Origin of the sequence: Aureivirga sp. CE67 (assembly GCF_015767245.1) — a bacterium.
Classification (GTDB): Bacteria; Bacteroidota; Bacteroidia; order Flavobacteriales; family Flavobacteriaceae; genus Aureivirga.
On the sequence record NZ_JADOTV010000001.1, the window covers coordinates 845,252 to 891,813 of the forward strand.

The following is a 46,562-nucleotide window of genomic DNA, read 5'->3' on the forward strand; positions in this document are numbered from 1 at the left end:
TTCTCCTTCTTGATTAAATTTACTACCATCTGCAAGAATCAAATTTAACTTTGGTAATTTTGGTAATAAATCTTCATAATCATCCGTGGTAAAAGCTCTTCTCAATTTCAATAAATCTTTTTCATTAATGGTAAAAACCACTCGAAGACTATCAATATCTGAAACCACTGTCAATGGATTCGTTTCATTTGCTCCAACCAAAGATCCAACACGATAAGGAAAAACTCCAACAACGCCATCAATCGGACTTCTAATCACAGAAAAATCTAGATTATCTTTTGCTTGTTTATAATTTGCTCTTGCTTGATTTAATTGTGATTTTACAGCTTCGTAGTTACTAATCGCAGTGTTTAACTGGACTTGACTAATGATGTTCTTCTCTACAAGAGGTTCTAATTTCTCCACATCAATGATTGCTTTTCGCTCATTTGACTCAGCAACTTTCACCAAAGCTAAAGCAGCTTCTACTTGTTGTTTTAAAAGTGGCGTGCTTAATTTAAAAAGAATAGCGTCTTTTTTCACATTTTGTCCTTCCAAAGCAACTACTTCTGAAATATAACCTTCTACTTGTGGACGAATATCTACATCCAGAATTCCTTCAATATTTACAGGATATTCTATAAAAGTTGTTACATTTTCTGACTTCATTTCCTGAACTGGAAAGGGAAGTACACTTGGAGCTTGTTGCTTATCTTTCTTTTTACATGAAAAAAGTGCGCAGAAAAATAATAGGTAAATGAAATTTTTCATATCCAAAGGTTTTGATTAATCTTTAAAAAAGTGAACAAATGATTCTTTAAGGTTCCAATTGATTTCACCAGAAAACTCTACATGAATTTTCAACTGATTTTCGTGGTGATGTATATGTTTTTCAAAGTCTTTTCTGTGAAGTAATAATGTGACTTTCGAAGAATGTTTGTGTTCAGATTCTAAAATCTTATTATCATTAAATTCGCAAATCCAATGCGAGCTAATCTGATTTTTATCAAATACAAACTCCAAAGTTGGCATGTTGTATAATTCGTGTTCATGAAGATTTTTAAAATCGAAAATAATTCGACTAAAACCTTCTAACATCAAGAGATGTTCTTCTTCAAAACCTAATTCATCGAAATGAATAATTCCTTTCGGTTTTTCTTCAAAAAATATTGTGATCTCTCCTACTTCTATATCCAAAAATATCCCCATTACAATACATTTTTAATGTAAATCATAATGGGGTCTCTAAATATATTTTTAAGCTAAAATGACTTAAATTATTATCCTTTTTAAAGCTTTAGAAATAGTTTATATTTCTATTTTTAAAAAAGGTATTTAATAACCTCCGTCACCTCCGTTTTCTTCTTCAAGTTCTTCTTGAGAAATTCTTTCATAGAATTTTTGTTGAATCCAATATGGACGATTTGTTGTAATTCCATCAATTCCCATTTCTCGTAGTGTCCAAGCTTCATTGGCATCATCTACTGTGAAACACCAAACCAGGAATTCTCCTTTATCCATCGTTGTGATTAATTTTTGATTCACTACTTTATGATGTACGTCTACTCCGTCAATATTACATTGTTTTAACTCTGGATATTTTAAATAAACATCATCTAAAGAATAAGAAAGATAAAGTGCTGGAATTTCACTATAAATCTCTTTTAGCAAACAAAGTGTTTCCATATGAAAAGAGATAAATGTAAGCTCACCACCTTTCCAATGATTTTTCAAAATTTTCTGAAGTGGTTCTACAATTTCCTGACTTTCTTTTGCCTCAATTACTAATAATTTGTCTTTAGGAAGAATATCTAATATTTCAGATAATAATGGAATTGTTTCTCCCTCAAAATACGATGAATTTGTATTACTCAACAAAAGTTTTAAATCTTTTAATTCATCATAAGTTGACTCTGAAACATCTTTATCAACTCCAGTCATTCGTTTAGTATTCTCATCATGAAAAACAATAATTTGTTTGTCTTTCGTCAATCGAACATCTACTTCGACAACATCAAATCCCATTTGCCAAGCCATCTTCACAGCTGCCATCGAATTCTCTGGTGCAATATAAGACGCTCCTCTGTGCGCTATTAAACTAACTTGTGCGTTCATCATTAGCGTTGAAAAAAATATAAAAAGGTAAATTAGTTTTCTCATGATAAGTGTATTTAATATTCCTAAACATCACTTATAAATTTACAACTAATTAAACCAAAAATTAAACTAACTAACTGTTAATTAAGAATTAAAAATCAAAATACCAATCAAAAATATCTGCTCTTAAACCAAAATTTAACCAAACAGTATTTCCTTGTTCATATCCTTCTACAGGAGCTTGGGAATCAAAATTTCTAAGAATCACACCTGCATAAAGTTTCAATTTCGTTGCAGGATTTACAATATATCCAGCTTGTAAATCCGCTGTATAAATATTTGCTTTGTTTCCTTGTCCAATTTTATTATTGTAATCTCCTACTCTATTATCTAAATAACTTTTATAGATATTTCCACCATAACTTTTGGAATCTTCTGCATTATCAAAATCAAAACCTTTTTCACCAATACTCAACTTTGCATTAGCATACCAACGATTTTTCGTGTATCGAATAATTCCAACAGCTTCTTTAAAATTTGCTCCCCAAGGATGTGCTAAAGCTTGATTCTCGTTTCCATAATTTAAAATAACATTTTTATGAGAATAAGTATAAGGGCGAACAATATTCAACTCTCCTTGTAAATAAAGATTTTTGATATTAAAAGCATCATAATATTTTCCTCCTAATTGGAATCCAAGTTTATTTCCCCAATAACCATTTCTTGCAAAAATTTCTTTCACTGTAAATTCATCAATAACCATTTGACCATATAATGTGAACTTTCGATTCTTTCCTAATTTTAATTTAGAAGTAATACCTACCAAAGCATTTCCACTTCTTGGGCCTGTAGCAAACTCAACAGCACGATAAAAAATTAATGGGTTAATATAATTTACATCAAAACCTCTTTTATTTGTATTATCCCAAAGAGCAGATTCGAATAAACCTACATTCCAGTCTTTCGTAATATTTAAACTGAAATAATGCATCGCCATAAACTTTTGTCCATAAACTCCATTTTCAGATTCTTCAGGTCTAACATCACGAAGCCACATCCAAAGGTTTGTATATTTAATTTTCCAAAAAGTAGTGTTTATTTTAAAATATGTATTCGGCGTAGAAACATCCGAAAGAATCAATGAACGATATCCATCTCCAACAAAATTATGTCCAGTTCCGAAAGTAAAATCGAACATTTTATTAGGAGCATAAGTCAAATAAGCTTCCGCAACTGGATAATCAAATCCATCTTCACCAAATTCTTTTCCAACTCCTCTTCCTGGTACAATTCCAGGATTAAATCCATCAGCTTTTAATGATCTTGCATATGTATCAACATATTTTGAAAATCTGGCCTGAGATTCGTAGTAAATAGTGTAAAAATTCAAATGTTTACCAATCCCTCCTTCTATCTGAAGTGCTCTTGTGTTATTATAAGTATAGCTATAATCTGTATTTTTATCTTTTCCTAATTGAAGATCTACTAAAAAATCAATATTAAACCAATAATCTTTTTTATCTACAGTAGCCAAATGTTCATTCCATAACTTTCTTCCAAACCAAGATTTTTTTTCTTTTAAGAGTGGCGAAACAATTTCATTTAAGTTCTTATAATCTTTCAGATAATTATAAGAATAAGGTTTTGAAGCAGAATGTGAATTATCTCCTTGATTTACGAAGTATTCGTATTGATCATATTTACTATGTACCAAAGGAATGAAAAGATTACTATTAAATTCTCGGTAAATTGGTGTAGAATCTTTCTTTTTTAAAGCATCTTGAATTGCAACTTTTTTAGCTTTATGATTCGAAAATTTCCCGTCAACAATTGGAAATTCTGCTGGAAGTACAAATCGCATTTCTACAGAAATATCATGAAGTTTTGCTGAAGTAATTTTTGGAAAATTTTGGAACGCTTTTTTAATTTCTTCTTTGTATTTTTCATTGTTTGTATTGCTATAAATCGCTTTGAATTCTCCTTGATTCGTAACAATAAAAACTACATTTATTTTTCCTTCAAAACTTAAAATAGAAGCATTTTCTTTTTCTATATTTTGAATAAAAAGTTTTTCTACTTCTTGGTTAAAACAATCTTTTAATTCTTCTTTTGATTTGGTTTCACAAACCTCAAAAACTGGATACTTCTCTTCTTGCTCTTGAGCATTGCTAATAAAACTTATTAGAAAGACTAATAAGTAAAGTAATTCTTTCTTCATGTTGTGGGGTATTTCTATAAAAAAATCATCATGAATTTCAATGAGAAACTCAGGATGACTTTTTCTTATAATCGACTAACTTATTTTGTTCTAGTAACAATGCTGTCTTCTAATAAATATTCTTGTTCACTTTCAGGACAAACTGCAATACCTTCTTCATTAAATTCTAATCGATGTCCATACTCTCCAACCCATCCGATTTGTTTTGATGGATTTCCTACTACCAATGCATAATCTGGAATATCATTAATTACAACAGCTCCTGCTCCAATAAAGCAGTATCTTCCTAACGTATTTCCACAAACAATTGTTGCATTAGCACCAATACTTGCTCCTCTTTTCACAAGAGTTTGCATGTATTCTGATCTTCTGACCACAGCACTTCTTGGGTTAATTACATTTGTAAAAACCATCGAAGGACCAAGGAAAACATCATCATCACATTTTACTCCGGTATAAATCGAAACATTATTTTGAACTTTTACATTATTTCCCAAAATCACATCTGGAGAAACAACAACGTTTTGACCAATATTACACTTTTTTCCAATAGTGCAATTAGGCATAATATGACTGAAATGCCAAATTTTAGTATCCTCTCCAATTTGGCATCCCTCGTCAATTACTGCAGTTTCATGTGCAAAAAATAAACTCATATATTTTCTTTGAATTAATATCCTTCTGAAGCAGTTTTTCCGTCTGCAATTTTCTTAGCAGAAGAAGTTCCTAATCTTGTAACTCCCATTTCCAACATTTTCACTGCATCTTCATAAGATCTTACTCCACCAGCTGCTTTTGCTTGTAATGGTTTTGCGTTTTCACAAATTAATTCCATTCCTTCAAAAGTAGCTCCTACTGGTCCTCCATCTTCTCTTTTATAGAATCCTGTTGAAGATTTTACGAAAACTTCTTTCGCTTGTTCTTCCGTAAAATTTTCTACAACAACATCACGAATTAATTGTGTAAGACCTACAATTTCTTCGTTTGTTAATGCAGCAATCTCAATAATCCATTTTACAACTTTTCCATTGTCTAAACCGATTTTTGTTCCCTTAAAAACCTCTCCTTTTACTAAGTTGATTTGTTCGTTTTTAAAAGCTTCATAGTTTACTACATAATCCAACTCATCTACACCATCCTTGATTGCTTTTTCAGCCTCTTCTAATTTCTCTACAACTGTAGCAGTCCCTTCATGGAAACCAATTACAGTTCCAACAACTACATCAGCACCAGCATCTGCAATCATTTTTTTCGCCATAGAAACAAAATTCGGACGAATCATGACAAGTTTAAAGTTATTTTCAATTGCTTCATTGACTAAATCAACTACTATTTGCTCCGTTTCTTTTTCAGAAATTCCAGCTTGCTCTGGAGTTTTTAAGTAAGTAGAATCTAAATACTGATTAACATTCATAACTTTATTTGTTTATAAAATTTAGTATTACAAAAATAAAATAAAAAATCCCGCTAAACACGGGATTTTTAATATAATTGATTTAATAAAATGATAAATTTCAATTGATTTTCTAAAATTCAAAAAACTAATGTTAAATTATTTAGGTTTAAAGTAATCTTATTCTACATAAAAACTAATCGGTAAATAATATTTTACATTCACTGGTTGATTTCTCTGTTTTCCTGGAGTCATTGTAGGTAGTTTATCAATAATTCTCTCCGCTTCTTTTTCTAAAGCTTTATGAGGAGCCATTATTCTTGATATTTTGGCTTCTCCATTTTTATCGATATGAAACATTACTTTAATTTTTTTCTTCCCCGAACGAAGCCCTAATTGATTTGCTAAGTCAGAATTAAATTTCATAGAAACGAACTTCATCAATTTTTTCTCAAAACATTTTCTTTTTCCTTCATTATCTTTCTTTTTTTCACAACCTGGGAAAACAGGAACTTCTTCTAATGCTCTGAAACTATAAATTGTGTTATCCTCTTCTTCAATTTCTACACCTTCATCTAAATTTTGAATTTGCTCACTAATATCAATTGGATCTTCATCTGTTTTGATATCAATATCTGGAACATCCATATCATTATCGACTTTTTTGATCAAATCATTTAAATCTACTTTTGGTTGAATTACTTCTTTTTTGACAATTTTCTTTTTCTTTACAATATTTTCTTTTCGAAATTCATCCATACTAAACTCTACTGGTTCATCATTTTCAATAACATGAGTTGCCGCTTTGACTTGTTTTACTTCTGACTCATATTGCAAAATGATATACACAACAAATAAGGATAATACTAAAGATAAATGCAATATTACTTTAGAATAATTTGACAAATTTTTGTTTTTTGACTTCATAATTTATTTTTTTTAAAAGTTAATAAAATCTTAAAACCAAAATATATGCCAAAAAAAAATCTAGCCGCTAAGCTAGATTTTCTTAATATTTTAATAACATTGTTTTATTCTACATTGAAAGAAATTGGTAAACCGTATTTTACACCTACAGCTCTACCTCTTTGCTTTCCTGGAGTCATCTTTGGAAGTGATCTAATAACTCTTTCTGCTTCTTGTTGCAGTCTTTTATGTGGAGCTCTTGAACGAACCTCTGTGATATTACCTTTATTATCAATTTTAAACTGAACGATAATTTTCTTTTTTCCAGGAGGCAATCCTAATTCATTTGCTAAATCAGCATTAAACTTTTTAGCAACATGCTTTTGGATTTTTGTTTGTAAACATTTCTTAAGCTCTGCTTTATTACCTTTACATCCAGGGAATACAGGAACTTCCTCAATAATTGCGAAAGGAACATCTTCAATAACTTCTTCTTCTTCTTCCTCTTCTACAATTTCCTCTACCTCTACAGCTTCATTCTCATCAGCTTCCGTATCTTCGAATTCTGTTTCTTCGATTTCTTCATCATCTTCAACGATTTCGATTACCTCTGGTGCTGCTGGTGGTGGTGGCGGTGGTGGCGGTGGTTTTACTTCGAATTCACGTTCAGTAATTGGGATATCCTCCTCATCTTCTGCTTGTAAAACAGAATCCGCTAATTCAGAATACGTTTTTTCGTATGTCTTATGTTCTATCGCTAAATAAACAACGACTAACGACAAAACTAACCCTAATTGCATAAACAATTTGGTATAATTCTGTAAATTTGCCTTTGGGTTCTTTTTAACTTCCATTTTAAAAATTTTATAGGTCTGCTAATTTAATAATTTATACTTGACTTACAAGTTAAATATTCTAGTTCCGTATTTACGGCGCAATATATTAAAAAATATAAAAGCAATCAAAACTCCACAGGAATTTGCGACTCCATCATACCAATCGAATTGTCTGCTGTCCGTAATTGTCTCTTGTAAAATTTCAATAATTATGCCAAAGATAGCAATACTTATCAAAAGTAGGATGTTAAAATTTCTTTTTTTAAAAGAAAGGTTAAATGTTAACAACCAATTAAATGTTAAAACAAAATACATTAAGAAATGTATTGTTTTATCTTTTCCATAGATAGTAATTTTAATATCTATATTATTTGTTGGCATTATACTCACTACAAGTATTGTTATTGTAGTGAGTATAGCCAAATATGGAAGACTAACCTCCAATAATTTCTTTATATGCATCTACACTTAAAAGACCTTCTAATTCAGACTCATCAGAAATTGTAATTTTAATCATCCATCCTTCTCCATAAGGATCTTTGTTTACTAATTCTGGCTCATCTTCTAATGCTTCATTAAACTCTGTAACTTCTCCCGTAAGTGGCATAAATAAATCAGAAACTGTTTTTACTGCTTCTACAGAACCAAATGTTTCGTCTTTATCAACTGTTTCATCAATTGTATCAACATCAACATAAACAATATCACCTAACTCACCTTGAGCGTGATCTGTAATTCCGATAGTTGCTACATTTCCTTCTACTCTTACCCATTCGTGGTCTTTTGTATACTTTAATTCTGCTGGGATGTTCATTTTTTACAAATTTATTATTTAGTTATTAAATTAATTTCCGATTGTATATCTAACACTTAATCCTGCACTGATTGATTTTCGTGGGAAAGTTGTTGAAATAGCATATTTAGAAATATTTTGATCATAGTAGAAAGATGTAATTAAGTTTTTACTTAAATTATAATCTGCTGAAAATTTAATCGCAATAATCTTTTGTCCTCCTGTAATCTGATCATTATCTTGTTCGATTTCTCTAATTTGTGTTAGATCATCTCTCAATGAGAATGTCGCTTTAAGATTTAAATCTCCTTTTAGTTTTCTAGGTTTCCCTGCAAAACGCATTTTCATTTTTAAATCTTTTACAATATAACCAATTCCTATTTCATATTCCGTTCCTCGGATTTGTGTTAGTGTATTATTATCAAAGTTCAAAGTTAAGGATCTATCTTTATTTATTCTACCAGAAAATGAAAAAGAATTCTTCATTTTAACATCTACTTTCACAAGTGGAGAATACTCTTCAATCATACTTACGTTTGTATATAAATATTTCCCATAGAAGTTTCCTGCAATATCCTTTTGATTGTTTATTTCACTATACTGTAAATTATTTGTATAACTTGAAATTGCAAAGATTGAATTATACCCATGACTTACTGTAAAACTTCTAAAATTCTTTTTAAACCATTTAAAGTTCATTAAACCTCTATAAGTTAACTTCCATCCTGGAAAAGGAATATCTTTACTAAATGCATTTAAACTTACCTTGCTAGCATCTTCTCCAGAATAAGCAGCCATAAACGCAGGTAATAATACTTGTTGACTAGTTGGTCCATATCCATCTTGATATTGATCTGTGTTTGTTCCAGCCAATCTATTTGAAATCGTCACACGATTTTCTCTAAACTTTCTGAAAGCATCATCACCTGAAGCATCAAAAGAAGTTCTAATCATATTATTACTGATACTATATCCTCCTAATTGATATTCTGGAGAATCTAGAATTTCTCTAATTTCAGTTCCATTTTGGTTATAACGAATTACATCCAATTGTTGTGAAACGTCTTTTGTATAAACTCTTGAACCAAATAATTCAATATCTAATTTATCAACTGGTTTAATATCGAAAGAATAATCTAGTTTCTCATAATGAGTTCTACTATATGTTTTATTATAATAAGGATCATTTAATTCACTATTAATATCATCTCTATCTACAACATTACGTGTAACTAACCATCCATTTCTTAATGCTCTTTCTCTAATGTCTGCCTGACTTCCGAAAACAAATCCAAAAGTTGGTGCAAGATTCCCACCATAATTATCCCTTCCTAAGAATCCTATTTCAGGAGCGTAACCCGGTAAGAATGTTCCATTATTTTCTAAATAACTAATCTTAGCCTTTTTTACAGAAGTAGCAACATCTACAAATCCTTTGATAATTTTTTGACCAACAGATAATTTACTCTTTTTACCTTTATTATTTGAAGGTTTTAATTGCGTTTTAGCATCTTTACTATTCAACCCAAGTTTACCTCCTTGACTTCTTGTTTTCTTACCTTTACCTTTCTTTTTATTAAAAAGTTTATTAACTCCTATTTTTCTATAAAGTTTTGTGAAGTTTAAGTCTCCTGAAATATTATGTGTATTTGAGTTTTGAATCGTGTGACCGATTTGCTCAAAATATTGTGGAGATACAGCTTGCCAATCAAACTCTGCTGTATAAGTATAATTAGCTCTTACAAATTCTAAAAATGGTATCTTATCTAAAGGTAACTTATAAGAAGTTTCTAATTTTTGGTGGTAATTATTTGGTCTCCCTATATCGAATAAATTATCAAATAATCTATTTTCATCATCAATCTCAAATTGATCATTTACATAATAATTTGAAGCCTTAAATGTAAATTGTAATGATTTTGATAAATTATAATTAAATCCATAATCCCAATCAAACATATATCTTCTCTGGATTAACTCTGGTAATTCAGGTAAACCTTCGATTAATGTTCTAGATCGTTGTGCATTAAAATTTCTATTAATATTTGAGTTAACAGAAATTGAAGTTGGCAATACATTAAAGTTGAAATCTCTTATAAATTTCATATACTTTTTCTTCTTAGCAAACTTCCAGTTCTTTAATGGCTCAATATATTTTGGTTGAATATTATAATTATATGACCCAGAAAATTTCACATTTTGATCTAAGTACTTCTGTACATTATAATCTTTATGATACATCTCATTATACGCACCCGATACCGACAGGTTTTCTACATCATAAGGCATAGGTTTTTTAGTAGAATTTGGATTTCTTTCTTTACGAACATTGATTAAACTAATATTCCTACGTTTTGTATAATCTTGAGCTTCTGCACTCAAAGGGTTTACATCTTTCGCATCATCGAATAAAACATCTTGGAATTGAGGATCAAATTTAGGATCTCTAAATTCTTCTGAAATTCCATAGTTAAATGGTAATTGAATCCCCCAATGATTCGGAAGAAGTTTCCCCATATTTACATTTGTAACGATGTCATATTGTTTTACATCTTCTTGATTTCTTTCGTTTAATCTTTGCTCAATTCCACCGAAACCAATAGTCTCAATACGCCCTGTTGCAGAGATATCAGCAAAGTCAGCAATGTTAGCATCTGTACTTACAACTGTTGCCCAACCTCCTTCATTCTCAAAACCTGCTGCTCTGAACTCATCATACCAAATTTCAAAACTTTGATGATTGTTTGAATCATTTTTAATTCCTAACATCATTGTTTTTACATTTCCAATATTTGGATTACCCTTCACACGGATTACATAATCTAAACCTAAATCTTCAAATGGATTTGGTTGTCCATAATTTGGGTATAATTGATTTACTGGTGGATTTGTTTCATCACCAAATCTTAATAATTTTAGCTTACCAAATAAATCTAAAGCAACCTCTAAATTATTCGCTAAAGGCCAAATTTCTTCTGGAGTAACAGCTGAATACGGTGTTACTTCTAAAGGCATCTCAATCTGATAGAAGTTCTCATTTAAATCACTACCAAGACGAATCACAGCTGTCATTTCTCCTGTTTCTACCTGAGGTTCTGTTTGAATTCCTTCAAGGTGCATAAACATTTTCAGTTTTTTATACATCCTTAAATCCAAACTCGTATTCTTATAAATACCTCTCGCATGATTTGGTGGAAGTTCTTTTATTTTTACAGAAACCGATTGCTCATTTTGTTGTTGAACAGTAGTATTTCCTTGTAATTCTTCACGAACAATACCTGGAGGTAAAACATAAGGAATTGGAACTCTTGAAGCATTCTCTTCAATATTAACAACTCCAACTTCGAATTTATTTAATTCTGGTGTTGGAAGTGGATTGAATGGTGGCGCTACTAATTCATTTTTATATCTTCTCCAATCTCCACGAACTAATTTTAAGTCTGCAAGTCTTAATACAACTGGCATTCTAAATTTCGTTAGGAACATTCTCATAAAACGAATGGATTGGAAATCTGAAATTCCTCCAATTGCTTCCCCTGATTGGTTGATTGGAATACGGAATTGTAACCATCTATAGTTTCTAGGCGCACTTCCATCTTCTGGATTTACAGTAACTACTTTTTCATCCACAATATGATTTTGCCCAACAATTAAATCTGATTTCGCCATCGAAACTCTAAACTGCCAATAGCTTTCTACCGTATTCATAGTTTGATCCTTATTCACATCCTCTACATCTGGATAAGAAGTTGCAGAAGTAGGATAAGATTCAGGTGAATTATCGATTGTTGGTGAGTTTCCTTGTGTTCTATTATATCTTTGATATCTTCTTAAAACCGATGCATTCTCTGCATCCCAAATACTACTTCTATAAAAACGGTAGTTATCTGAAGATGGATCCTCAAAGTTTGCAAATGCTGGATTTGCGTTTTGAGCAAAATACTCTTTTTCCCTAGCATCATCTAAACCATCAAAACCTATATCTTGATTTGGTCTTGCAGCATCATTCTCATCAAAAGCATATAATAAAGATTGATTTTTTGGAATATATCCGAAATTATTTGCAGACTCTAATACGTTATCTCCTACAATCTGGTTTCCATCTGCAGGATATCCATTTTCGTATACTTTTCTATTATCTTTTAATACATCTTCCGAAATATTTCCTAAGTTGAAATATAAATCTCCCACTTGGTTTGCAGGATTATTTGGATCAACTCCTGGAGGTAAACCTTCTGCTTCTGTTATCGAATAGTAATCATATGGATCTTGAATCCAGAATTGGATATATTCAATATTTGCTTGATCAAAGTTTGTTGTATTCAGTGGACGCATGATTCCTCCCCATCTTGACTCAGGATCTGTTAAATATCCATCCTCTCCAGCATCTGGCTCATCATAGTTAAAAGATCCACGTGTATAAGGATAATATGCTAAATCTAAAGTTCTAACAATAGAAGTTTGCGTAATATCTAACTCTTGTTCTGGGAAAATCTCTTCATATCTAATTCTACGAACTTCCGCTCTAGAAAGTTCTACTTCATCAATATTATCTGGCTGAAGAGATCCTCCATAAAATAATTGATCAATAGTATACCAAGCTAAATTTGCTCTTTTTGCTCCATATTCTAAATCATTTGCATCTCCTCCTAAATCTAAAGTAGTCTGATGTTGTGGTGTAGAAGCTAAAACCCATTGTAATGGTGAAGAAATATCTAAAGGAATTTGAGATCCTTCAAAATCATCAATATATGCATTTGCTTCATTTCCATCTTTAATAGCTTTTGGTTCTCCTGGTTTTAAGTAAGCAAAATCTCCACGTACAGAAATATTCGAAGGAACATCTGTGTCAATATTCGGAAGTTTATTCGCTAGTTTAGTTAAAAAAGGAACCTCTGTACTATAAGAAGCATTTAAACCAAAAATAGAATTATTAATTGGTTCTGAAGCTAAGTTTACTTTTTGTGTTAATGGTCTTTCATTTAAGTTTAAGAAAGAAGCTCCAACTTGAAATTTATCAGAAAATTTATGTTGTACATCTAAACCAATAAACGATTTGTCTTGTGCAGCGAAAGTAGAATTATTTTCTACAGAAACTTCAATTGGTGCATTAGAAGCTTCTAAAGATGGGTTAATAATTTGTACACGACCAATTTGGTAATCTACTACATAATCCACTCCTTCAACAAGCTCTCTACCTCCCGTTGTAACACGTACAGATCCTGGAGTAACGTTGAATGCTCCAAGAGGAATTCCTCCTCCTCCACTATCTGATTTATAATATCCTTTTAAGAAATACTTATCTCTTTGTTGGAAATTATTTTTAGCAAAAGCTTTTGTTTGTCTATATAATTCTCTGAATAAATATTGATCATCATCTGGATTTGTCAGCTCGCTAGCCATCCAGTCTCCAAAAGGTTCTACTTCTGGGAAAATAATGTATCCTTTTTCTGAGTTTACAGTAATTCCTTCTATATAATCAAAATATCCATTTCCTTTATTTCCTGCAATCGGATTTCCATACTGATCTAATCTATCCAAACGAACAAGATTCATAATCGTTCTTTGGTTCGCAGCATTTTCAGTTCCTTCTCCAGTTTTTGCATTTTGAAGTGTATTAATTGCAACTCCAGTAGCATCATCTCTATATAATAACTCGAAACGGAAACCTTCTTCTTGTAATTGGTAAGCTCCTAATGAATAAATATTTTTCATCATCAGATCCCACATAGGAACATCCGTTGTGATAATTTCACTACGTAAAAGCTTCACTGCAATTGCAGCAGGAGCAATGATACCATCCGAAGATAATTCCCCTACTTTAAATACTTCATCACTTCCGTTGATAGTATATTCATAGGCTACAGCTAAAATGTCACTTTCTCCTAATTTTCTGTTTAAAGAAATATATCCTAATTGTGGATTTAATTGGTATTCTGATGGATTTAACAAACGTGCATTTTCTAGAAGTGAAAAATCTCTTCCTTGTTGCATTCCATAACTTCCTTGTAAAGCTCCTGAAGCTGTAGAAACATCTCTAATCCCACTGTTATTTGTTAGTTCATTTACAATATTATTCGCACCATTTGATGGATCTCTTGGTCCAGGAATTGGTGTTACTCCAGGTGCTCCAATATGATCTAATTTCCCTTCAGCTAAATCGGCAATCGCCACAATATTTCTAACATTTTGTGTAGAAGTATTTCTATTTGTTACCCAAACTTCAATTTTTGTAATATTAATATTACTCGAAATCAAAGGCAAATTTGACAAGGCATCATTATAGTTTTCTCTAAATTCTTGTGCTAAGAAGAAGTGCTTATTATCATCGTAATCTGTAGTCTGTAATTCAAACTCTTCAATAGTAGAACTTCCTTGTGCGTTTACTGTTTTTGTCTGAGATCTTTGTCTTGCAATAACTCCAGTAATCGTTGTAGGTCCAAATTGAAATTGTGTCTTTACCCCGAAAATATTTTGAGCTCCAGCAATCAAAGAGTTTTTCATAGGCATACTAATATTACCTACTTCAATTTTTTGTAAAATATCATCTTCCGTTGGCGTGTATTCTAATTTTAAAATATTCTGGAAGTTAAACGTTGACTGCGTATCATAGTTTACTGTAGCTTGTAATCTTGTTCCAACTTTTGCAATTAAACTTGCACTGATTTGTTGGTCAAAATCAAAAGTAAAACTACTTCTATTTCTTTCAGAAAGCTGTGGATTTTCTACTCTTTGCTGTAAAATCCCCATCTTGATGAAAATAGTAGCTTGCGGATTTACCTCCACTGTATTACCTCCAAAAATTGATTCAAAGAATTTACTATTTACATAATACGTTGGCAATAAATCTTTTTGCGCTTCCTTACTTCCTTCTTTCTTAGGGTTTAATGCTGAAATTTTTGTTTTATAATATTCCAACATATCCTTCTTCAAACGATATTCTCTATATTGTTCCTCCGTCATATGAATAGGATGTGTGATATAATAATCTCCTATCTTTTCAAGAATCACATATTGTTTTAAATCCGGATCGTACACTACTTCTTTGGTAGCTCCATTATTTAAAAACAAACTCCCATTTTGTTCATTTTTAAAAGTATATTTTAAGCTATCTTTTTGTTTTTCTCCTTCGGTTTCCTGTGCATGAAGCACTATAACTGATGAAAAAATAAAAAATATAACTAGTAATAATCGCTGTAGCCAAGTATTTTTTTCCAACGTACTATAAATTTTTTAATGCTTTTTTAATTAGGTTTTCCACGTCCATACTAGAATCCTCCTTAAGTATTTTATCCAATACTTTCTCTGCTTGTTTCTTATTAAATCCTAATACTTCTAATGCAGATAACGCCTCATCTTTGTTTGTATTGTTTTGAACTAAAGAAACTTCTTCTAAATCGTATGTTTTTAAGATTTTGTCCTTTAAATCAATAATAACTCTTTGTGCTGTTTTAATTCCAATTCCTTTAATAGATTTAATCACAGCTACATTTTCAGATGCTATCGCTTCTTGGATTTCTCTGGTTGTCAAGGACGACAACATTGTTCTTGCAGTATTTGGTCCGATACCTGAAACAGATATCAAAAATCTAAAAACCTCTCTTTCTAATTTGTCTTTAAATCCGTAAAGCGTATGAGAATCTTCCTTGATAGAAAGATGTGTGTAAAGCATTATTGCTTCGCTATCTCCTAATTTTGAATATGTTTGCAAAGATATATGCAAAAAATAACCTATACCATTGCATTCCACAATGGCATAGGTTGGATTTTTTTCTATTAATTTCCCTCGTATATGAGTAATCATTTCAGCTGGTTAGTGTTTGAAAGCTCAAATGTAAGAAATTATTGTTTAATTTTCATCTTTTCCTGAGCATCCACAACAGCTATACAAACCATATTCACAATTTCGTCTACACTAGCACCTAATTGGATGATATGTGCTGGTTTAGCAAGTCCCATTACGATTGGCCCAACAGAATCAATTTTATTCAATTCTTTCATCAACTTATAACTGATATTCGCTGATTCTAGATTCGGGAAAATCAATCCGTTTACTCTTCTATCTGTCAATTTAGAGAATGGGAATTTTCCTTTCATCATTTCAGAGTTTAATGCAAAATCTGCTTGCACTTCTCCGTCGATAGATACTTCTGGATGTGATTTGTGTATTAATTCAACTGCATGTGCTACCTTTCTTGAAGATTCAGATTTTGAAGAACCAAAATTTGAGAACGATAACATTGCTAAATGTGGATCTAATCCAAACATCTTCATAGTCATCGAAGTCATATGTGCAATCTTCGCTAAATCGTGCGCAGAAGGATTGATATTCATCGTTGTATCTGAGAAGAATAATGGTCCTTGAGAGGTCAACATTAAGTTTGTTGCCGCTACTCTTTCTACTCCTTTTGCTTTTCCAATTAATTCAATCATCGGTTTTGCAACAGAAGGATAATTTCTAGAATAACCAGTAACTAAAGCATCTGCATGCTCACAATTTACCATCATTGCTGCAAAGTAATTACGCTCACGCATCCATTTTTGCGCTTCTAAATACGTAACTCCTTTACGCTTCATTTTATCCCAATAAAGCTTTGCAAACTCTTCTCTTCTTTCATCTTCTGTATCACATTTTGGATCTATAATTTCAACATCAGCATCAAAATTAATTTGCTCCATCATGATTTTGATGATGTTTTTATTCCCTAATAAAATTGGAATTGCAATTCCTTCGTCATGAGAAATCTGAGCAGCTTTTAATACATCTAATTGATCTGCTTCTGCAAACACAACTCGCTTAGGATCTGTTTTTGCTCTGTTTGTCAACATACGCATCATCTTACTTCCTGTTCCTAAACGCTCCGCTAATTCTTCTCTATAACGTTCCCAATTTGTAATTGGCTCTGTAGCTACTCCAGACTCAATCGCTGCTTTTGCTACTGCTGGTGGAATTTCTTCAATAAGCCTTGTATCAAATGGTTTTGGAATGATATAATCTTTTCCAAACTGAAGATTGGTTTCATTATAAGCAATATTTACTTGCTCTGGCACTGTTTCTTTTGCTAAATCAGCTAAAGCATGTACAGCTGCCATCTTCATTGCCTCATTAATTTTTGTAGCTCTAACATCTAAAGCTCCTCTAAAAATAAATGGGAAACCTAATACATTGTTCACCTGGTTAGGATGGTCAGAACGACCAGTTGCCATAATGATATCTTCTCTTGTCTGAATTGCTAAATTATAGTCAATTTCTGGTGTTGGATTTGCCATCGCAAACACAATTGGATTTGCAGCCATCGAAAGAATCATCTCTGGAGAAACTACATTTCCTTTTGATAATCCGATGAAAACATCCGAACCTTTCATTGCTTCTTCTAAAGTATGAACATCTACAGCTGTAGCAAATTCTTCTTTTTGAGAAGTTAAATTATCTCTATCCTTACGAATAACTCCTTTACTATCACACATAATGATATTTTCAGGAGAAACTCCAAGAGCGATATATAAACGAGAACAAGAAACTGCCGCAGCTCCTGCTCCATTTACAACAACTTTTACTTCTTTAATATCTTTTTCAGCAATTTCTAAAGCATTTTTCAATGCTGCTGCCGAAATAATTGCAGTTCCATGTTGGTCATCGTGCATTACAGGAATATCCAATTCCTCTTTTAATCTTCTTTCGATTTCGAATGCCTCAGGAGCTTTAATATCTTCTAAGTTAATTCCACCAAAAGTTGGTGCTATTGCTTTCACTGTTTCAACAAACTTATCAACATCTTTTGCGTCTACTTCAATGTCGAAAACATCAATATCTGCGAATATTTTAAAAAGTAATCCTTTTCCTTCCATCACAGGCTTTGAGGCTTCTGCTCCGATATCTCCTAATCCTAAAACAGCTGTACCATTTGAAATTACCGCTACTAAATTTCCTTTAGCAGTGTATTTGTAAACATTTTTTGTGTCTTTGGCAATTTCTAAACAAGGCTCTGCAACTCCAGGCGAATATGCTAGAGCTAAGTCTCTCTGCGTAGCATATTTTTTAGTAGGTACTACTTCTATTTTCCCTGGTTTTGGTTTTGCGTGGTACAAAAGTGCTTCACGTCTTTTTCTTGAATCACTCATAAAATTAAATTTACTTTTGATAGACAAATATAGTTATTCCAATATTAGATAAAATATTTTTAAGAAAGGAATTTCCTAGAACATGATTTTTATTATTTTTTAATAAAATCGATATTTCTTTGGAGTCCTGCATATTTTGTCCTTTTTACAGCTGATTTTTTGAAAACTTTTCGAAAAACTTCTTCTGTAATTTCTTCCCAATCTTGATATTTCATCGTCAGCAAATCTGGATGTGGTTCGAACAAAGGCTCTTTCATTGGTGTCGAAAATCGATTCCAAGGACAAACATCTTGACATGTATCACAACCAAACATCCAATCGTCAAATTTACCTTTCAATTCCATCGGTAAATTATCTTTTAACTCTATCGTAAAATACGAAATACATTTGCTTCCGTCAATAGTATTATTTGGCAAAATTGCTTGTGTTGGGCAAGCATCAATGCATTTTGTACATTTTCCGCAATGATCTGTTTCAAATGGATAATCGTATTCCAACTCAACATCCACGATTAACTCTGCTAAAAAGAAAAAAGATCCTGCTTTCTTTTGAATCAAGAGCGAATGCTTTCCTGTCCAACCTAATCCTGCTTTTTTTACCCAGCTTCTTTCCATTATTGGGGCTGAATCCGTAAAAGCTCTTCCATTGATTTCACCAATTTCATCATTCATAAATTGCATTAATTGTCTCAATTTATCCTTGATCACATGATGATAATCTTGTCCGTAAGCGTATTTTGCTATTTTAAAAGTATCTGAATTTTGCTGTTCTTTTGGGAAATAATTATACACTAAAGAAATTACCGATTTTGAACCTTCTACAAGCAATCTTGGATCTAATCTTTTGTCAAAATGATTTTCCATGTATTTCATTTCTCCATGATATCCATTTTTCAACCAAGTTTCAAGATTTACAGCTTCTTCTTCCAAAAAAGTAGCTTTTGCAATTCCACAAGCAGTAAAACCTAACCTTTCTGCTTCTTGTTTGATTAATTTGCTATATGTTTCTTTTGAATTCAAAATCGTGTTTTGTTTCCTTTTTATCCTTTCTGTTTTCTATTGGAAAAAGGCTACAAATTTAGAAAAAACTTCATTCTTAACTTTGTTAAAGAATTGAAACTAAAAATCTCATTACTTTTTTCAAAAAGAAATTAAAGAAAATAGATATACTATAAAATCCATTACAAGAATTCTTTTAATTCTTAATAATTCGTTAATTCTATTACATTTAAATAATTTGATAAAAAAATCCGTTATAATTGTGAAATTAAAAAATTGTTTCTTCAATAATTTTACTAATATTGAGGTCTTTTAATTAGCATAATATTTTTAAATTCGCATATATTTAAAATAAACTATGAATTCATTCACCTTTAGAAAGTTAAACAATCTTGTTGGTTGGTTAGTGTTTTTGGTTGCGTTGTTTACTTATGTATCAACTTTAGAGCCAACAGTAAGTTTTTGGGATAGTGGAGAATATATTTCTACATCCGCTAATTTATCCGTAGGACATCCGCCGGGTTCACCTATGTATCAAATGTTAGGGGCATTTATTTCAATGTTCACAACAGATTCAAATCAGGTAGCCTTTATGGTTAATATGTTGTCCGCAGTTGCTAGTGCATTTACGATTTTATTCTTGTTTTGGACTATTTCCTTATTGGCAAGAAAAATGGTTACCGTTGCAAAAAATAAAATATTTGATGCTATAGGATTGGCAGTTGTAGGAAGTGCTGCAATCGGTGCTTTAACTTTCACATTTTCGGACAGTTTCTGGTTCAATGCCGTAGAAGCTGAAGTATATGCAATGTCTTCTTTTGTTACCTCAACATTATTTTGGTTAGCATTAAAATGGGAAGAAAACTTCGATGAACCTCTTGGAAATAGATGGTTATTATTAATCAGTTTTGTAGTTGGACTTTCGTTTGGAGTTCACTTACTTTCTCTGTTAGTAATTCCAGCTGTTGTTTTGGTTTATTTCTTCAAAAAATACAAGACAATTTCGATCAAACAATTTATTCTTGGAAATATTATCGCTGTTTTAGTTTTAGCTTTTGTATTCAAATTCTTATTCCCTTACACTTTAGTATTCTTCAGTGCTTGTGAGTTATTCTTTGTAAATACAATCGGATTACCTTTTAATTCTGGAACAATCATCGCAGGATTAATCTTAATCGCTGCTTTCTATTTTGGTTTAAAACATACAAGAAAAGCTGGTTTAGTTTTAGCAAATACAGCTGTTTTATGTCTTCTTTTCACTATGATTGGATTCTCTTCTTGGATGATGATTCCAATTCGTGCAAATGCAAATACTACTATTAATGAAAACAATCCTTCAAGTGCACGTGAGCTTTTAGCTTATTATAATCGTGAGCAATATGGAGATGCAAATGTTTTCTATGATAAATATTACAACTACGTTTATGGTCAAGAGTTGGACAGAAACCAACCATATATTGATGATAAACCAAAGTATGAGAAAGATGAAAAAACTGGTAAGTATGTAATTGTAAACAACTACCAAAATGCCAAACCAAATTATAGCTCAAAATATAAAGGTTTCATGCCAAGGATGACAAATCCTATGGCGATTGACAATTATAAAGCAATTGCTGGAATTGATCAAAGAGCTACTAGAAAACCTACTTTTGGAGAGAACCTTAAGTATATGCTTTCTTACCAATTCAACTATATGTATATCCGATATTTCTTATGGAATTTTGTTGGAAAACAAAACGATCTTCAAGGAAACATGGATATTCACAACGGAAACTGGATTTCGGGTATAAATGCTGTAGATAGTTTCTTTGTTGGTCCTCAAGACAATTTACCTTCAGATATTAAAAATAATAAAGGAAGAAATACTTATTACGGATTACCATTAATTCTTGGAATCATTGGATTATTATTTCATTTAAGTAGAAAACCGAAAGATTTCTATACACTTTTTGTTTTCTTTATTTTTATGAGTTTAGCAATTGTATTCTATGTAAATCAAAAAGCATTTGAGCCTAGAGAAAGAGATTATTCTTATGTTGGTTCTTTCTATGTATTTGCTATTTGGGTCGGGTTTGGAGTATTGGCTATCTATGAAAAATTCAAAGACAAAATGCCTAAAAAAGCACTTGCTGTTGGAACAACTTTAGTTTGTTTATTCTTAGTTCCTACAATTATGGCTAAAGAAAACTGGAATGACCATGATAGATCAAATAGATATACTGCTTTACTAAATGCAAAAGCTTATTTAGATTCTTGTCAGGAAAATGCTATTTTATTCTCTATTGGAGATAATGATACTTTCCCTCTTTGGTACATGCAAGAAATTGAAGGATATCGTCGTGATGTAAAAGTAATTAACTCAAGTTTATTTGCTACAGATTGGTATATTGATCAAATGAAGCGTCAGACATTTACTGCACCTCCAATTCCATCAAGCTTAACACATGATTTATATAAATATGGTTCTTTAGAAATTGCTTATCATGTTCCAGATTCAAGAGTTAAAGATTCTGTGATGCCATTAAGCACTTTTATGAAATGGATTGAAAGTAAAAATCAAGGAACGTATATTCAAGAAGACAATGGACATTTAGAAAAAGCTTATCCATTGAATAAAATTCGTATCCCTGTAGATAAAAATGCTGTTTTAGAAAATCATATTGTACCTGCAAAAGATTCTTCTTTAATTGTTCCTTATATTGATATTACGATTGATGATAGAGCTATTTATAAGAATAGAATTCTTATGTTAGACATCATCAATAACAATAACTGGAAGCGTCCAATTTACTTTACTGGAGGAGCAAGTGCTGCTGAAGAATATATTTGGATGAAAGATTATTTACAGTTAGATGGTTTAGCATTTAAATTAGTTCCTATCAAAACGCCAAATAGAGGAAGTATTTTAAGTATGGGAAGAATTGATTCGGATGCACTTTACGAAAAAGTAAAAAACTGGAATTGGAGAAATATTACAGATGATAATATTTATTTAGATCCAGAATCTAGAAGAAATTCTATCAACTTTAGAACTGTTTTAGTTCGTTTAGCAGATAAATTCATTGAAGAAAACAAGAAACAAGAAGCAGAAGCTGTTCTTGATTTATCTCTTGAAAAAATGCCAGTTGATAAATTTGGTCACTATTCTTTATTATTAGGATATGTAGAATCTTACTATGCACTTGGTAATAAAGAAAAAGCAAGAGCTCTTGCAGATAAATTGATCAAAAAATGTCAAGAAAACATAAATTATTATGTGAATTTCCCTGATAATTTCATAACTTCAGTATATGATGAACTAGAAACAAATATTGTACTTTATAATACTTTAGTTGAAGTTTCAGTAGATTATGACAGTGAAGAATTTGCTTCTAAACAACAAGCTGAATTTGTAAAGTACATGCAAATTTTAGAAACTAAATTACAAATAGATCAATAATGAAATTATATGTTGTAAAAACTCCGAATTTTCTTCAATTCTTAGGAAATAAGCTGATTTGGAGTTTTTACACTTCATCAAAAAAGATATATCTCACTTTTGATGATGGTCCAACACCAAAAATAACAGAGTGGGTTTTGCAAACATTGAAAAAATATGATGCAAAAGCCACTTTTTTTTGTTTGGGTAAAAATGTAGATGCAAATCCTGAGATTTATAATCAAATATTATCCGAAGGACATGCAGTAGGAAATCATACCAATAATCACTTCAATGGTTGGAAAACGATTTCTATAAATTACTTCAATAATATTAGAGAAGCTTCAAAAAAAATCAAATCAAACTTATTTCGTCCGCCTTACGGTAAGTTGAAATATATTCAAAGTAGATATATTCGAAAAAAAATGAAATACAACATCATCATGTGGGATGTTATCAGTGCAGATTTTGATACAAGTATTTCTGGTGAAGAATGCTATCAAAATGTTATAAAACACACCGAAAACGGAAGTATCATCGTTTTCCATGATAGTGTAAAAGCAGAAAGTAGAATGAAATATGCTTTACCAAAAGTACTTGAATATTATGCAACCAAAGGTTATTCGTTCGAAAAAATAGATTTAAAAACTATTTAAATTTTATTTATCACTATTTAAGAAAGCTAAAAGAGCATCCAATTCCTCATCTGATAATGAACCTCCAAAAGCTGGCATATATTCTCCTCCATTTACAATTCGAATAGTCATTTCTTGTGTATTTAATCTTTCTTTTACTTTGGTTAAATCAGGACCTCTAAAACCTCCTTTATCTTTTATTTTATGACAAAATAAACAACCTTTTTCATAGAATAATTCCATTCCTTTTTCTGCTTCAGGTGTAGGATTCTTTAAAATTTCTTGAGACAAAGGTTTTACATCAAATCTTGGTGACCAAGGTGCTTTATTTCCTTCCATTGTCAAAGAAATAATAATTGCTACAACAACCAAAACTCCTATAATTGACCAAGGTCTTCGCATCGGATGCCTTTCCCCTTTATTGGATAAAAAAGGAAGTGCTAATAATAAGAAAATCATTAATAAAGGCCCAATTGCCATAACATAACTTTCAATCGCTGGTGGCATCAAAGCAAAAAGTGCAAAAATCCAAACTAAATACCAATCCGGAGTTGGATTTGCATTTGTACTTGCTGGTTCTGGTGGCCCAACTAATTCTGGAGCTCCAATAAAATAAGCTAAAAGAGAAATTGTCAGAATTACTAAAAAACCAAAAACTACATCTCGCCAAGCTGCATTTGGAAAAAATGGAACACCAATTTTCTCCAACATCTTTTCATATTTTTCTCTATAAGTTTTTGGATTTACTAAACTTCCTACAACAGGTGGTTCTGATATTCCATTTCTAAAAACCAAATACACATGTAAACCAACAAAAAGAAAAAGAAAAACTGGTATAATAAAAACATGATAAGAATAAAACCTTGTTAGTGTACTTCCTCCAACTGTCTCTCCTCCTAAAAGAAGATAAGCAACTGATTTTCCTATCACTGGAATTCTTCCCATTTGTTCTGCCGCAACAACTGCCGACCAAACTCCTGTATCGTCCCAACGAAGTAATTGGCCTGTAAAACCCATTGCAATCGTTAAAAACAAAAGAACAACTCCTGTAATCCATTGCATTTCACGAGGAAATTTATAAACAGCCATTATATACACTCGAATCATATGAATTCCCATGAAAAGAATCATCCCAGAAGCGCCAAAATAATGTAGACCACGAAGCCAAGCTCCGAGAAAAGCTGTATTTGTAATATATTCTAAAGAAGCATAAGCTGTATCCGAAGATGGTTGGTAAAGAAGTGAAAGACCAATTCCTGTAACAATTTGTAAAAGCAAACAGAACAAAGTTGCACTTCCGAAAACATACCACCATTTTGCATTTGGCGGCACCAAATGTTTTGCAAGAGGAAGAATCATTTCTGAAAGTCCTGTTCTATCATCCAACCATTTCCAAGCTCTATTTCCTTTTTTCATAAATCTTGTTTTAGCTATTTTCTATTGTTGTAATTGGAATTTCTTCTGATCTAATTTCAACATATCCGTTTGTTGTTCGTACAGGATATTTTTGCAATGGTCTTGGAGGTGGTCCCGCTGCTACATCTCCATTTTTATAATAAACTCCTCCATGACATGGACATAAGAATAATTCCGATTCTTCAATCCAACGAACTGGACAACCAAGATGTGCACAATTAATCGTATATGCTTCAAAATTATTTTCATCAACTCTTCTTAGCCATGAAGCTGTATAAGAAATCTCTTTCGCCCAAGGAAGAATATCTCCATCAGGAAATTTTACTAAAACTGTATCTCCAACTTTAAAATCAGCTATTTTTCCAACTTTTCTCCAAGATTTCTTTTCTTTCTTCACTAATGGTTCAAACAAAGAACCAAGAACTGGAATTCCGATAAGAATCGTTCCAATTCCTCCAAGAACAAAAGTCAGCTTTGTTAAAAAACTTCTTCTATCTTCCGTTAATTCACTCGGACAATTTTCACACTTCTTTTTCTCCATTTTCAATTCGTTTTTGTTCTTCTAATAAATTTGAAATCCACCCAATTAATCCAAGAAATAGAAAAATAATTCCCATAATGGCAATTACTAAAGTGGTAACAATTCCCCAAAAAAGAAGTGTTACTCCAATAGAAAGAATAAATGGATACCATGTAAATCTTGGTAATTCTTCTGGATAAGCTTTATTTTTATTCGTTTCTTTTTTCATAAAACTCTCATTTTTTCATTTATTACTTCTTTTTTCTTCAACCATTTCAAGATTAAATTCATTGAAATCGTAAGATATATCAAGCATCCAGGAAGCCACATTATTAGTCCTGAAATTTGTTGTTCTTGAAATTTATCTAAATTGGAAAGTCTACTTGCAAAACCACTTTCTGCATAGAAAGGGTCATAAATCAACGTTTCTGCAAAAGTGATATAGATTCCTAAAAGTGTGCAACCAACACAAGCAGAAACAAGGTAACCGACACTTTTCAAAATTGGCATAGTCGGATTTGGTTTTGGAGCTAAAACTGGGTAATAAAACCAAAGTCCAACTGCTAAACTGCTAATCACTCCAAAAACATGTAAAAGATTCACTGTAAACTCGGAAGCATTATGAATATGATTTGCCATCTCTGTGATGAAAAAAGGTAAATGCACAAACCACATATATGCGATAAAAACCACCCAAGAAATCATTGGATATCTAAATATTCTCCAAGTAATTTTAGTTCCTTTTGGTAAACTCATCCATAATAGTGCTGGAACAACCATCAATAAAATCACATGTTGTGTCATATGTGCTATAAAAGAATGTCCATCTGCTAGAGTTGCTAAAGGAGAAACTAAGGAATAAGCAATTAAAATCACAGCAAAAGCGAAATTCCAAATGTTTTTACTTGTTGTCTTTTTGTTTTTAAACATAATTACAAACCAAAAAATCAAAAAGAGTAAAATCAAATTGAAATACGCTGGCCACTGCCATCCTTTATAATGTAATAAGAATTCTTTCATAATAATGGCATTAAATAAACAATGAAAAACACAAAAACCCAGACAACATCCACAAAGTGCCAATACCATTCAGCTGCTAAAAAAGCACTAGAAGGATCTCGTTGTCGAAAAACATCCAACAGTGTCAGAATAAGATAAATTGTTAGAATAATTAAACCTAAGAAAACATGAAATCCATGAAATCCTGTAAGTGTAAAAAATGCACTTCCGAAGATATTTTGATTGATTGTAACTTCTTGGTTATACAAATCCATATATTCTGTTACTTGACCAAAAACGAAAGTTGCTCCAAGTAGGATCGTCAGAATCAAACTGAAAATTAAGAGCTTTCTTTTGTTTTTTTCTAAAGCATATTTTGCAATCGTGATTGTTCCACTACTGGAGAATAAAAAAATAGAAAAAATTGCAGTTCGTTTGACATTTAGATAGTTTGTAGAAGCTTCCCAAGTATCACTAAAATTTCGGAAATATACATATGCAATAATTAAAGCCACAAAAAATAAAGATTCTGAAGCGATGAATAATTGCATTAATAATTTGGTTTGTCTAAAAACTATCTTCATGATTTTTGTGCTACTTTTTGTTTTTCCCAATCAATTACTGGCCGAAGACTTGTTACTTCTGGTAAAGTCTCAAAATTCTTAAGTTGAGGAGGAGAAGTCGTATACCACTCTAAAGTCCAAGCATTCCAAGGATTATTTCCTGCAAGCTCTCCACTTCTCAAACTTTTAAAAATATTATAGATAAAAATGACAACTGCAATAAGCATAAACACTGCTCCTATTGAAGAAATCAAGTTTAAAATTCCGTAGTAAGGTAAATCTGGATAAGAGAAAACTCTTCTTGGCATTCCCATAAAACCTAGAAGATGTTGTAAAAAGAAAGTCATATTAAACCCAAGGAGAAATAACCAAAAATGCCATTTTCCAAGTCTTTCATTTAACATTCTTCCGCTGATTTTTGGAAACCAATAATAAATTCCAGCAAAAATGGTAAAAAGTGTTCCTCCTAAAAATACATAATGAATATGTGCAACCACAAAATAAGTATCTGTCACACGCCAGTCTAAAGGCACAATCGCTACTGCAATTCCACTAAGTCCTCCAAGTGTAAAATCTAAAATAAAAGCAACTGCAAAAAGCATAGAAGTAGAAAAATAAATATTTCCTTTCCACATGGTCGCCATCCAATTCACAATTTTAATTCCTGTCGGAATACCAATCAACATGCTTCCTGCTGCGAAAAATGTATTAATCGGATTTCCTAATCCTGCAACAAACATATGATGTGCCCAAACTCCAAAAGAAAGCAAAGCAATAAAAACAGTAGTTGCTGCTAAAGTTGTATATCCAAAAATATTTTTTCTACTAAAAACAGGAATCACTTCGGAAATAATCCCGAAACCTGGAAGTGCCAAAATATAAACTTCAGGATGCCCAAAAGCCCAAAAGAAATGTTGCCAAAGCAGAGCCGAACCTCCGGTATTTGGTAAAAAAAAGTGAGAACCAAGTTGACGGTCAATTAGTAACATTACCAATCCTGCATTTAATAATGGAAAAGCTGCAAGAATCAAGAAACTATTGATAAAAACCATCCAAACAAAAAGTGGAACTTTTCGAAGTCGCATTCCTTTAATTCGCATAGTTAGAGTTGTAATTACAAAATTCAAACCTGCACCAATACTTCCAATTCCAGTGACAATTAAACCAATACTATAATAATCGAGTCCAGAACTAAAAGAATAGTTTTTTTCGCTCAAAGGAGCATAACTAAACCAACCTGCATCTGGAGCTCCTCCAGCTAGAAAGCTAAAATTAAGAAGAAGTCCACCAAACAAAGTCATCCAAAGACTCATCGCATTTAATCTTGGAAAAGCCATTTCATTTGCGCCAATCATCAATGGAAGGAAATAGGTAGCTAATCCAATCAAAGTTGGCATCAACACAAGGAAAACCATCGTAGTTCCGTGCATTGTAAAAAGTTCGTTGAAAGTTTGTGGAGAAACAATTTGAAGTCCTGGCCAAGCTAATTGTAAACGCATTAGCATTGCTTCAAAACCTCCGATAAGAAAGAAAAATAAAGAAACCCATAAATATAGAATCCCAAGTTGCTTGTGATCTGTACTAGAAATCCATTGCAAAATTCCATATCTACTTTTGATAGATGGTAATGCTTCTGTTGGTTCTGGAACTTCAAATGAAAATAATTTCATATTCTTCTACTTTAAATTGTGTAAATAATGTGCTAATGCATTGATTTCTTCTTCTGTCATTAAAAAATTCGGCATGTATGCTCCGTGTTTCATCTTCTGAGGATCTTCAATCCAATCTTTAATATTTTGAAAATTCACCTCCGCTTTTCCTCCAAGCATTTTATTTCTACTTGCAAAATGCGTCAAATCTGGGCCAACTTTTGCTTTTGCAGAAGTTCCTCTAATCGTATGACAGTTTGCACAAACTTTATCTTGAAATAATTGTTTTCCTTTTTGAAAAAGAGTGTCCGGTTTTTCAACAGCTTTTTGTTTTTGTTCTTGAAACCATTTTTCAAATTCTTCTGGTTCATGTGCAAAAACTTCTACTCGCATCCAAGTATGTTGTGCACCACAAAACTCGTTGCACATTCCTTCATAAACTCCAGGTTCTCTTGCTTGCATCCAAACAAAATTGGTAACTCCAGGAACCATATCTATTTTTCTTCCCAATGCTGGAACGTACCAATCATGTACAACATCTGCACTTTCCATAAGTGCAACAAACTTATCTCCTGTTGGAATATGTAATTCATTTGCTGTAAAAAGTGTGTCTCCTAAATATTCTATTTCCCACCACCATTGATGTCCTGTGATTTTCACAAAAGGTTTTTGTTCTTCGCTTGGCGTTTGTTGAATTCTGAACATCACTTTCACAGTCAGAAATAAAAATACTATGACTAAAACTGAAGCAATAAAAAGTGTGATTCTTTCCGTAGAGCGGTTTTCTAAAACCGTGTATTTGTCTTTTTCTAATTTTTTGGATTTATATTTTCTAACAATAAAAATCAGAAAACCAGCAACCAAAATAAAAACTACAAGTGCAGCTATAAAAAAATGAAAGAATAATTCATTCATGATATCTGTATCTTCCGAAGAAGAACGAAAAATATGGTAAATCGATTCATTCATTCTCTCAAATATTTTTTATAACCAATTGAATATTAGTTAATTTACAATTTTTAAGAAAAAGAACAAAGAGTTTTTTTTGATTTGTTTAACATCTAAAAACAAAAAAGTTACTCCAGAATTTGAAGTAACTTTATATTATATAATGAAATTTTTAATCTTTTAGAAATACTGTTTAAGAATTTTTAAATAAAGAAATGGTCTTTTTCAACATATTAATACCATATCCTAATTTTTCAGATTTCATCTTCTTTTTGAATTCTGATTTTGTAATTTCCTTTCCATCCGTATCTAACCATTTAAAATCATCAATTGCACCAATTTTTTCTAATTCATTCTCTAAAAAAATATAGCTAGCTTCCATATCTGTTGGAGAATCATCTTCTGTAAAAGTTGACATCCCTACAAAATCTCCTTGAACCATTGTATTTGATTTATTTTTAGTATTATATTCTATATCAAAATTTGTTTTATTCATTTTAAAATGAAAAATATCTCCTTTTTGATTTACGGTAATACTAAGTTTTAATTCAGGTACATCAGATTGAAAACCATGTTTTTTCACATAGTTTTTGGTCTTCTCATCTAAAATCAAAAAGTCTAAACCAGTTATATTTTTATCTGAATCTCTTAATACATTTTCAAATTTTATTTCTTTCCCAAGATATCTTCTTGCATATTTTGCTTCAAAAAGATCAATATCTCGATCTGTAGTTTCCTCTGAAAACTCTATAAATAATTTCTCAGTATTTTCTCTCGTCTGCGAAAACATCATAAAACTAACTAAAAAAGGAATTACAAATAATACCTTTAGAATATTCGTCTTTGCAGATCTTCTTTTTTGCAACATTAAAACTCTATTTTTTAATGTACTTTCTTTTTTAAATGAATTGGTAAGCATAGAATTATTTTTTATTTGTAGTTGAACAATTAATTTTTGATAATCATAGCTAGAAAACGAATTTTCGTTAATCGTTTTTTCGTCTGCTAAAAATTCATGTGTTTCTTCGAATCCTTTTCGGTAAAATCTCAAAAACGGATTGAACCAAAACAAAGCTTCTATTATTTGAATCAGAAGAACATCAAAAGTGTGAAACTCTCTTACATGAATATTTTCGTGAACTAAAATCTTTTTCAAAGCATTAATCTCCATATTTTCAGTATTCACAACTATGTATTTGTAAAAAGAAAAAGCTTCGTTTTCATTTTTACTTTCTAAATATTTTATTCCAAAAGCTTCTTTCCATTTTAATTTTTTGAGCTGTTTTAAAAGCAATATTATTTTCCAAAAAAGTAAACTCAATAAAACCACAGAAATCATAATAACTCCAATTGAAATCCAATTTGAATAATCAATTTCTGATTTAATTTCGATAGGAACTTCTGAAAGTGTTTGCGTAACATTTTCTAAAACTGGATTTTGTTCTATTTTTTCTATAGAAGAAATTTCTACTTCTTTTTCAATAAAAATACTTGGTAACAAAAAGCTACATAAAACTCCTCCTAACAAGAAAAATCGATTTGCTTGGTAGAAAGTTTCTTTTCGCAAAAAAACATGATAAATTCCTGCAAAAAGAAGTAATAGAATATTGACTTTTAGGATGTAAAGCATTAGTTCTAGTTTTAATTAAGATGTTCAAATTTCTGCTTCTTCAAACTAAATACATTGTTTTTAGAATCTCTTACTACTGTATAGTTTTCTTGTTTCAGCATTTCACTAGCCTTTTTCTCAGTAATCACATTTCCTTTATCATCCTTCCAAATTGGATTTTCAGCATTATTAAACTTAACAGTAGATTTTTCTTGATCGTAAACTACTTCTAAACCTTTATTAGAAGTAATAATGTCAGGATTGTCTTTGTCAATTTCTATTTTTAATGGATTAATTACATTTCGACTATTTGAATTTATATTTGATCTCGTAACCAATCTATCATAATTTTTCATTGTTGTCTTAAAATCATAAGAAGTAATTTCTTCTTTTTCATTTCTTTTTATATTATCAAATAAGAATCTTTCTTTATCAAAGAAACTCGCATATAAATCCTGAAACTCTTTTATTTCCTCATCTGTACTATCTTTTGTTAAAATAAAAGTGTATTTTTCAGAATCATTTCCACTGATAATTTGTTTCTCTTTTGTTTGAGCAAAAACCATAAAACTCAATAAAAAAGGAATAATTAAAACCAATTTTAAAAATTGTATTCTTGTAGATTTTCCTTTTTGTAACATTAAAACTCTTCGCTTCAGCGTGCTTTCTTTTTTGAATGAATTTGTAATCATAGAATTATTTTTTATTTGAAGTTGAACAATTAATTTTTGATAATCATAGCTAGAAAACGAATTTTCATGTATCGTTTTTTCGTCTGCTAAAAATTCATGTGTTTCTTCGAATCCTTTTCGGTAAAATCTCAAAAACGGATTAAACCAAAACAAAGCTTCTATTATTTGAATCAGAAGAACATCAAAAGTGTGAAACTCTCTTACATGAATATTTTCGTGAACTAAAATCTTTTTCAAAGCATTTTTTCCCATATTTTCTGAGTTCACGACAATGTATTTGTAAAAAGAAAAAGCTTCATTTTCATTTTTACTTTCTAAATATTTTATTCCAAAAGATTCTTTCCATTTTAATTTTTTTAGCTGTTTTAAAAGCAATATTATTTTCCAAAAAAGTAAACTCAATAAAACCACAGAAATCAAAGTAACTCCAATTGAAATCCAATTTGAATAATCAATTTCTGATATGACTTCCGTTGGAACTTCTGTAACTCTTTGCGTAACATTTTCTAAAACTGGACTTTGCTCTATATTTTCTAAAGAAGTAATTTCTATTTCTTTTTCAATAAAAATATTTGGCAGCAAAAAACTACATAAAACTCCTCCTAACAAGAAAAATCGATTTATTTGGTAGAAAGTCTCTTTTCGCAAAAAAATATGATAAATTCCTGCGAAAAGAAGTAATAGAAAATTGACTTTTAGGATGTATATGATCATTTTTTCCCTTTTTCTTTATCTTTTTCAATAAGCGCAATAATTTCCTCTAACTCGTCCGAACTAATTTTTTCTTCCTTCGCAAAAAATGACAACATGTTCTTAAAAGAATTATCAAAATAGTTCTTAATCGTACTATTGATGAATCTATTTCTATAATCTTCTTTTGTTATTTTCGGAAAGTATCGATGGGTGTTTCCAAAAGCTTCATGCCCAACAAAACCTTTTGTTTCCATTTTTCGCACTGTTGTAGAAAGTGTGTTATAATGTGGTTTTGGCTCCGGAATCTCTTCCATAATTTCTTTTACAAATGCTTTTTCTAATTTCCAAAGCACCTGCATGATTTCCTCTTCTTTATTTGTTAGTTTTTTCATTTTTTCTGTTTAAATAAATTTCATTTCAAATATTAAATAATGCTCAATATTAAACTTTTCTCCCCATTCTTCTGGTTTATATTCGCTAGAATCCACAGCACAATACATTAAATAATTCCCTTGTTTATATGGTAAAATGTAAGCCATCAAATAAATTTTCTTTCCAGATTCTTTGTTCTTATTTTGTAATGCAACAATTTCTCTCAAAGAATATTTTTCCGAATCCGTACTAGTGAAAAATTTTGTTGTTGAAAAACCTGGAAAACGAAATTGCATTTTCAATTGATTTTCTTTTGTCTTTTTAGCCAAAACTCTAAATTTAAAAGTAGAATCTGCAATTTTTCTACTATTTCTAGAATCCACAATTGTATCTAAATTTGTCATTTTCCCATGCCACATTTCTTTCACTGTTAGCAAATAATCTTTTCCTTTTAAGTCTTTTCCTGAAAAATTGTATTTGTAATAATCAATATTTTCAAACATAAAATAATCTTGTAATTCTTGGTTTTCTGAACTATAATCAACAGAAACAGTAAATTTTTGACCATAAGTTGAAATCGTCAATAGGAATAAGAATGCTTGCAAAGCAATTTTTTTCATAATTATTTCATTTTTGTTTTGACAAACATAAAACTATTTTATTAGTTATACAACTACTTTTATAGTTGTTATAACTAAAAAAATAAATACATATTGTATTTACTTAGAATTTTAATCAAAAAAAAGAGATGCTAAACATCTCTTTTCTATTAGGAAACAGTTTTTTTATCATGAATCATGGTTGTTTTTCCATCATTCCAAATTGTCAAAATATCTGTAGCAACCTCTGCTCCACTTCCTGCAGCAATTGCAAACTGACTTCTACATCCTGCTAAAGTTCCTGCAACATAAATTCCTTTATCCACTACATGATCCACATTTTTCAATTGAGTTCTTTGTTTAGCAGCAGGTAATTTTTGATGTAATTCAGTGTAAGCTTCTAAACCTTTAATTGCAAAGTTTTTTGGACCAACAGCTACTACGATATTTTTAGCTTCATAAGAATTTTTGTTCGTAATAACTTTTAATACATCTCCGTTCTTCTCAATTTCTAAAACTTTCTCTTTCTCAATCTGAGAAACATGTGGATATAAAGAAGCTAATTGTTTTTTTCCGTCTTCTAACAAATCATCTCCAGAAGTATTTGGAGCAACTCCCATTACATTATTCAAAATGGCAGTTTGCAAAGAAGAAGCTCTCTGGTGCATGATAATTCCAATGTTTTTGTCCTTTGCAAATTCTCTTTCTTTTGCAGAACCAAGAACCAAACCACAAGAAATTCCAGCAGCTCCTCCACCTATAATTAATACGTCGAATATCATTTTTTTCATTTTATAATCAAATGCTAAGATAGGAAATGAGTATAAATTTTAAGAAAATTTAAGAGTTAATAAAACAAAATGAAAAAAGTGTCGTTATTAAGTTATATATCAAATTAAGCAAAAAACATCTATTATTTACTTTTAGAAATACGAGGGATGATAAACATCGGGCACTTTAGTGATTTGAATTAATTGTGTTCGGTGTTTTCACATTTTTAGATAAAAATCTTTTACAATTTTGACATATTCTTCTGTATAATGATGTCTTTCTATTTCAATTATCAATTCCGAAATTTTAACTTCCTTTTGTTTAAAACTAAACTCTAAAAGACTTCTTTTTAGCGGTGCTTCTTTTCTCCCTCTTACTCTTGTAATTCTTTCTGGATAAAGTTTGAAATCTTTAGCAATTTGAATAAAATTTTCTTCTTCAGTAAAAGGAATAATGAAAGAACATTTACCTTCAGTTGAAAGTAATTCAGAAGTTTTTTCTAAAAGTTTTTCATAAGGTAAACTTTCCGAATGCCTGGCTAAAGCTCTTTTTTCATCTTCATTTTTAAAAGTTGTAGTATAAAAAGGTGGATTAGAAACTATCAAATCAAATTTTTCTTCTGTTTGAAACTCTTGTAAAGAACAATTTTCAATAACAATTCTTTTCTCCCATATAGAGTTTTCAAAATTCTCTTTTGCTTGCTCAAAAGCATTCTTTTCTATTTCTAAAGCAAAAACCTCAGCTTGATTATTTCTTTGCGCTAACATCAGCGAAATTAATCCTGTTCCTGTTCCAATATCTAAAATCTTATTCGCATTCTCAGGATTTGCCCAAGCTCCAAGTAAAACTCCATCTGTTCCAACTTTCATTGCTGTTTTATCCTGAAATATTTCAAATTGTTTAAATCGAAAAGGTTTTCTCATTCTTTTTATATTTAATAAAAAAACCTGTAAGAGTTCATCTTACAGGTTTTTCAATATGTTATGAAAAATTAAATTATTTTAATTTTTTCTTTACTTCTACTTCTTTAAATGCTTCAATTACATCACCTTCTTTGATATCATTGTAGTTCTTAATCTGAAGTCCACAATCATATCCTTTAGCAACTTCTTTCACATCGTCTTTGAAACGTTTCAATGATGCTAATTCACCAGAGTAAATAACTACACCCTCACGGATAATTCTAATCTTAGAATCTCTGTAGATCTTACCACTAACAACCATACATCCTGCAATGTTTCCAATTTTAGAAATCTTATAAACTTCTCTAATTTCAACATTACCAGAAACTTCTTCACGCATTTCAGGAGATAACATTCCTTCCATTGCATCTTTCAAGTCGTTAATAGCATCATAGATAATAGAGTAAGAACGGATATCTACCTCTTCTTTATCAGCAACTAATCTAGCATTTCCTTGTGGTCTTACATTAAATCCGATGATAATTGCATCAGAAGCTGACGCTAAAAGAACATCGTTTTCAGTAATTGCTCCAACTCCTTTGTGGATGATATTTACTTGGATTTCTTCTGTAGATAATTTTTGGAATGAATCTGTTAATGCTTCTACTGAACCATCCACATCTCCTTTAAGAATAATATTTAATTCTTTGAAGTTTCCTAATGCGATTCTTCGTCCAATTTCTGCTAAAGAAAGTACTTTTCTTGTTCTTACAGATTGCTCTCTTTGTAATTGAGAACGTTTTGTAGCGATTTGTTTCGCTTCTCTTTCATCCTCAAATACATTAAATTTATCACCTGCTTGAGGTGCTCCATCTAATCCTAATAAAGAAACTGGTGTAGAAGGTCCTGCAACTTTTAATGCAGCTCCACGCTCATTAAACATCGCTCTTACCTTACCACTGTGTTTTCCTGCTAATACATAATCTCCAATCTTAAGAGTACCTTGTTGTACTAACATTGTAGCTACATAACCACGACCTTTATCTAATAATGCCTCAACGATTGTTCCTGATGCATTCTTGTTAGGGTTCGCTTTTAATTCAAGAACTTCAGACTCAAGAATTACTTTTTCTAATAATTCATCAACTCCTAATCCTGTTTTTGCAGAAATTTCTTGTGATTGGTATTTACCTCCCCAATCCTCAACAAGCATATTCATACTTGCTAATTGTTCTTTAATTCTATCAGGGTTTGCTGTTTGCTTATCAACTTTGTTAATTGCAAAGATGATTGGTACACCTGCTGCTTGTGCGTGAGAGATAGCCTCTTTTGTTTGTGGCATCACATCATCATCCGCTGCAACTACAATAATTACAACATCTGTTACTTGTGCTCCACGTGCACGCATCGCTGTAAAGGCCTCGTGACCTGGTGTATCTAAGAAAGTTAACTTTTGTCCATCGTGTAACTCTACTGAGTAAGCTCCGATGTGCTGTGTAATTCCTCCAGACTCACCTGCAATTACGTTTTCCTTACGGATATAATCTAATAAAGAAGTTTTACCGTGATCTACGTGTCCCATTACTGTAATAATTGGAGCTCTTGTTTCTAGATCTTCAGCTTTATCTTCTTCTTCTTGAATTGATTCTTCAATTTCGGCGCTAATAAACTCAACATCATGACCAAATTCTGCTGCTACAATTTTTAATGTTTCAGCATCTAATCTTTGGTTCATCGTTACCATCATTCCTAATGACATACAAGCAGAAATTACTTGCGTTACAGGAATATCCATCATCGTTGCAACTTCAGAAACAGTAACAAATTCTGTTACCTTCAAGATTTTACTTTGTTCTTGTTCTAATTGTTGTTGCTTTTCAGTTTGTTGACGGTGCTGGTCACGTTTATGTTTTCTGTGTTTAGCTCCTTTATTCTTATTAGATTTCCCTTGTAATCTTTCAAGAGTTTCTCTAATTTGTTTAGAAACTTCAGCTTCAGTTGGTTCTTCTTTTACAACAGGTTTTTGTGTTCCTCTACCTTTTCCACGGAATCCTCTGTTTCCACCATTTCCACCTTGACCAGGTCTTTGGTTTCTATTACGGTTGTTATTGTTTCCGCCTTGGTTGTTGTTATTCCTGTTATTACCTCCTTGGCTGTTATTGTTCCTGTTATTATTATTGTTGTTATTGTTGTTGTTATTACCTCCTTTGTTATCTTGAGATCCAGGTTTAGTAATTCTTTTACGTCTTCCTTTGTTTCCAGATTGATTCCTATTTCCAGAACCCTTTTTATTATCTTCAGGCTTCTTCTTTTTAGCTTTCTCAAACTGTTTTAAATCAATAACTTTACCAGTTAATTTAGGACCATCTAATTTCTTATACTTCGTCTCAATTTTTGGAGCATCCGTCATAGAGACTTCTTCTTTTTTCTCCTTCTGAGGTTTTTCTTTCTGCGTATTTTTCTTTGGCTGGAACTTATTTGCTACATCAATAGGTTTCGCAGATTTCTGTTCTGGTTTCTTTGTATCTTCTTTTTTCAACTCCACTTCTTTTGCTGGCTCTGGCTTAATTTCTTCTTGTTTAACTTCTGACTTAATATCCTTTGTTTTAATATCTGCTGGCTGTTCAGAATTTGAAACTTTTTGCGTCTCTTTGTTTTCTAAGATATTAGTTTCAGTTGTTATTGTTTCTTTTTGTTGTTCGTCTTTAGTTTCAACAACATCTTTCTTCTCTACAGGAGCAGGCTTCTGTTTTGGCTCTTCAGTAATATTTTCGGCTTTCTTTTTATCGCTTGTCAAATCGATTTTACCAACTTTTTTAATAGTTGGTTTATCAGCTTTAGCTTTAAGAATTTGTTTTTTAGCCTCTTCTTCTTGTTTTCTTATTTTTTCAAGTTTTTCTTCTTGCTCTAAACGCATCGCTTCTTTTTCTTTGCGTTTCTCTGCGCTTACTTCTTTAGAAGCGGCTTTTTTACTCTTATCACTTTGAAACTCTTTCTGAAGTTGCGCATAATTATCCTGAGAAATTTTTGTAGTAGGACGAGCCTCTACCTCAATTCCTTTTGAGGATAAGAATTCAACTGCAGTAGCCAGTGATATGTTTAATTCTCTTAAAACTTTATTGAGCCTAAGCGTTTTATTATCAGCCATATAATTTTAATTGTTTAGCCTAATTATTTTTTTGAGTTTAAATTTTATTTTTCAAACTCTTCATTTAATATTCTTTGAACTTCAGTAATTGTTTCCTCTTCAAGATCTGTTCTCTTTACAAGCTCCGCAACACTTAATTCTAATACGCTCTTCGCTGTATCTAAACCGATGTTTTTAAGCTCTTCGATTACCCATCCTTCAATTTCATCAGAAAATTCTACTAACTCTACATCTTCGTCTTCTACACCTTCTCTTTGAACATCGATTTGGTATCCTGTCAATTGTGAAGCTAATTTAATATTAACTCCTCCTTTACCAATTGCTTTAGAAACTTCTTCTGGTTGTAAAAATACGTTAACTTTCTTTCTTTTACCTTCTTCTTCTGGTTCAATTGCAATTCGAACAATTTTCGCTGGACTTAAAGCTCTAGCAATGAAAATCTCTTCGTTCTTTGTAAAGTTTACAACATCAATATTTTCATTTCCTAATTCACGAACAATTCCGTGGATTCTTGAACCTTTCATACCAACACAAGCTCCAACTGGATCAATTCTATCATCATAAGAATCTACTGCAATTTTTGCTTTTTCACCAGGAATTCTCGCTACTCTCTCGATTGTAATCAATCCGTCAAATACTTCAGGAATTTCTTGCTCAAATAATTTCACTAAGAATTCAGGAGCTGTTCTAGACATAATAACTGAAGGCTTATTTCCTTTCAATTCTACATCTTTAATGATTCCTCTAACAGCTTCACCTTTTCTAAAGTAATCAGATTTGATTTGCTCATTCTTTGGTAAAATGATTTCATTTCCATCATCATCCAACAAAATTACAGCATTGTGACGAATATGATGCACTTCTGCACTATAAATATCTCCAACTAAATCTTTGAAATGTTTGTACATATTTGTACTATCATGTTCATGAATCTTTGAAATTAAGTTTTGGCGAAGTGCTAAAATGGCTCTTCTTCCTAAATCAATTAATTTCACCTCTTCAGATACATCTTCACCAATTTCAAAATCTGGCTCAATTTTTCTTGCTTCAGATAACTCGATCTCTTCGTTTGGCTCTTCTACTTCTCCATCACCAACTACTACTCTATTTCTCCAAATTTCTAAATCCCCTTTATCTGGGTTAATAATAATATCAAAGTTATCGTCTGATCCAAATTTCCTTTTAAGTGTAGCTCTAAAAACTTCTTCTAAGATAGACATAAGAGTTACTCTGTCTATACTTTTATCGTCTTTAAATTCTGAAAATGATTCAATTAAATCTATATTTTCCATTTCAGTCTTTTAGTTAAAAATTATTTTCACCTTTGCTTGGTGAATGTCACTGTATAATATTGTTGCATTTTTGACAACAGTTACTTTTCCTTTACCAATCGGCTTTGGCTCTCTAGCTTTCCATTCTAATGAAATAGAATCATCTGTTACAGAAACTAATTTACCTTCAACCTTTGTATTATCTTCTCCATACTTCACTTCTAAAGTACGATTAAGATTCTTTTTATATTGTCTTTTGTGTTGAATTGGATTTGCAATATCCGGTGTAGTAACTTCTAAAGCGAAGTCTTCTTCTTCTCTATCTAGATTATGCTCAACATTTCTGCTTACTCTGATACATTCTTTTAAAGGAACACCTTCATCACCATCAATCTCAACATGAATTTTGTTGTTTTCTAGAAAAGACAATTCAATTAAAAAAAGAGATGGATTCTCATTTAATGCCTCTTCAACAAGTTGTTTTACTTTGGCTTTATCCATATTATTTTATAAAAAGAGGGGACTTTTAGTCCCCTCATATTTATTCATTTTTATCTGTTTATTAGTGCAAATATACAATATTTTTTTTAATGACAAAAATCATACATATTTACTAATGAAATATTTAACTTTACTACAAATTAATTAACCTAATATTACTAACTAAATTATGAAAAGAATTTTAGTCCCAGTGGATTTCTCTGAACAAGCTACTAATGCTGCAAAAGTTGCTGCTAAAATCGCTAAAAAAACAGGAAGTGAAATTTATTTACTACATATGTTTGAATTACCTTCTGATGTTATTGATCCAACAAACTTCACAACTGGTGAAACTGGACCTTTAAAAGTGATGTTCATGAAAAAAATTCATGAAAAATTTGAACAGTTCAAAAAGTCAGATTTCTTTGAAGGAATTAATGTAGTTGAGTCTGTACAATTCCACAAAACATTTGAAGGAATTATCGATGCTAGTAAAGAACATGAGATAGATTTAGTCATCATGGGATCTCAAGGAGCAAGTGGTTTAGAAGAGTTTTTCATCGGTTCAAACACTGAAAAAGTAGTAAGAAACTCAGATGTTCCTGTATTAGTAATCAAAGATCATAATGAAGATTTTGAGATAAAAAATATTGTTTTTGCTTCTGACTTTACAAAAGAAAATAAAAAGACTTTTGATAAATTATTAGATTTCGTTTCAATTTTTGATTCTAAAATACATCTTTTAAAAGTAAATACACCATATAACTTCGAGACTACTCGTGAGTCAAATTATACAATGGATGCTTTTATCAAAGAATATGATCTGAAAAACTATTCAATCAACATCTACAATGATAACTCTATTGAGAGAGGTATTTTAAACTTTACTAATGAAGTAGACGCAGATGTGATTGCTTTAAACACTCATGGAAGAAGTGGTTTATCTCATTTATTTAATGGAAGTATAACAGAAGATTTAACGAATCATTCTATCAAGCCTGTTATTACTTTTAAGATATAACTTTTAAATATATAGTTTTAGGGAGGTTACATTTAATTATGTAGCCTCTTTTTATTTAAATTTCCTTAAGTTTTATTTTGATTAAAATTATAATAAAATAATAAATCTAACTTTATTTTCTTCATAATTTAGAATTTAAAAAGTAAAAAAATTAACAACACTGTAATTTTAGTTAACAAAAAGTTAAATATGGCATTGTTTTTGCAGTAAATCAAGCTATTAGAACTTAATGATATGAAACTTCTAAGACCTATTTTTTTATTGCTTTTTATATTTTCATTTACTAATTCGTTTAGTCAAGTGAAATCTGTATGTTTAGAAACAATTGCTAAATCTAAAATATTGGTAATTGACAATAATTCTACTTACGAAATTTCACAACAAGAGTTTTCTAATTCCAACTACACCAATATAAACTTGATCGATTCCCTTGAAGCCAAATCTAAATATGGTAAATACGGAAATGGTAATATGATCGAGATTACTTTAAACCCTATTTCTTTAAATCAAAACAAAGAATTAATTTTTCTAAAGTCTGAAAACAATTTAAAACTTGTGACTAAAGATTGGATTGAAAAAATTAATAGCAGTTCTATTTCTACGATCGAAACCTTAAAAGGAAGAAATGCTGTTGAGAATTATGGTTTTGAAGCTAGGTTTGGAGTTGTTATTTATACTATTAAATCGTAGGTGAATCTTTTATACTTTTTAGTTTAAAACTTTTTTGAAATTTTCTTGAAAAGGAAAGTTTTTTCATGCAATATATATAAAACAAAAAATCCTCTGAAAATTCAGAGGATTTTGTTGTCCCACAAGGACTCGAACCTTGACTGACGGTACCAAAAACCGGAGTGCTACCATTACACCATGGGACAGTGTATTTTTGTTTATTGTAGTAATGATTATTGTTTCATTATTACGGTTGCAAATATACGAGCTTTTTCTAAACCTGCAAGTCTTTTTTGAAAAATATTTAAACTTTTTTTCACACCCACTCAAAACCCCTTATTTAACAAGACTTTATCAGTAAAAAAAAATTCAAAAAAAAATCGATTATTTTTATCTCTAATCGTTTTTTCAATTAAAAACTCAATATTTAAGTCCCCGAAAAATCTAGTAAGCCTAATATTTTCAAAAAAAATACTCTTTTTTAGTTATTATTTTCTTTAAAAATTAATTTTGTAGAGTAACAAACATCAAATTCAATGAAAAAAAAATTATTTTTTTTAGGATTTATCCTATTTTACTTTTCTCTTTTTAGCCAAAATCAAAAAAAAATTGAAGGAAAACTATTCAATCTTCTGGACAAAACTGAAATTTCGGGCTGTGAAATTACTTTTTATGAAAGAAATGTAAGTTATACTTCAAACAATTTACCAATACTTAATAAAAAAACTTATGAAAAACCTTCTTTCATTTTAAAAACAAATAATAACGGAACTTATTCTTATACTTTAAATAGTCATCAAGTTTATTATTATTTAAAAATTGAAAAAGATGGTTATGAAACTCTATTTAAGGATTTATATATTTTAGAAAACAACAATACTATCAAAGTTGAAAATTTCTATTTAATTCCTAAAGTTAAAAATGAAAACGAAAAGGAAAATTTAGAAATGATCTTAGAAAAAGATTTTCATCAAAAAAACTTAGAAAAATCTAAAGATCCAATCACTCCTCCTACTTTCACCCAAAAAAGGAATACTACAAATACAGATTGTACTTTTGAAGATATTCCTGAAACGGTTTATGTGCAATATTTACACAATGGTTATAATGGCTCTAACTCCAATTCTGGATTTACTGGTTATATTAATTTCGAAGAATATATTGCAGGTGTTGTTAAGGCAGAAATTGCTGGAGTAACAGAAAATTTAAATGTAAAAAAAGCACAAGCAATTGCAGCAAGAACGTATTCCATGAAAAAACATATTGATGGAAATCCTGTAAATATTGGTCAAGCTTATAATGACACTTATGATTCTGGAAGTTTACTTTCGAGTACGGAAACTAAAAATGAAATAATTCTCTATAACAATGAAGTTATCACAGCTATTTACGGAGCAAGATGTAATGGTGATTACACACAAAGTGCTCATGAAGGAGTTTGGAGTCCTTATAATAGTTGTAATACTTCTGGAAATTATGTTCCTTATTTAATCTCTAAACCTTGCTCTGGTCACAATAATTGCTCAGAAACAAACGAATCTCCATGTTGTGAAGTAGATAATAATAATTCAAATGAATCTGGGTTTATTTATGGACATGGTGTTGGACTATGTCAAAGAGGAATCGAACGCTGGGGAGAAGTATTTAATTTGGGATATTGTGAAATGTTGAAAAAATATTATCATGAAATTTGTATTTCCAACACCGACTGTTCAAGTAATTCTACTTTATTGGATTGTGAAAATGCAATTACTTTAAACTGTAATGAAACCTACCACGGAAGCTCTTCTAACGAACCTTCTTATGTTTCTTCATATGGTTGTAATAATTGGACTGAAACAGGTCCTGAGAGAGTTCATAAGTTTACAAGTCCTTCTTCTGGAAAACTTACTGCGACCATCTCCAATTTCTCAGGAGATCTTGATGTATATATTTTAGGAAGTTGTGATCCTCAAGATTGTTTGGGAGAAGTTTATTCTTCACATGCTATTTTAAATAACGCTGAAGCTGGAAAAACTTATTATATAGTTGTAGATTCTGATGATGGCAGTAATAGTTCTTATGATTTAATCGTTTCTTGTGAGGAACTTTCTATTCCAAATTATGAATCAAAAATTAAAATTTATCCTAATCCTGTCAATGATCTACTTTTTGTTGAATCTGGAAATGAAATAAAATCAATAAAAATTTATAATGTCTTAGGAGCAACTTTTGAAACAACTTTAAATAACAACACTATTGATGTTAGTAATTTCAATTCGGGTGTTTATTATTTAATCATAATTGATAATAAAGACGCTATTAAAAAATTCAAATTCATTAAAGAATAAACAATAAAAAAAGGATGTTTTTTTACAAAACATCCTTTTTTCCTTTTATAATAGCATTCATTTTTTTCTTAAAAGTATTTTTAAGACATATAAAATGAGTTTTTATTAAAACATTGCATTAATATTTGGACAACCAGTAGTTCTAGGTTCTCTACATCCAAAGTTAAATCCTAAAGTAATTTGGTGATACCCTCCGTTATCAAACACAATATCATTGTACTGATAAGAATAAGTATAAGAGAATAAGAATTTTCTATAGTTAATTCCAAATATACCTGTTAAATATTGTAAATCTTCTGGATTATTTCCTTCAAAAGCTCTTCTATAAGAACCTGCTAACCAAATTTGAGATTCATCAAACTTTTTATATACTTTCATATTAAAGTCAACAAATTTCTCCCTTGTAGCATCTACAAATTGCGCCATTACAGAAGGCTCAAATTGGAAAGGATAATCTTCTCCGAAATAATAACCAACAGTCGTTAAATATCTTCTTAAGTTTAACGATTCATAATCGTCATTATAAAGATTTCTTGCTGTTAATAATAAATTCTTTGCCGTAAAATATCCATATAAACCATTCTTATGATAAGCAATTCCAACATCAGAATTGAAATAACTTCTTGAACTAACAATATAAGAAATCGCAGGATCTATTTCTGGATTTCCAGCTGGATCAAAATATGAGTAATGGAAATTAGATTCGTCAACACTATTTTGAACTGCCATTAAAGATAATCCAAAAGATAATTGATGAGCTTCATCTGATCTTCCTAAATCAATATGATAAGCATATGTTCCTAAAATTCCTTGTTGAGAATGGTAACCATTTTTATCATTAAATAATACAGCTCCAACTCCTCCTTTTTCTCCAATTCTAGTCTGGAAACTTAAAGTTTGTAATGCTGGTGCATCAGATTCACCAAGCCATTGCGCTCTTGCTGTTAGCCTAATTTTACCACAGTTTCCAATACCAGCAGCAGCTGGGTGAACTAAATATACATTGTCTGATAAATAATCAGAATATACAGGTAATGTTTCCTGAGCATTTATCGTAAAAGTACTTATCAAGAACGATAAAGCTATTGCTATTTTACTAATTTTCATTATAATTCTATATGTCAAAATTAAACAGTTTTTTATCTTCTAATCAAACTAAAGTGTCCTTTCTTTGTATAACGTCTTGTCGTTACAGTTCCATCTTCTGATACTCCTACAGACTTCACGATGTCTAATGAGAACCAGTAATCTGATGACGGTAATGGTTGACCATATCTTGTCAATCCATTCCATCCTTGTTTTGGATCTAATTTAACAATCACTTTTCCGTATCTATCAAAGATGTAAATCTCTACACTTGCATAATTTCCACTCTCCAATCCTTGAATCTTCCATGTATCATGGATTCCATCATTGTTTGGTGTGAAGTATTTAGGGAAGTCGATAACTCCAAATGGAATCGATGGATTCTCACATCCTCCTCCTAATACATTACGAATCAATAATACATAATCTCCTCCAGGAACATCTGTAAACACTGGTGCTGTTTGCCAAGTATTTCCTTCATCAATTGAGAATTCATACTCTCCTAAAGTTAATCCTGTAGTGTTAATTGCTACTGTGTTACTTCCAAATCCTTCTACATATCCTGAAACTACAATATCCGCTTCTGTAATATTTGCAATATAAGATCCAATCACCTCTATTGTTTGTGGCGCACTCTCACATGCATTTTGTCCAGTAGTACTGATTGCTTTCACCGTATAAGTTCCTGATTCTGTAATAGTGATTGTCTCCCCTGTTTGTCCTAGAACTTCTCCGTTGAAAGTCCACTCATAGATATAATCTCCTTCTGGATTGTAAACACTAATCTCACTCTCAATCTGTGGGTCATTTACTGAAACGATTTCTTTTAAACAAATAATCTCTTCTGCATTACTTTCAAATACTGGAATCTCTTCCACTTCTATCTCAAACGATGTTACTACCTCACATCCTGTTAAAGTATTCCTAACATTTGCCCAGATTGTCGTTGCACTACTCTCGTATCCTGAAGAAGCAATCGCATTTTCTTTTACTGTAGCATCCGCTTCTGATAAATAATAAGTAGTTTCAATATCTGCTGATGGTGTTACTAATAAATTCACATTGGTAGCAAAATCAAAAGTTGCTACACCATCAAATCCACACTCGATATATGTTACTGTGTCTGTTAAAATCTCTGGATAAGATCCTACACTCACTGTAAACATCAACACAGATACACATCCTGTTTCTGTATTCTCCGCACGGATGTATAATACTGTTCCTGCTGTTGTAATATTGATTGGATTTACAATATAGTTTTGTGAATTCGCTTGCGCTTCCGACTCTGAATAGTAATATTTAACATTCATAATCGATCCGTCTACTAATAAAGCATCCGTCATATCATTCACATCTACAACCATATGTCCGTCTCCATCATCTTCACAGAAATAATAAGTATCATCTATTAAATTATCTGAAAACTCTG

At 31.0% G+C, this 46,562-nt stretch carries 37 protein-coding genes and 1 tRNA gene (1 of these 38 cut by a window edge); 5 read left to right on the forward strand and 33 right to left on the reverse strand.

The window, feature by feature from the left end; all coding sequences use genetic code 11:
* The 14 genes from I0K12_RS03800 to queG form a co-directional block, all read right to left on the reverse strand.
* Positions 1 to 750: the 5' portion of an efflux RND transporter periplasmic adaptor subunit gene (locus I0K12_RS03800; protein ID WP_196885544.1), read on the reverse strand. 393 nt of this gene lie to the left of the window's left edge; only the first 750 of its 1,143 coding nucleotides appear in the window; its start codon is at positions 748 to 750; its stop codon lies off the left edge, out of view.
* 15 nt (positions 751 to 765) lie between these two features.
* Complete coding sequence (locus tag I0K12_RS03805; protein WP_196885545.1) at positions 766 to 1,188, reverse strand: hypothetical protein; 423 nt, start codon at positions 1,186 to 1,188, stop codon at positions 766 to 768.
* Positions 1,189 to 1,314: 126 nt separating this feature from the next.
* Positions 1,315 to 2,139 carry a glycerophosphodiester phosphodiesterase family protein gene (locus I0K12_RS03810; protein WP_196885546.1) on the reverse strand — a complete coding sequence of 275 codons (825 nt, stop codon included), beginning with the start codon at positions 2,137 to 2,139 and terminating at the stop codon, positions 1,315 to 1,317.
* A gap of 88 nt (positions 2,140 to 2,227) precedes the next feature.
* Positions 2,228 to 4,294: a gliding motility protein RemB gene (locus I0K12_RS03815; protein WP_196885547.1), complete on the reverse strand. Its 2,067-nt coding sequence runs from the start codon at positions 4,292 to 4,294 to the stop codon at positions 2,228 to 2,230.
* An 80-nt stretch (positions 4,295 to 4,374) separates the two neighbouring features.
* On the reverse strand, positions 4,375 to 4,950 hold the full coding sequence (locus I0K12_RS03820) for an acyltransferase (protein WP_196885548.1): 576 nt from the start codon (positions 4,948 to 4,950) through the stop codon (positions 4,375 to 4,377).
* A gap of 14 nt (positions 4,951 to 4,964) precedes the next feature.
* Entirely contained in the window at positions 4,965 to 5,708 is a 744-nt protein-coding gene (deoC, locus tag I0K12_RS03825) for a deoxyribose-phosphate aldolase (protein ID WP_196885549.1), read from the reverse strand.
* A 159-nt stretch (positions 5,709 to 5,867) separates the two neighbouring features.
* Complete coding sequence (locus I0K12_RS03830; protein WP_196885550.1) at positions 5,868 to 6,614, reverse strand: energy transducer TonB; 747 nt, start codon at positions 6,612 to 6,614, stop codon at positions 5,868 to 5,870.
* Positions 6,615 to 6,718: 104 nt separating this feature from the next.
* On the reverse strand, positions 6,719 to 7,447 hold the full coding sequence (locus I0K12_RS03835) for an energy transducer TonB (protein WP_196885551.1): 729 nt from the start codon (positions 7,445 to 7,447) through the stop codon (positions 6,719 to 6,721).
* Positions 7,448 to 7,492: 45 nt separating this feature from the next.
* Entirely contained in the window at positions 7,493 to 7,891 is a 399-nt protein-coding gene (locus I0K12_RS03840) for a VanZ family protein (protein WP_317194413.1), read from the reverse strand.
* On the reverse strand, positions 7,863 to 8,243 hold the full coding sequence (gcvH, locus tag I0K12_RS03845; RefSeq protein WP_196885553.1) for a glycine cleavage system protein GcvH: 381 nt from the start codon (positions 8,241 to 8,243) through the stop codon (positions 7,863 to 7,865). Before gcvH ends, I0K12_RS03840 begins: the two co-directional genes overlap by 29 nt.
* Before the next feature lie 30 nt (positions 8,244 to 8,273).
* On the reverse strand, positions 8,274 to 15,440 hold the full coding sequence (gene sprA / locus I0K12_RS03850; RefSeq protein WP_196885554.1) for a cell surface protein SprA: 7,167 nt from the start codon (positions 15,438 to 15,440) through the stop codon (positions 8,274 to 8,276).
* A gap of 4 nt (positions 15,441 to 15,444) precedes the next feature.
* On the reverse strand, positions 15,445 to 16,026 hold the full coding sequence (gene ruvA, locus I0K12_RS03855) for a Holliday junction branch migration protein RuvA (protein WP_196885555.1): 582 nt from the start codon (positions 16,024 to 16,026) through the stop codon (positions 15,445 to 15,447).
* A 38-nt stretch (positions 16,027 to 16,064) separates the two neighbouring features.
* Entirely contained in the window at positions 16,065 to 18,344 is a 2,280-nt protein-coding gene (locus I0K12_RS03860; protein ID WP_196885556.1) for an NADP-dependent malic enzyme, read from the reverse strand.
* A gap of 92 nt (positions 18,345 to 18,436) precedes the next feature.
* Entirely contained in the window at positions 18,437 to 19,363 is a 927-nt protein-coding gene (gene queG, locus I0K12_RS03865; RefSeq protein WP_196885557.1) for a tRNA epoxyqueuosine(34) reductase QueG, read from the reverse strand.
* 337 nt (positions 19,364 to 19,700) lie between these two features.
* Here queG and I0K12_RS03870 point away from each other — a divergent pair, with 337 nt between their 5' ends.
* Together I0K12_RS03870 and I0K12_RS03875 are read left to right on the forward strand one after the other, a co-directional pair.
* Entirely contained in the window at positions 19,701 to 22,781 is a 3,081-nt protein-coding gene (locus tag I0K12_RS03870) for a DUF2723 domain-containing protein (RefSeq protein ID WP_196885558.1), read from the forward strand.
* On the forward strand, positions 22,781 to 23,416 hold the full coding sequence (locus tag I0K12_RS03875; protein WP_196885559.1) for a polysaccharide deacetylase family protein: 636 nt from the start codon (positions 22,781 to 22,783) through the stop codon (positions 23,414 to 23,416). Before I0K12_RS03870 ends, I0K12_RS03875 begins: the two co-directional genes overlap by 1 nt.
* Before the next feature lie 3 nt (positions 23,417 to 23,419).
* On the opposite strand, the gene I0K12_RS03880 is transcribed toward I0K12_RS03875, so the two are convergent.
* From I0K12_RS03880 to rimP, 16 genes are all read right to left on the reverse strand, one after another.
* Positions 23,420 to 24,811, reverse strand: coding sequence for a cytochrome b N-terminal domain-containing protein (locus I0K12_RS03880; RefSeq protein ID WP_196885560.1), 1,392 nt, complete (start codon positions 24,809 to 24,811; stop codon positions 23,420 to 23,422).
* Between the two features lie 10 nt (positions 24,812 to 24,821).
* The gene (locus I0K12_RS03885; RefSeq protein ID WP_196885561.1) at positions 24,822 to 25,352 is read right to left on the reverse strand and encodes a ubiquinol-cytochrome c reductase iron-sulfur subunit; all 531 of its coding nucleotides are present in this window, start codon (positions 25,350 to 25,352) and stop codon (positions 24,822 to 24,824) included.
* On the reverse strand, positions 25,333 to 25,560 hold the full coding sequence (locus tag I0K12_RS03890; RefSeq protein WP_196885562.1) for a hypothetical protein: 228 nt from the start codon (positions 25,558 to 25,560) through the stop codon (positions 25,333 to 25,335). Before I0K12_RS03890 ends, I0K12_RS03885 begins: the two co-directional genes overlap by 20 nt.
* Positions 25,557 to 26,351, reverse strand: coding sequence for a cytochrome c oxidase assembly protein (locus I0K12_RS03895; RefSeq protein ID WP_196885563.1), 795 nt, complete (start codon positions 26,349 to 26,351; stop codon positions 25,557 to 25,559). Before I0K12_RS03895 ends, I0K12_RS03890 begins: the two co-directional genes overlap by 4 nt.
* Positions 26,348 to 26,914, reverse strand: coding sequence for a heme-copper oxidase subunit III (locus I0K12_RS03900; RefSeq protein WP_196885564.1), 567 nt, complete (start codon positions 26,912 to 26,914; stop codon positions 26,348 to 26,350). Before I0K12_RS03900 ends, I0K12_RS03895 begins: the two co-directional genes overlap by 4 nt.
* A complete protein-coding gene (gene ctaD, locus I0K12_RS03905; RefSeq protein WP_196885565.1) occupies positions 26,911 to 28,563 on the reverse strand; it encodes a cytochrome c oxidase subunit I in 1,653 nt (550 codons plus the stop codon). Before ctaD ends, I0K12_RS03900 begins: the two co-directional genes overlap by 4 nt.
* 6 nt (positions 28,564 to 28,569) lie before the next feature.
* A complete protein-coding gene (gene coxB, locus I0K12_RS03910) occupies positions 28,570 to 29,511 on the reverse strand; it encodes a cytochrome c oxidase subunit II (protein ID WP_196885566.1) in 942 nt (313 codons plus the stop codon).
* A 172-nt stretch (positions 29,512 to 29,683) separates the two neighbouring features.
* Entirely contained in the window at positions 29,684 to 31,120 is a 1,437-nt protein-coding gene (locus I0K12_RS03915) for a M56 family metallopeptidase (RefSeq protein WP_196885567.1), read from the reverse strand.
* 11 nt (positions 31,121 to 31,131) lie between these two features.
* Positions 31,132 to 32,505: a M56 family metallopeptidase gene (locus I0K12_RS03920; protein WP_196885568.1), complete on the reverse strand. Its 1,374-nt coding sequence runs from the start codon at positions 32,503 to 32,505 to the stop codon at positions 31,132 to 31,134.
* Positions 32,502 to 32,876 carry a BlaI/MecI/CopY family transcriptional regulator gene (locus I0K12_RS03925; protein WP_196885569.1) on the reverse strand — a complete coding sequence of 125 codons (375 nt, stop codon included), beginning with the start codon at positions 32,874 to 32,876 and terminating at the stop codon, positions 32,502 to 32,504. The genes I0K12_RS03920 and I0K12_RS03925 overlap by 4 nt, the downstream gene beginning before the upstream one ends.
* Positions 32,877 to 32,885: 9 nt before the next feature.
* On the reverse strand, positions 32,886 to 33,476 hold the full coding sequence (locus I0K12_RS03930; protein WP_196885570.1) for a hypothetical protein: 591 nt from the start codon (positions 33,474 to 33,476) through the stop codon (positions 32,886 to 32,888).
* Positions 33,477 to 33,625: 149 nt separating this feature from the next.
* Positions 33,626 to 34,237 (reverse strand): FAD-dependent oxidoreductase, encoded by a 612-nt coding sequence (locus I0K12_RS03935; protein WP_196885599.1) that lies wholly within the window; start codon positions 34,235 to 34,237, stop codon positions 33,626 to 33,628.
* A gap of 207 nt (positions 34,238 to 34,444) precedes the next feature.
* Positions 34,445 to 35,149, reverse strand: coding sequence for a tRNA1(Val) (adenine(37)-N6)-methyltransferase (locus I0K12_RS03940; RefSeq protein WP_196885571.1), 705 nt, complete (start codon positions 35,147 to 35,149; stop codon positions 34,445 to 34,447).
* A gap of 73 nt (positions 35,150 to 35,222) precedes the next feature.
* On the reverse strand, positions 35,223 to 38,276 hold the full coding sequence (gene infB / locus I0K12_RS03945) for a translation initiation factor IF-2 (RefSeq protein WP_196885572.1): 3,054 nt from the start codon (positions 38,274 to 38,276) through the stop codon (positions 35,223 to 35,225).
* 44 nt (positions 38,277 to 38,320) lie between these two features.
* Positions 38,321 to 39,568, reverse strand: a complete 1,248-nt coding sequence (gene nusA / locus I0K12_RS03950) for a transcription termination factor NusA (protein ID WP_196885573.1) — start codon at positions 39,566 to 39,568, stop codon at positions 38,321 to 38,323.
* Positions 39,569 to 39,577: 9 nt separating this feature from the next.
* Complete coding sequence (gene rimP / locus I0K12_RS03955) at positions 39,578 to 40,048, reverse strand: ribosome assembly cofactor RimP (RefSeq protein WP_196885574.1); 471 nt, start codon at positions 40,046 to 40,048, stop codon at positions 39,578 to 39,580.
* A 169-nt stretch (positions 40,049 to 40,217) separates the two neighbouring features.
* Between rimP and I0K12_RS03960 the strand changes: the two genes are divergently transcribed.
* Together I0K12_RS03960 and I0K12_RS03965 are read left to right on the forward strand one after the other, a co-directional pair.
* A complete protein-coding gene (locus tag I0K12_RS03960; RefSeq protein ID WP_196885575.1) occupies positions 40,218 to 41,048 on the forward strand; it encodes a universal stress protein in 831 nt (276 codons plus the stop codon).
* Positions 41,049 to 41,282: 234 nt separating this feature from the next.
* Positions 41,283 to 41,738, forward strand: a complete 456-nt coding sequence (locus tag I0K12_RS03965) for a hypothetical protein (RefSeq protein WP_196885576.1) — start codon at positions 41,283 to 41,285, stop codon at positions 41,736 to 41,738.
* Between the two features lie 114 nt (positions 41,739 to 41,852).
* Here the strand turns inward: I0K12_RS03965 and I0K12_RS03970 are convergent.
* A tRNA-Gln gene (locus tag I0K12_RS03970) sits at positions 41,853 to 41,923 on the reverse strand.
* Between the two features lie 330 nt (positions 41,924 to 42,253).
* Between I0K12_RS03970 and I0K12_RS03975 the strand changes: the two genes are divergently transcribed.
* The gene (locus I0K12_RS03975) at positions 42,254 to 44,047 is read left to right on the forward strand and encodes a T9SS type A sorting domain-containing protein (RefSeq protein ID WP_196885577.1); all 1,794 of its coding nucleotides are present in this window, start codon (positions 42,254 to 42,256) and stop codon (positions 44,045 to 44,047) included.
* A 105-nt stretch (positions 44,048 to 44,152) separates the two neighbouring features.
* Here I0K12_RS03975 and I0K12_RS03980 read toward each other — a convergent pair whose 3' ends face one another.
* Positions 44,153 to 45,154, reverse strand: a complete 1,002-nt coding sequence (locus I0K12_RS03980) for a type IX secretion system membrane protein PorP/SprF (RefSeq protein WP_196885600.1) — start codon at positions 45,152 to 45,154, stop codon at positions 44,153 to 44,155.
* Positions 45,155 to 45,186: 32 nt separating this feature from the next.
* Positions 45,187 to 46,562, reverse strand: a 1,376-nt coding sequence (locus tag I0K12_RS03985) for a T9SS type B sorting domain-containing protein (RefSeq protein WP_196885578.1), incomplete at its 5' end; no start/stop codon positions are given.

Coding starts and splice junctions, on each gene's coding strand:
- ruvA (WP_196885555.1), bottom strand. CDS start 16,026: ATGATTACTCATATACGAGGGAAATTAATAGAAAAAAATCCAACCTAT.
- I0K12_RS03925 (WP_196885569.1), bottom strand. CDS start 32,876: ATGAAAAAACTAACAAATAAAGAAGAGGAAATCATGCAGGTGCTTTGG.
- I0K12_RS03860 (WP_196885556.1), bottom strand. CDS start 18,344: ATGAGTGATTCAAGAAAAAGACGTGAAGCACTTTTGTACCACGCAAAA.
- I0K12_RS03820 (WP_196885548.1), bottom strand. CDS start 4,950: ATGAGTTTATTTTTTGCACATGAAACTGCAGTAATTGACGAGGGATGC.
- gcvH (WP_196885553.1), bottom strand. CDS start 8,243: ATGAACATCCCAGCAGAATTAAAGTATACAAAAGACCACGAATGGGTA.
- I0K12_RS03915 (WP_196885567.1), bottom strand. CDS start 31,120: ATGCTTTACATCCTAAAAGTCAATATTCTATTACTTCTTTTTGCAGGA.
- deoC (WP_196885549.1), bottom strand. CDS start 5,708: ATGAATGTTAATCAGTATTTAGATTCTACTTACTTAAAAACTCCAGAG.
- I0K12_RS03895 (WP_196885563.1), bottom strand. CDS start 26,351: ATGAAAGAATTCTTATTACATTATAAAGGATGGCAGTGGCCAGCGTAT.
- I0K12_RS03830 (WP_196885550.1), bottom strand. CDS start 6,614: ATGAAGTCAAAAAACAAAAATTTGTCAAATTATTCTAAAGTAATATTG.
- I0K12_RS03810 (WP_196885546.1), bottom strand. CDS start 2,139: ATGAGAAAACTAATTTACCTTTTTATATTTTTTTCAACGCTAATGATG.
- I0K12_RS03980 (WP_196885600.1), bottom strand. CDS start 45,154: ATGAAAATTAGTAAAATAGCAATAGCTTTATCGTTCTTGATAAGTACT.
- I0K12_RS03900 (WP_196885564.1), bottom strand. CDS start 26,914: ATGAAGATAGTTTTTAGACAAACCAAATTATTAATGCAATTATTCATC.
- I0K12_RS03835 (WP_196885551.1), bottom strand. CDS start 7,447: ATGGAAGTTAAAAAGAACCCAAAGGCAAATTTACAGAATTATACCAAA.
- I0K12_RS03930 (WP_196885570.1), bottom strand. CDS start 33,476: ATGAAAAAAATTGCTTTGCAAGCATTCTTATTCCTATTGACGATTTCA.
- nusA (WP_196885573.1), bottom strand. CDS start 39,568: ATGGAAAATATAGATTTAATTGAATCATTTTCAGAATTTAAAGACGAT.
- I0K12_RS03920 (WP_196885568.1), bottom strand. CDS start 32,505: ATGATCATATACATCCTAAAAGTCAATTTTCTATTACTTCTTTTCGCA.
- infB (WP_196885572.1), bottom strand. CDS start 38,276: ATGGCTGATAATAAAACGCTTAGGCTCAATAAAGTTTTAAGAGAATTA.
- I0K12_RS03885 (WP_196885561.1), bottom strand. CDS start 25,352: ATGGAGAAAAAGAAGTGTGAAAATTGTCCGAGTGAATTAACGGAAGAT.
- I0K12_RS03815 (WP_196885547.1), bottom strand. CDS start 4,294: ATGAAGAAAGAATTACTTTACTTATTAGTCTTTCTAATAAGTTTTATT.
- I0K12_RS03940 (WP_196885571.1), bottom strand. CDS start 35,149: ATGAGAAAACCTTTTCGATTTAAACAATTTGAAATATTTCAGGATAAA.
- I0K12_RS03875 (WP_196885559.1), top strand. CDS start 22,781: ATGAAATTATATGTTGTAAAAACTCCGAATTTTCTTCAATTCTTAGGA.
- I0K12_RS03935 (WP_196885599.1), bottom strand. CDS start 34,237: ATGATATTCGACGTATTAATTATAGGTGGAGGAGCTGCTGGAATTTCT.
- I0K12_RS03880 (WP_196885560.1), bottom strand. CDS start 24,811: ATGAAAAAAGGAAATAGAGCTTGGAAATGGTTGGATGATAGAACAGGA.
- I0K12_RS03975 (WP_196885577.1), top strand. CDS start 42,254: ATGAAAAAAAAATTATTTTTTTTAGGATTTATCCTATTTTACTTTTCT.
- coxB (WP_196885566.1), bottom strand. CDS start 29,511: ATGAATGAATCGATTTACCATATTTTTCGTTCTTCTTCGGAAGATACA.
- I0K12_RS03890 (WP_196885562.1), bottom strand. CDS start 25,560: ATGAAAAAAGAAACGAATAAAAATAAAGCTTATCCAGAAGAATTACCA.
- I0K12_RS03960 (WP_196885575.1), top strand. CDS start 40,218: ATGAAAAGAATTTTAGTCCCAGTGGATTTCTCTGAACAAGCTACTAAT.
- I0K12_RS03965 (WP_196885576.1), top strand. CDS start 41,283: ATGAAACTTCTAAGACCTATTTTTTTATTGCTTTTTATATTTTCATTT.
- I0K12_RS03805 (WP_196885545.1), bottom strand. CDS start 1,188: ATGGGGATATTTTTGGATATAGAAGTAGGAGAGATCACAATATTTTTT.
- I0K12_RS03870 (WP_196885558.1), top strand. CDS start 19,701: ATGAATTCATTCACCTTTAGAAAGTTAAACAATCTTGTTGGTTGGTTA.
- rimP (WP_196885574.1), bottom strand. CDS start 40,048: ATGGATAAAGCCAAAGTAAAACAACTTGTTGAAGAGGCATTAAATGAG.
- ctaD (WP_196885565.1), bottom strand. CDS start 28,563: ATGAAATTATTTTCATTTGAAGTTCCAGAACCAACAGAAGCATTACCA.
- I0K12_RS03840 (WP_317194413.1), bottom strand. CDS start 7,891: ATGCATATAAAGAAATTATTGGAGGTTAGTCTTCCATATTTGGCTATA.